Source organism: Mesorhizobium ciceri WSM4083 (genome assembly GCF_000519305.1).
Classification (GTDB): domain Bacteria; phylum Pseudomonadota; class Alphaproteobacteria; order Rhizobiales; family Rhizobiaceae; genus Mesorhizobium; species Mesorhizobium ciceri_B.
The window spans coordinates 1-57,334 of record NZ_JAFG01000010.1 but is presented as its reverse complement, the minus strand read 5'-3'; the positions used below and the strand labels follow the sequence as shown (position 1 = coordinate 57,334).

Sequence of the window (57,334 nt, the reverse complement as noted above, 5' to 3'; positions counted from 1 at the left end):
GCCGCCGCTGGAACTCTATGACCGGCCGAACAATCTTTTTGTCGCCAGCTTTATCGGCTCGCCGGCCATGAATTTGCTGAGGGGCGAGATCGCTACCGACGGCTCACCCTCATTCCGCGGCGCCGGGGGGATTTCAGTCCCGTTGGCCTCGGCGCTTTCCATCCCCAATGGCGAGCCTGTGGTGCTGGGAATAAGGCCCGAGCATTTGCGGCTGTCGGACGACCAGGGCATTCCGGTCATCGTCGCGGTGGTTGAACCAACCGGGTCCGAAGTGCAGCTCATCGGCCGCACAGCCGGCGGCGAAGAGATCGTCGCGAATTTCCGGGAACGACATTCCTTCACGCCGGGCGAAACCATCCGGCTTACGGCCGAGCCCAGCCTCATCCATCTCTTTCACGGAGAAACCGGACAGAGATTTCAAACACGTACCGATCGTTAGGACCACAAGGCAAGGACAACAAACAGGAGGAAACGAGCATGAAGTTCACCAGACGCGACGTGATCCGCACCACCGCCGGCGCGGCGGCAGGTGCCTTGGGAAGTCGGTTCATCAGCTCTCCGGCCCTTGCCCAGGACGGACTGAAATACAAACCCGAGGATGGCGCCAAGCTTAGGCTGCTGCGCTGGTCGCCCTTCGTGCAGGGCGACGAGGACCAATGGCTGGCCAACACCAAGCGCTTCACCGAGGCGACAGGTGTCGAGGTTCGCGTCGACAAGGAAAGCTGGGAGGACATTCGTCCCAAGGCGGCGGTCGCGGCAAATGTCGGGTCCGGCCCCGACCTGATGTTCGTATGGTTCGATGACCCGCATCAATATCCCGACAAGCTTCACGATGTGAGCGAACTGGGCGAGTATCTCGGCTCGAAATATGGCGGCTGGCACGAGGGACCTAAGCAATATGCGACACGCGACGGGAAGTTCGTCGGCCTGCCCCTGGCCACGATCGGCAATGCCATCGTCTATCGCGAAAGTTGGGTGAAAGAGGCCGGCTTTTCGGAGTTTCCCAAGGACACGAAAGGCTTCCTGGAACTTTGCAAGGCCTTGCAGGCGAAGGGGCATCCGGCCGGCTTCACGCATGGCCATGGCGTCGGCGACGGCAACAACTATGCTCATTGGCTGCTGTGGAGCCATGGCGGCCAGATGGTCGACGAGAGTGGCAAGGTAACGATCAACAGCCCCGAGACCCTCAAGGCGATCGAATACGCGCAGGAGCTTTACAAGACCTTCATTCCAGGCACCGAAAGCTGGCTCGACGTCAACAACAACCGCGCCTTCCTGGCCGGCGAACTGGGCGTGATCGCCAATGGAATTTCCGCCTACAACACGGCCAAGATCAACAAGGACAAAGATCCAAAGCTGGCTGAAATCGCCAAGGACATACGCACGACCAACCTGCCCATCGGTCCTGTCGGCAAATCCGTCGAATTGTTCCAGGTGACCACGGCTGTCATCTTCAATTACACGCCCTACCCCAACGCGGCCAAGGCGTATTTGCAGTTCATGTTCGAGGAACCGCAAATGAAGGACTGGATCACCTCCTCGGCCGGATATTGCTGCCAGACACTGAAGGCATTCGACAACAACCCGGTGTGGACTGCCGATCCCAACAACGCCGCTTACGCCAAGGCTTCGGCTACTCTGCGGCCCAACGGCTATGCCGGGCCGCTCGGCTATGCCTCGGCGGCAACCATGGCCGACTACGTGCTGGTCGACATGTTCGCCAAAGCGGTGACCGGCCAGGCCACGCCGCAAGAGGCAATGGAAGAGGCCGAGAAGCGGGCAAATCGCTATTATCGCGTTTGAGCCGGCTCAGCCGGGCAGCGCGGCTGCCCGGCTGGCTTCGGATTGCGTCGCGGCCGATCCGGCCTATCAATGAGACCTCAGCAGGAGCCGACCCATGGCCGTGCCGTCAACTGCTATCCAGCCGCGACCTTCGATGTTCTCCCGACTTCTGTCGCGCTGGAGCGAAAGCCGGAACGCACTTGGCTTCGGTTTCATGCTTCCGGCGGCTGCACTGCTGCTTGTCTTCCTGACTTACCCGCTGGGGCTCGGCGTCTGGCTTGGCTTCACCGACGCCCGCATCGGCCGCCCCGGCATCTTCATCGGCATCGAAAACTATGAATATCTGTGGAGCGACGCCGTCTTCTGGCTCTCCGTCTTCAACACCTTGCTCTATACGATCAGCGCTTCGATCCTGAAATTCGCGCTCGGCCTCTGGCTGGCGCTCATCCTCAACCAGAACCTTCCCTTCAAATCGTTCTTCCGCGCGATTGTCCTGCTGCCGTGGGTGGTGCCGACGGTGCTCTCGGCCATCGCCTTCTGGTGGATCTACGATTCGCAGTTCTCCATTCTGTCTTGGGCGCTTATGGAAATGGGCCTGATCGACCACCGCATCAATTTCCTTGGCGATCCGGAGAACGCACGCGCCTCGGTGATCGCTGCCAATGTCTGGCGCGGCATTCCTTTCGTGGCCATCACGCTGCTGGCCGGCCTGCAGACGATTCCCCAATCGCTTTACGAGGCCGCGACGCTCGACGGCGCCAGCCGTTGGCAATTGTTCCGCTATGTGACGCTGCCGCTGCTGACGCCGATCATCGCCATCACCATGACCTTTTCGGTCCTGTTCACCTTCACCGATTTCCAGCTGATCTATGTGCTGACTCGCGGCGGGCCGGTGAATGCCACCCATCTGATGGCGACGCTCTCGTTCCAGCGGGGCATTTCCGGCGGCCAGCTTGGCGAGGGAGCCGCGATCGCGGTGGCGATGATCCCGTTCCTGCTAGCGGCGATCCTTTTCAGCTATTTCGGCTTGCAACGTCGTAAATGGCAGCAGGGCGGTGGAGACTGACATGGCCGCGACCGAAACGAACAACCGTCCGAACACCGATGAAGGCGGCATGGGCTATCTCCAGAGCCTGCCCCGGCGCGTGGTGACCGTTTATCTGCCGCTCCTGATCTTCGTCATCGTGCTGCTGTTCCCGTTCTACTGGATGACGATCACCGCGGTGAAACCCAATCTCGAGATGACGGATTATGCCAACTTCAACCCGTTCTGGGTCGTCCATCCGACGCTCGAGCATATTCGGTATCTACTCTTCGAGACGTCCTATCCGGGTTGGCTTCTCAACACGATCATCATCTCGACCGCCTCGACTTTCCTGTCGCTGCTGGCGGCGGTGTTCGCTGCCTATGCGATCGAACGCTTGAGGTTTTCCGGGGCGCGGCAGGTCGGCTTGGCTATCTTCCTGGCCTATCTCGTACCGCCCTCGATTCTGTTCATTCCACTGTCGGTAATGGTGTTCAACCTCGGCCTTTACGATACGCCGTTCGCGCTGATCCTCACCTATCCGACGTTCCTCATTCCATTCTGCACGTGGCTCTTGATGGGCTACTTCCGCTCGATCCCTTTCGAACTGGAAGAATGCGCGCTGATCGACGGCGCGAGCCGCTGGCAAATCCTGACCAAGATAGTTCTGCCGCTGTCGGTGCCCGGCCTGATCTCCGCCGGCATCTTCGCTTTCACCCTGTCATGGAACGAATTCATCTACGCCTTGACCTTCATCCAGTCGTCCGAAAACAAGACCGTGCCGGTCGGCGTGCTTACCGAGCTCGTGCGTTCGGACGTCTATGAATGGGGAGCCCTGATGGCAGGCGCGCTGATCGGCTCCCTGCCGGTGGTGGTGCTCTATTCATTCTTTGTCGAGCACTACGTCTCCTCGATGACGGGGGCGGTCAAGGAGTGAAGCTGAGGCGGAATCCCACCCCTCGGCGCAAAGCCGGCAGCTTCGATCCGATCCCCGCACTCCGCTCCCTCTCTTTCCCGCAAGCCTGCCACAAGCTTGTTGAGGCATGGTCTGGCTAAGAAAAACCGGTAAAAGGCGGACTTTCTTGGCGATTTCTCCACCCAGCGACATCGTTATGGATGTGGCCCGAGCCGCCGACCCGGCGGATATCGAGACCGCCCGCGCCGCGCTGACGAAGCGGGCCGGCGGCGCTGCGGGCACGTTTTCACTCGACACCCCCGGTTCGCTAGATACCGCCGCTTCGGTCGATGCCGGCTCGATCCTGTCGCGCGCCACCGCCGACAAGGCCGCCGCTGCAACCGACCCGGCCCAAAAATTCAAGAAGTTCGAGGCGATGGTGCTGCAGACCTTCATCCAGAACATGCTGCCCAAGGACACCGAGGGCGTCTACGGCAAGGGCCTGGCCGGCGACATGTGGAAATCGCAGCTTGCCGAGCGGGTGGCCGACGTGATGGCCGAGCGCGGCGGCATCGGCATCGCCAAGTCGATGCTTGCCGACCACTATCTCGAAGGCAAGCGCGTGGTTCCGGTCGGTCCGGTTTCGGGCGGGCCGGAAAAGACCGAGGTCGACCAGCAAAACAGCCTGTCGACCTCGCTGGTCCACCAATTGCAGCGCAAGGCTGCGGGGTCGATGACCGGTGACGAGACGACCATAAAAACAAATATCAAGATCTAGACTGGGAAACGCCATGGCCGACTTTTCGGAATCCACCCCCAACCTGCCAGCACGCACGACCGCGTCGGAAGCGCCGATCCCGTTCGCGCGGCCCGGCAACCTCGCCGCCATCATCGGTCGCATCGAGGAAGTGGTCGAGGAAGAGACCGCCGGTATCCGCAACGCGACCAACTATGATCTCAAGGCATCGAACGCCCGCAAGAGCCGCTACCTCTATGAGTTGACCCGCGCCATGAAGGGCGGCAGCGAAGCCGAATTCCTCGAACAGCACCGCGAGGGCCTGACCCGGCTGCGCCAGAAGCTGGCGAAGAACGAAGCGGCGATCCTGGCGCATCTGAGCGCGGTCAACGAAGTCGCCAGCCTGCTGCGGCACGCCATCCAGCGCGCCGAGACGGACGGCACCTACTCCGCCGGCGAGTTCGGCTGGATCAAGGCATGATGCCGCACATAAGCGACACATCGGAGATCCTGCCAAAGCAACGGCGCCGTGCCACGTTGCCATCGCAAGGGACTGACCAGAGGAATGACAGGGCCCGATGATCAAGGTCATCGCCATCGCCGTCTGGATCTGCGCCGCAACGCTGGGCGCCGTGTTCTATTCTTTCCAGGCGGCCGGCGAGCGCGGTGTCGGCGAAACGCCGAAGCCGATGCTGGGCGGCCTCGACTACGTCAAGACCGACATCATTTCGGTGCCGCTGATCCGCGATTCTGAGATCGGCGGCTATTTCCTGACCAAGCTCGTCTACACCGTCGAACCCGAGCAGATAAAGAAACTGTCCATTCCCGCCGAAGCGCTGATCACCGACCAGGTCTATTCCTACCTCTATTCCAATCCGCAGATCGACTTCACCAACAAGGCGACGATCGATCTCGATGCCTTCCGCGCCGCGATCCGCGATACCGTCAACACGCGTGTCGGCGCGCCTTTGGTGCATGAGGTTCTGATCGACCAGGTCAATTTTCTGTCGAAGGACGAAATCCGCGACAACTGGCTGCGCCGCAAGAAAAGCGAGACGGCGAGCGAAATGACCAAGGCGTTCAAGGAACACTGAGTTGCCCGGCTCGCAGTCGCGGTATCATCGAGGCTCGCCTGCCGCTACGGCAGGAACCAACCGCCTGAATTCGCGTTGACGTAAACGTCAACCCAAAGCTATATGCGGCAGCGACCGTGATCGCGAGACCGCGGCATGGGCTTCGGCTGGATCGAAGCGCCGTTGCGAGACAGATGCAACCAGACAAGGAGAACAGCGTGAGCGTTCAGGAGATTGCCGAGAAGATCAAGTCGCGGGTGGCCAGCAGCGGGTTCGATCGTTCCGTGAAATTCGACACCGGCAGCGACGGCGTCATCGTCATCGACGGCGCAACCGTCTCGAACACCGATGCACCCACCGACTGCACCATCAAGCTCTCGCTCGACGATCTGGATTCGCTGATCGCTGGCGACCTGAACCCGACAATGGCGTTCATGACCGGCAAGATAAAGGTCGAAGGCGACATGACCGTCGCCATGGCGCTCAGCCAGCTGATCGGCTGAAGGCATCCAGCCGCCCAGGCGGCACCCACCAAGCGCAAAAACGCCGCCTTTTCGGGCGGCGTTTTTGCATGAAATGCTGCCGGCTTCGTGTCTCAGGCCGCCGATATCAATTCCTGCGCCTTCAGCTTGCGGCCGGCCGCCTTCAGCGTGCCGTGCACGCCGTCAAGCGCGCCTTCCACCAGTTCCAGCGCCAGCAGGCGGTGCCGCTCATAGGGTCCCGGCATGGCAAGTGAACCGGTCTTCTCGGCCGAGAAGCCGAAGCGCGCATAATAGGGCGCATCGCCGACCAAAAGGATAGCGTTATGGCCGAGACGCGCCGCTTCGGCGATGGCATGGCGCATCAGCGCCGAGCCGATGCCGGCATTCTTGAGCGACGGGTCGACGGCAAGCGGGCCAAGCAGCAACGCGGCCGCACCGCCCTCGCCCAAGCTGACATCCCACAGCCGCACGGTGCCGGCCACGCCGCCCGAAGCATCGCAGGCGACGAAGGCCAGCCCTTCCGAGGGCCGCCGCCCACGCCGCAGCTTCTCCGACGACTTTTTCCTGCGCTTCGGCCCCATGGCCCGATCGAGCAACGCCTCGCGCGCCGCAACATCGGCGGCGGTTTCGGCGACCATCACAAAGGCCGGTGCGTGGCCCCCAATTTCAACTGGCATTTCCATTTCAACTGACATTTCCATTTCCGTAATCCCTGGCGAGCGGAGATCTGTTCCACAGGCGAGCCCGGGTGGACGAAAGTCGCCCACCTGGGATGATCTGATCGGCTCTCTCAGCGCATTTTCAGGCGAAGTTGTGTCCGGTTCGCCGTCCGAAAATGCGCTGAGGAAACGCCGTCAGATCACGTAGGATCGGAGAGGCTCGAAGCCGTTGAAGGCGACCGCCGAGTAGGTGGTCGTGTAGGCGCCGGTGCCTTCGATCAGCACCTCGTCGCCGATGGTCAGCGACAAAGGCAGCGGATAGGGCGTCTTCTCGTACATCACGTCGGCCGAATCGCAGGTCGGGCCGGCGAGCACGCAAGGTGCCGTCTCCGTGCCGTCATGGGCGGTGACGATGGGGTAGCGGATCGCCTCGTCCATCGTCTCGGCCAGGCCGCCGAACTTGCCGATGTCGAGGAACACCCAGCGCACATTGTCGTTGGCCGCCTTCTTCGAGATCAGCACGACTTCCGACTTGATGACGCCGGCATTGCCGACCATGCCACGGCCCGGCTCGATGATGGTCTCGGGAAGCGCATTGCCGAAATGCTTGCGCAGCGCCGAGAAGATCGCCTGGCCATAGGCCTGGGCGGCCGGCACGTCACGCAGATAGCGCGTCGGGAAACCACCGCCCATATTGACCATCTTCAAGACGATGCCTTCCTCGGCGAGCGTCGCGAACACCACCTTGGCGTCGGCCAGCGCACGGTCCCAGGCGGTCAGGTCGGTCTGCTGCGAGCCGACATGGAACGACACGCCATAGGCGTCGAGGCCGAGCCCCTTGGCATGGCGCAGCACGTCGACGGCCATCGCCGGCACGCAGCCGAACTTGCGCGACAGCGGCCACTCGGCGCCCTCGCCATCGGTCAGCACGCGGCAGAACACGCGCGCGCCTGGAGCGACGCGGGCGATCTTCTCGACCTCTTCGACGCAATCGACGGCGAACAGGCGGATGCCGAGCTGGTAGGCGCGTGCGATGTCACGCTCCTTCTTGATGGTGTTGCCGAAGGAGATGCGGTCCGCCGGCGCACCGGCGTCCATCGCCATCTCGACTTCGGCAACGGAAGCAGTGTCGAAGGACGAGCCCATCGCAGCAAGCAGGCGCAGGATTTCCGGCGCCGGATTTGCTTTCACCGCATAGTAGATCTTGGAATCAGGCAGCGCCTTCTCGAAGGCGCGGAAATTGTCGCGCACGACATCGAGGTCGACGACGAGGCAGGGGCCGGACGGACGTCGGGTGGCGAGGAAGTCAAGGATGCGCTGGGTGGCCATCGGGGTCTCTCCATCAGCGCCTTTCGGCGCGCAATAAGGCTGCGGGACGCGGGCTGTCAGCCTCGCGAACTCGCGGTGGACAAAGGCGGGACGGATATCCATGGAACCAGCCGGTGGAGACCCCGGAACCATGAAGCGCCGTCTCGCGGCGGTGAACCTTGGCCTTGCCCGGCCTCGGTTCGCTTTGTCTGCCTTGGCTTGGATGGGAGACCCGTCCGCACTGCCGGCAATGAAGGTGTGCCTCTTCAGTAACCCCGGTTTTTGGACAACCGGCAGAACACCAGAAAGGCCCGCACCGTCGTTGCTTCAAGGTGTCCTCGGGCTGGCGGTTGGCCGCTAGACCGACTGGAGGGGTTAGCTCCAGTTACCTTACCGATTTCCCTCACCATTCGAGGATCGGCGGACACCCACAGGCACGTGCGACTTTGGGCAAGCGCGATATAAGGGCGAAGACTTTCACAATCAATAAAAATCGTATCGCAGGTTGTAAAATTTCTGGCGTCGAACAATGTTGCGGCAACCGTATCCGGATATCGAACGATGACAGGCACCCACGGCCCTCTCAACGCCTTTCTCGATCTTCGCCAGATGCCGGTGGCACATGCCCAGCTCGGCCCGCTGGCCGGCCTGCGGCTGGCCGTCAAGGACATCTACGACGTCGCCGGCTACCGCACCGGTTGCGGCAATTTGCAAAAATTCGCCGAAAGCCACGCCGCCTCGCGCACCGCACCCGCCGTGCAGATGATCCTCGATGCCGGCGCACGCTTCGTCGGCAAGACGCAGACCGACGAGCTCGCCTTCGCGCTGTTCGGCCAGAATGCGCATTTCTCGTTTCCGGTGAACCCGGCGGCACCCGATCGCGTCACTGGCGGCTCCTCATCGGGGTCGGCGGCGGCGGTGGCGGGCAGGCTGGCCGATATCGCCACGGGCTCCGACACCGGTGGCTCGATCCGCGCTCCGGCGAGCTTTTGCGGACTGATCGGGCTGCGCACCACGCATGGCCGCATTTCGCTCGACGGCACGATGAAGCTGGCGCCGAGCCTCGACACGTTCGGCTGGTTCGCCGACGACATCGAGACCTACGAGACCGTCGGCAAGCTGCTGCTCGGCCGCGATCCGCACCAGCACGTGTTGGACCGGCCGCTGGCGCTGGATTGGCTGGATGGATTGGTCGCCCGCCCGGCGCTGGCCGAATATGCCGGAATGAAGGGGCTGGCGGGCGCGGTCTTCGGCGCGCCGGCGACGCCGGCAATCCGCTTCTCCTCATCTCCCGATGAACTCTACTGGTGCTTTCGCCGGCTGCAGGCCAGGGAGGCCTGGGCGGTGCATGGCGAATGGATCACCAGCGGCGAGCGCGGCCTTGGCCCTGGTGTCGAGGAGCGTTTCGGCTTTGGCCGTGCCGTCGATGACAGGACAGCCCAGGCCGAGAAGGTGCGACGTCTGACCTTCCGCGGCGAACTGAGCGCCCTGCTCGGCAGGAACGGCTTCCTTGTCCTGCCGACGGTGCCTGGGCCGGCGCCTTACGTGGACAGCACGCCGGAGCAGTTCCAGGCCTATCGCGAACGGGCGCTCCAACTTCTGTGCCTGGCCGGCCTGTCCGGCTTCCCGCAAATCACCTTGCCCGTCGGCTCGGTCGCCGGCGCCCCGTTCGGCCTGTCGCTGCTTGGCCCTTCCGGCAGCGACATTGCCCTGATACGGCTCGGCCGGAAACTTCTCGACGCGGCACGAAAGGCCTGACCATGGACACACTGACGCGCATGCGGGCCTTCATCGACGTGGTCGAGGCCGAGGGCTTTTCGGCGGCGGCGCGCAAGATCGGCCGTTCCAAGGCCTTGCTGTCGAAATATGTGCGCGAGCTGGAGGACGAACTCGGCGCTTTGCTGCTCAACCGCACCACGCGCCAGTTCTCGATGACAGAGGCCGGCCACACCTATTACCGGCGCGCCTCGGAGATCGTACGCGAGGTCGACAGCCTGGCCGACGCGGTGCGTGAATCCTCCGGCGACGTGCGCGGCCGGATCAAGCTGTCGGCGCCGCGCACCTTCGCCGATGCGCCGATCGGCCAGTCGCTGATCGACTTCGCCAAGCAGCATCCCGACATCGTGCTCGACATCCAGCTCGACGACCGCTTCGTCGATCTGGTCGAGGAAGGCTTTGACCTTGCAGTGCGCATCTCGCGGCTGGAGAACTCCTCGCTGATCGCCAGGCGGCTGGCGCCGTTTTCGATAAGGCTCTGCGCCTCCCCCGAACTGATCGCCAAGCATGGCATGCCGACACGGCCGCAGGATCTCAGCCGCATGCCCTGCATCGTCGACACCAATGGCCGCGGACTGAACAACTGGCCGTTCAAGGGCGACAATGGCGATCCGGTGAGCGTTTCGGTGTCGGGTCCGGTCGAGGTCAACAGCCCGATGACGGCGAGAGCCGCGGCCGTGGCGGGGCTCGGATTTACCGTCCTGCCGGATTTCATCGCCGCGCCCGACCTCGCGAGCGGCCAGCTGGTGTCGGTGATGGGTGACCGTATCCTGTCGGGCGGCGGCATCTTCGCCGTTTACCCGCACCGTCGCTATCTGCCGGCGAAAGTCCGCGTCTTCGTCGACTTCCTGGTGCAATGGTTCAGGACGCGCGAGGCTGGCTGACCCGCGTCGATCATAAAAGCGCGCTGCGCCGCGACGCGCTTTGAGTTTTTGTCGTGTGCGTATCGTTGTCCCAAAACCGCTGCGCACTTTTGGGCGACACGCAGCAGCGGTCCCAATTTCGCCCCCTTTCTGGTAACTCTCGGCAACTCTTCCGGGGCCTATGGAATCGCGACCGAGAATGCACCTGAAACGGCACGCAATCATGCTGGCTTCGGCCTTGGCGGCTAGCTTTGCCGCCACTGGACCCGCTTACGTGCATCCGCATGTCTTCGCCGAGGCCCGCCTCGACGTGATTCTCTCCCCGGATCACCAAAGCGTGAAGGCTCTGCGTCATCTCTGGCGCTTCGACGATCTGTTTTCCTCGACCGTGATGATGGAGTTCGACAAGAACTCCGACCTGAAGCTCGACGACAAGGAGCTGAAGGAAGTCGCCGACACCGTTCATGCCTCGCTGGCCGAGTTCAATTACTTCCAGCTCGTCACCGTTGACGGCAAGGACGTGGCGATGACGCCGCCGCCGCATCTGATGGCCAATTTCGACAACGATCAGCTGATCATCCTGTTCGAGTCCGAACCGAAGGTGCCGATCAAGCTCCACGGCAAGATCGATATCGGCGTCTACGATCCGACATTCTACACGGCGATCGATTTCACCGAGGACTCCAACATCACGGTTGAAGGCCTGCCCTCGAACTGCACCAGCAAAGTGGTCCGTCCCGACCCGGACGAGGCCATCAAGGAAAACCAGAAGACCCTCACCGATGCCTTTTTCAACGATCCGACCGGCACCGATATGAGCAAGATCTTCGCCACCAAGCTCGAACTGACCTGTCAGCCAGAAGGATGAAGCCGGTGACGAAACCGTCCCTGCGTTTGGCATTCGGCCTGTTGGCCCTCACTGTCGCCATGATGCATTTCGCCGGCGCCGCTCATGCCCAGAGTTCGCTCGGCATCGGCGTCAATGACGGCATGGCGCCCACCACCGGCCCGTTCGCCCATGTCCTGATGTGGATCAATCTCCGGCAGCAGGAATTCTACCGCGCGCTGGCAACGGCGATGAAGGCGATGCGCCAGGACGGCAGCAAGATCTGGATACTCGTCGGCCTGTCCTTCGCCTATGGCATTTTCCATGCCGCCGGCCCCGGCCACGGCAAGGCGGTGATCTCGTCTTACATGGTGGCCAATGAAGTGGCGCTGCGGCGCGGCATCCTCTTGTCCTTCGTCTCGGCGCTGCTGCAGGGCCTGACCGCAGTCGCGGTGATGGGAGTCGCCTATTTCGTCCTGCGCGGCACTTCCGTCTCGATGACGGACGCAGCCTGGTTCATGGAGATCATGAGCTTTGTCTTCGTCACCCTGTTCGGCGCCTGGCTGCTGTGGCGCAAGCTCGGCCCCGCCGTCCTGCGTCTGTTCGGCAAGGGCCCGGCCTACAGCCTGTCGGCGGCTCATGCCGGCCATTCTCATGCTGGCCATTCTCATGGGGGTCATTCGCACGGCGCCCATTCCCATGCCGGCCATTCTCATGCAGCTCACAGCCATTCGGCGCATGCTCATTCGCACGCGCTACACGCGCATGACCATGTGCACGGCCCTTCGCACGATCATCACGATCATGCCGAACACGCTCATCACGACGATCACGCGGCCGGTGAAGTCTGCGACACCTGCGGCCATTCGCACGCACCCGATCCGGCGCTGCTGTCGGGCGACCGCTTCGACTGGCGCACGGCCTGGACGGCGGTGGCGGCGGTCGGCATCCGCCCCTGCTCCGGCGCGCTGATCGTGCTGAGCTTCGCCCTGCTCAACGGGCTCTGGCTCGGCGGCCTGCTGTCGGTGCTGGCGATGTCGCTGGGAACCGCGATCACCGTCTCGGCACTGGCCACACTCGCGGTCACCGCCAAGAACTGGGCAGTCTATTTCGCCGGCGACGGCCGCATGGGCAACCGCATCCACTCGATCGTCGAGATCGGCGGCGCCGCCTTCGTGTTCCTGTTCGGATTGTTGTTGCTGTCGGCGAGCCTGGCGTCGGGCGGATGATGCCCGGCCGCGAGGCTCGGAGTTTAGCCAGCGATCTTGCCGCCGAGCTCATCCTCGATATGAGCGCGGATGATCTCGTCAAAACTCTTTTCGGCGCTGAAGCCGAGCTCCCGTGACCGCTTCGCCTCGAAGCGTGTCGGCCAGCCCTTGACGATCGCCCAGATCGTGTCATCCGGAACCTCGTGGATCAGGCTTGCCACCTTCGGCCCGGCGATGCGTTCCAGCGCCTCGATCTGCTCGCCGACGGTGACGCCAACCCCAGGCATGGTCAGATTGCGGCGCGGCCCGACTGCGCTGCCGTCGATCTCTGCCGCATGGATCAGGAAATTGACCGCCGAGCGCGGGCTGGCATGCGTGTGCACGACCGAGCGCGGCACCGGCAGGATCGCCTCCTGGCCGCTCAGCGGCTCGCGGATGATGCCTGAGAAGAAGCCGGACGCCGCCTTGTTCGGCTTGCCCGGCCGCACGCAGATGGTCGGCAGCCGGATGCCGATACCGTCGAAGAAACCGCGCCTGGAATAGTCGGCCAGCAGCGCTTCGCTCATCTGCTTCTGGGTGCCGTAGGAGGTCAGCGGCGTCGGATGGAAGTCATCGGGAATGACATCCGGGAACGGCGCGCCGAACACCGCGATCGACGAGGTGAAGACGACGCGCGGCGCAAAGCCCGCCAGCCGGATGGCATCGAACAGGGCGCGCGTGCCATCGAGATTGACGCGGTAGCCGAGATCGAAATTGGCTTCCGCCTCGCCCGATACGATGCCGGCAAGATGGAACACGACGTCGGGGCGCGATGCGACCAGGCGCTCAGTGGCACCCGCTTCGGCGAGATCGCCCGTGTGCAGCGTGACGCTGACGCCATCCAGGCTCGGCGCCTGCGGCGGCACGATATCGTGTAAATCGAGCGCCATGATCTTGCGGCCGTGCAGCGTCCCGTCCTTGGCCAGCCGGGCGATGAGCTTGCGGCCGACCATACCCGCGGCGCCGGTGATCAGAATGCGCATATCGAAAATCCCTTGCCTATTTACCCTGGTTTTTGCGCTGGTTGCGGGCCCGCAGCCAGAACACCGAGAAGAACGCCAGCACGAAGACGACGCCAAAGGCGCCGGCCAGCACCGTCGAAAAGCTGCCGAGAGCCAGCATTACGGTCGGCAGATAGTAGGCGCCGATACCGAACAGAAGCATGATCCACACTGCGGCGATAAGAGCATTCCTGGTGTCGCGGTCCATCACGCCGCACCAGGGCAGCGGGTATTCATCAAGCTGGTTTTCAAGGCTTTGCAACTCCCGAGGCAGGACAATCGACGTCGATCGATCCAGTCCTAGTGATGATGGTCGTGATATGCAGCCGCTTCATGCTCGTGTCCATGGTCGTGCTCGTCGCCATCGTCGGCGCACTGACCGAATTCCGGTTCCACGGTGGCATGGCTGATGCCGTGCTCGCTGGCAAGCCGCTTCTTGACGGCACTCACCGCCTGATGCGCATCGACGCCCTCGTCGAGACAGGCATGCAGCGTCGCCATGTTGCTGGTCCCGTCGAGCGACCAGACATGCATGTGGTGCACTTCGCGCACGCCCTGGATCGTCGTCTCGATATCCCTGGCGATCAGATCTCGGTCGAGGCTTGGCGGCACGCCCTCGAGCAGCACATGGGCGGCTTCACGCATCAGCGACCACGCCGTGTACAGGATCAGCAGCGAGACCAGGACCGACAGGATCGGGTCGATCGGCGTCCAGCCGGTCGCCAGAATGACCAGCGCCGCCGCGATGGCCGCCGCCGAGCCGAGCAGGTCGCCAAGCACATGCAGGATGGCGCCGCGCATGTTCAGGCTCTCGCGGTCGCCGCCATGCAGCACGAAGAACGAGCCGATGTTCACCAGCAGGCCGAGGATCGCCACCACCAGCATCGGCCCGCCAAGCACCGGCGCCGGCGCCTGCAGGCGCCCCCAGGCCTCATAGACGATCCACAGCGCGATGACGAAGATGGCAATGCCGTTGGTATAGGCCACCAGCGTCTTGACCCGGCCGAAGCCGTAGGTGAGGCGAACGGTCGCCGGGCGGCCGGCTAGATGGAAGGCATACCATGCAAGGCCGAGCGCGATCGAATCGGCGAGCATATGGCCGGCATCGGCCAGCAGCGCCAGCGATCCGGTGAGGATGCCGCCAAACGCTTCGGCGACCATGAAGCCGCCGGTCAGGCAGGCTGCGATCAGAACGCGTTTCTTGTCGGTCGAACCATGCACATGGCCGGCCCCGTGATCATACCCAGTGTGATCGTGCCCGCTGTGATCGTGGGTATGTGCCAATGGCGAACTCCTAAGCGCCGAATTCCGCGCGACAATCCTCGATCCGTCGCTTCTGCTGGCCGTCGTCATCGAAATTGGCCGGATCGAGCCACGCCTCATAGGCACTGCGCAGCGCCGGCCACTCCTTGTCGATGATCGAATACCACGCGGTATCGCGGTTTTCACCCTTGACGATGAGATGCTGGCGGAAAATGCCTTCGAACTTGAAGCCGAACCGTTCGGCGGCTCGCTTCGATGGCTCGTTGCGGTTGTTGCACTTCCATTCGTAGCGGCGGTAGCCGAGCTCGTCGAAGATGTATTTCATGAACAGGAACTGCGCTTCGGTCGCCCCCGGCTTGCGCGAGATGAGCGGTCCCCAATAGATGTTGCCGATCTCGATGACGCCGTATGCCGGATCGATGCGCATCAGCGTCTGGCGTCCGCCGACCTTGCCGCTGGCCTTGTCGATGACCGCGAAGAACAGCGGATCTTCGCTCGCAGCCGATTTTTCCAGCCATGGCTGTAGATCGGCGCGGGTCTCCGGCACGGTGTCGAAAAGCCAGCGAAACCGCGTATCACCATCGGCGACAGCCGATGCCTCAAACAGGCCATCACCGTGCTTTTCAGCACTCAACGGCTCAAGCCGCACAGTGCGCCCGTCCAGGACTTTGCGCTCCGGACGCGGGCGTGGCTGCCAATCCGCAAGATTTTCCGACACCGAAGACTCCAATCCGTTTGACATTTGCGGTCGGACGCTCACAAAAACGCGACCCAACAGCAAGAACCACACGGACGGGAAAAATGCTCCACACGATTTCGGCCTTCGACCGCCTCGGCGAAGAAAACGCCTTTGCCGTGCTCGCGAGGGCCACAGCACTTGCCCAACAGGGCCGCGACATCGTCAATCTCGGCATCGGCCAGCCCGACTTCAAGACGCCGCAGCACATCGTCGAGGCGGCGATCAAGGCGCTGCGCGACGGCCATCACGGCTACACGCCGGCCAACGGCCTTTTGGCAACGCGCGAGGCGGTGGTGCGGCGCACGCTAACCACCACCGGCGTCGAGGTGTCGCCCGAGACAGTGATGATCCTGCCAGGCGGCAAGCCAACCATGTTCGCGGCGATCCTGATGTTCGGCGAGCCCGGCGCCGAGATCCTTTATCCCGATCCGGGCTTCCCCATCTATCGCTCGATGATCGAGTTCACAGGTGCGGCACCGATTCCCGTGCCGATGCGCGAGGAAAACGGCTTTGCCTTCTCCGCCGAGGAGACGCTGGCGCTGATCACCTCGAAGACCAGGCTGTTGATCCTCAACTCGCCGGCCAACCCGACCGGCGGCGTCACGCCCCGTGCCGAGATCGAGAAACTGGTCAAGGGGCTGGAGGCGCATCCGCACGTCGCCATCCTCTCCGACGAGATCTACGACGTCATGACCTATGATGGCGAAACGCATTGCTCGCTGCTCGGCTTTCCCGAAATCCGCGACCGGTTGATCGTGCTCAATGGCTGGTCGAAGACCTGGGCGATGACCGGATGGCGCATGGGCTGGTCGATCTGGCCGAATGGCGACAAGGGCGCCCATCTCTACGACAAGGTGCGCAAGCTGGCGGTCAATTGCTGGTCCTGCGTCAACGCGCCAAGCCAATTCGCCGGCATCGCCGCAATCGACGGCCCGCAGGACGACGTCGCCAATATGATGCGCGCCTTCGACCGCCGCCGGAAGATCGTTGTCGAGGGATTGAACGCCCTGCCCAACATTTCCTGTATCACGCCCAAGGGCGCGTTCTATGCCTTCCCCAACGTCTCGAAGACCGGCTGGAAGGCAAAGAAACTCGCCTCGGCGCTGCTCGACGAGGCCGGCGTGGCGCTGATCGGCGGTCCCGATTTCGGCATTCTCGGCGAAGGCTATATCAGGCTCTCCTACGCCAATTCCGAGGAGAACATCTTGCGCGCGCTGGACAGGATCGGAGTGTTCCTGGCGAAGTGAGCTTCAAAGCGGGCCGGTGGCCTCTTCCGGGTGGTTGCGGCTGGGTGACCATGATGGTGTCATGATCTGTCCGGACACGCACGGCCAAGGCTGGGCGGGCGTGTCGGGAACCGCTACGCTTCCTGGATCAGGGTCAAAGCAGGTGACATCAAATGTTCTACGCAATCCTTGCCTATCACGTGGAAGATGCGATCAAGGCGCTGACGCCGCAGGAAGATGCAGCACTTATGGCCGACCTGCTGAAGATCAACACCCGGCTTCATGAGGAAGGCACGCTTGGACCGTCCGCGCGTCTGGGCGCGACACAGGATGCCATCACCCTGCGCGGCCCGGGCGACGGTGTGATCATCGACGGTCCTTTCGCCGAAACCAAGGAACAGTTGCTCGGGCTCTATGTCGTCGACTGCGCCACGCGAGACGAGGCCATCGCGATCGCCCGCGACCTGCGCCGCGTCAATCCCACCGCCGTTTACGAGATCAGGCCCATTCTGCTTTTCAAACCCGGCGTGCCGCTTGCGGGGAAATAAAACCATCCGGCTGGATCCCCGCTGCTTCGCAGCGTCCCAGCATTCGCCGGCCTTTCATCGTGCCACTGGCACGATGAATTCGCTTACGCGAACCGGGCTGCTCACCCACGCCCGACAAACGGCATCTTGGTCGCCATGACAGTCATGAACAGCACGTTGGCGTCGAGCGGCAGGCTGGCCATGTGGACGACGGCGTCGGCGACGCGCTGAACGTCCATCACCGCTTCGGCTGATATCGAGCCGTTGGCCTGCGGCACGCCGACCGTCATCGGCTGTGCCATGTCGGTCAGCGCGTTGCCGATGTCGATCTGGCCGCAGGCGATGTCAAAGGGCCGGCCGTCGAGCGCCAGCGTCTTGGTCAGCCCTGATATGGCATGCTTGGTCGCCGTGTAGGGCACCGAGCCCGGGCGTGGCGCATAGGCCGACACCGAACCGTTGTTGATGATGCGTCCACCCATCGGCTTCTGCTTGCGCATGGCACCGAAGGCGGCACGCGCACACAGGAACGAACCGGTCAGGTTGACGCCGACGATATCGTTCCACACTTCGACCGGTATCTCGTCGATCGGCGTCGATTTGTAGCCCATGCCGGCATTGTTGAAGAGCAGGTCGACACGGCCGAAGGCCGCCGCCACGGTCTCGAACAGATCGTCGACCTCGCCTGCCTTGCTGATATCGCAGGCAACGGCCAAGGCCTTGGCGTCGGTGGGCCCGGCCTCAGCCACGGCTGCATCCAGCACGGATTTGCGGCGTCCGCAGAACACTGTGTTCCAGCCGGCCTTGAGCAGCGCCGTGGCAACGCTCTTGCCGATGCCCGTGCCGGCCCCGGTGACGATGGCGGTTCTTTGCTCGGTCATGGCTGTTGTCCTCCGGCAGCGCGGTGCGTGCCCGCCTGGTTTTCAGGGTTGGCGTAAGAACCAAAGGCATCGCAAATGGCGGCGCCGATGGCAAGCCGAGCACGCGAGCACGATCGCGAAAAGTCGAATTCTGCTGTCGGAAAAGGTCGTGGTCGGGCGAACAGATCGGGCCGACAAAAAGGGCGGCCATTGGCGACCGCCCCTGATCTGAACCGGGCTTGGGAGGAGGAAAAGCCGATCCGACTGGGTAGAATGATGCGCTTGCTGGGTTAACGATAGGTTAACCCAGAAAGTGCCCCCTGTGCCGTTTTGGCCTACCAGCGCGGATTGGGGGAGGTCCCGGCCTTGGCTGGCACCTTGGCCGCAGAAACTGTCGCCTCGACATGGTCGACCAGCGCGTCCGGCAGGCCGAGCCGGCCGGCGAGCAGATCGAGATAGCCACGTTCGGCGCGTGTGTCGGGATCGATGGTCAGGCGCGACGCCGTGTAGAGTTCGAGCTTCTGCGCATCGGTCTTGGCGCCGGCCACCAGCGTGTCGAGGTGGAGCGGGCTTGCCAGCTCCGCCATCAGGAACTTTTCGGCATCGGAGTCTATGCCGGCCAGGCTGAGCTTGCCGGCGATCTTCTGGCGCTCCTCATCGTCGATATGGCCATCGGCCTTCGCCGCCGAGATCATCGCCCGTATCAGGGTCAGCGTGAATTCGTCCTCGCCTTGCGGCGCCTGCGACGGGTGGAAGGCGGTGTCATTGGGCGGCGGCAGCAATTCCGGTTCGCCGGCAGCCGGCGCTTCGGCGGGTGCGTTGCCGGCCTTGTAGTTCTGGTAGGCCTTGTAGGCGAGGCCGCCGATGGCAGCCAGTCCGCCAAGCTTCACCGCGGCGCCCGTCACGTTACGACCGGCGCCAGTCCCAAGCAGCACGGCGGCCAGTGCGCCGGCGGCCAGTGGATTGTCCTTGGCCATCTGCACGGCCTGCCCCGCCTTGTCTCGGACGGTGCCGCTGGTGCCGGGGATTTGCGAGCCGAGCAGATCGTCGAGAAGCTTCTTGGGATCGAACATTCAGTGCCTCCAGGATTTGCCCGGCCGAACGGGCAGGTTTCGAACGTCGAAGACGTAGGTCCCGAAACTTGACATTGCAATGACAGGCGGCCGCTTTGCAGCAGCACGATGCCTGATCAGGAGCCGATATGCGGACCCCTGCCCCGCGCCTGCGCGAGCTCGACCTGGCGCTGGCGCTCGGCATAACGCTGGCGGTCCTCGTTCGAACGCGCATCGAAGCAATGCGGGCACGAAATACCTGCGGCGAATTTGGGCGACGTCAGCTCGCCCGGCGTCAGCGGGTGGCGGCAGGCGCGGCACAGTTCCGCTTCGCCCTCGGCGAGGCCGTGCGACACCGAAACCCGCTCGTCGAAGACGAAGCACTCGCCTTGCCAGAGGCTCTGTTCGGCCGGAACCTCTTCGAGATATTTGAGGATACCGCCCTTGAGATGAAAGACATCCTCGAAGCCGAGCGATTTGACATAGGCGGTCGCCTTTTCGCAGCGTATGCCGCCGGTGCAGAACATCGCCACCTTGCGGCCTTCGAGCTCTCCCCGGTGCGCTTCCACCCAGGCCGGGAACTCGCGAAAGCTTGCGGTGGCCGGGTCGATCGCCCCCCTGAATGTGCCGATCGACACCTCATAGGCGTTGCGCGTGTCGATGATGACAGTGCCGGGCTGCGAAATCAGCGCGTTCCAGTCGGCCGGCGCGACATAGGTGCCGGCACTTTTCGAAGGATCGATGTCATCGACACCCATGGTGACGATCTCGCGCTTCAGCCGCACCTTCATGCGGTGGAACGGCATCACCGCCGCTACGCTGTACTTGACCTCAAGGCCCGCCAGCCCTTCGATGGCTTCGAGATACAAGATCAGTTCGGCAATCGCCGTCTCGCTGCCGGCGACGGTGCCGTTGATGCCTTCATGCGCCAGCAGCAGCGTGCCCTTGATGCCGCGCCCGCAGCAGAAGGCGGCGAGCGGCGCGCGCAGTTGTTCGAAAGCGTCGAGCCGGGCAAACCGGTAGAGCGCTGCGACGCGGAAGGGTGGAAGTGATGTCATTGCCGAAGCCCCTAGACGCTCAAGCAAGCCGATTCAAGGCAAAGCAGGCATCCTGTTCGGCTGGTCACCGGCGCAAATCTGCACCATGGGCGAATTTGTACCATAGCTGAGGTCAGGGAGTCAAGAAAAAATTCCTATCCTGAAAAGCTGCCGGCACAAAAGCTGCCGAGACCGCCGAGCTGGCAGCCGCCTTTGTCAAGCCAAGCATGGCGGGCATGGGCGACGCGTGACATCGCGACACGGCCGGTTTCGTGGACAGGAAAACGGCCTTCTGCTAATCGGTTGAATTGTCCCACGCCACGGAGAGACACATGCCCAGCAAGACCGAAAAACTCCTGTCGCTCCTCAACGGCCAGCCGGTCATCCCGGTGCTGAAGATCTCTGATGTCGCTAATGCCGTGCCGCTGGCCCGCGCGCTGGCGCGCGGCGGCCTGCCGGCGATCGAGATCACGCTGAGGACCGCCGATGCGCTGGAAGCGATCCGCCGGGTCGCTGGTGAAGTCGAGGAAGCCATCGTCGGCGCCGGCACCATTCTCGATACCAGGCAGTTCGACGAGGCAGCCAGCGCAGGCTCTCGATTCATCGTCAGCCCCGGCATCACCCGCGAGCTTCTGGCGGCAGCCGCCGGCAGCGATGTTCCGCTGCTGCCCGGTGCCATCACGCCCGGCGAAATCATGGCGGCGCGGGAAGCCGGCTTGCGCTTCCTGAAATTCTTCCCGGCCGAGCAGTCGGGCGGCATCGCTTCGCTGAAGGCCTTCGCCTCGCCGCTCGCCGATGTGAAATTCTGCCCGACCGGCGGCATCTCGGCCAAGAACGCGGCCGACTATCTCAGCCTGCCCAACGTGGTCTGCGTCGGCGGCTCCTGGGTGGCGCCCGACGACCTCGTCAAGGCCGGCAAATGGGACGAGATCGAAGCCCTGGCGCGCGCGGCGAGCAAGCTGGCAAAATAAGGCTTTCTTCACCGCACGAAAAAACCCGGCCGACTTGCGTCGACCGGGTTTGCCAAATCGGCTCCGAAGCTGATCAGTTGCAGACCCGGACCTTTTCAACCACCCTGTGGTGATGCTTCCAGCTCGTGACCACCTTGGTCCGGCAGTGCTTCTTCATGTGCATATGGTCGTGGGTCTTGATGACAACGGTCTCGGCCTGCGTGGGCGCGATGGCCGCCGAAGCGGTTGCCAATGCGATGACCGATGCCAATAGGATGTTCTTCATGGATCTCCCCGGGTTTGAACGAACATCGGAGAAACCCTTGAAAAGCCGGGCAGTTCCACGATCACGGCAATGTCAGGCCGGCGTGATTGGACCAGCGGCGAGCAGTGCGGCCGCGCAACAAAAAGCCGCGCGGGTTGCCCCGCGCGGCTTTGTCGATTGATTGTCGCGTTACTTGGTCTGGAAGCGGGCGACCGACATGAACTTGACGGCGTTGCCGGTGAAGCGATTGGCATCGGCCACCTCGCTGCTCGGCTGGAAGCCGGCCGTGTAGACCTCGCTCGGCGGCGTATGCACGATGCTGTAGGCGTAGCCAGGCGCCGTCGTCGCGCTTGAAACGGCGGCGACATGCTCGCCGCTGGTCAATGCCCAGCGGGCCGCCTGCGGTGCGGCTGCCACCACCATGGCCTTGGGGCCTGGCTTCAGGTCGCGGGCGGTGGCTCTCGATTCCTTGCGGGTCGTCTTGACGCCGGCGCCGATCGCGGCCGCCGGATCGGAACCGACTGGGCGGGCAACGACGGCATCGCGCGGCGATGCGGCGTTGGTGCCCGGATCGTTGAACGCCGAACGCGGCTCGGATCCGGACAAGGAAGCAAGCTGGTAGTCGGCCGCACCGACCTGCGCATTGGCCTCGTCGAGCACGGCCTTGACGGCATCCGGCCTGGCCATCTCCGGCCGCGCCGTCGGCAGCACCGAGAACGCATCGGTCGCGGTCTTGCTTTGATCAGCCGTCTCGGCCAGCGCCATCAGCACATCCTTGCTGGGCGGCGCAGCCAGAGCGGCCGGCAGCGAATTGTCGGGACGCCATGTCGGCAACGGTATGTTGTTGACCGCGACCTGGGTCGCATCAGCCGAAGCCGTTGCATCGGCCACGCCGAAAGGAACGCTCGCCGGCGCATGCGCGGTCGCCACGGCCTGCTCGGTGGTGGCTGTCGCCTCCGCCATTGCAAAGGGAACATTCTCAGGCTGCTGTGCGCCGACATCGGCTTTCGGCCGCGGTGCGAAATCCGGCAGCGGAATGCTTCGGGCCGGCAATGCGGCGATGATCGTCTCCGGCGTATCCTCTTCAGGCTCCGGAGCCTGCTGCTCGGTCACCTGCGGAATCTCGGCGCGCCGCGCATTCTCCGGCGCCACGATGGCGATGCCCGGGAGGTTGCTGGTCTTGGCTGCCGCAGCCGGCTTCAGGTTTCTAGCCTTGGGCGCAGGGGCGGCCGAAGCGGTCTGGACATCGGCGCTGTCGTCGGCCTCGTCGTCGCCGCCGCCGAAGAAAGCCGACAGGAATCCGCCCGATTTCTTGCCGCCGCCGCCGGCGCTGGCCATCTCGATGGCCGGCGAGCCTGAACCCTTGCGCGCCTTGTAGGAGGCGAGCGCCTGCTCAAAGCCGGGCAGCGGCCTGCCGTCGCTCGGCACATGCAGCGTCTTGCCATTGGGGAACAGGCTGACCAGTTCCTGCCGGCTGATACCGGGCCAATGGCGCACATTGCCGACATCCATGTGGACGAACGGCGAACCCGATGACGGATAGTAGCCGACGCCGCCGCCCTGCATCTTGAGACCGATGTTGCGCAGCTTCTTCAGCGGCACGCCGGGAATGTAGAAATCCATCGCCTTGCCGAGCATATGCTGGCTCTTCTCGGCGACGCCCCTGCTGCGGCCGCGCAGCATCGAGTTGGTCGACGGCGAGCGATAGCCGCAGATGACCTGGATGTAGTCCGTGGCGCCAGCTTCCCGATACGCTTCCCAGACGAGATCCAGCAGGCGCGGATCCATCTTGGTCGGCTCGTTGCGACGCCAGTCGCGCAAAATGATGTTGATCTTCCTGAGACCCTCGGGAACGTAGCGGCCGTTGCGCTTGTAGACGATCTCGGCCTTCTCATGGGTGTGGAGATGATAAAGCTTCAGCGACCGTGTTTCGGCGCCGGCTCCGCTCGCAGCCGCGGCAACAAAACCAAAAGCGACAACCAACACTGCCAGCCACTTCGGCCAGACGCTCAAATGATGGTGCCGCCTGTTTGTGTGTCGTTCGATTCTGTTCAAATCAAAAGGCCTTGCAGGCTGCCGTTTGTCCCCGGATTTGTCCAAACGGATGTGGCATTAGCACACCCGAATATCGATCCTAATGGTTAATCATCGCTTATTGAAGCCGAAATGCGGTAACACCGTGGCGATATCCCGTCAAAAATTGTACACAAGGTTTCTTGGTAAACCGCTGGTTTAGATCGGATTTTCGCCTTTGCCCCGAACACGATCTGTTACCGTTAGCCTTAATGCGTGAACAGAGCTGTCCATGGGACAGCCACAATGCCACTGAAACGGCGATACAAGGCCCGTTGTGGCATGGCAAGCTGGCGTCGGCTGTGGCAAAGCCGGATTCCGAAGCTCAGCCCGGCATCGCCCTTAGGAGGCGAGCCGGTCTACACGGCCTGTCTCCGGATCGATGCCGTGTTCCTTGAGCTTGCGATAGAGCGTCGAGCGGCCGATGCCGAGCCGGCGGGCGACTTCGCTCATCTGCCCGTTGTAGTGATCGATGGCAAGCTTGATCATCTCGAGTTCGACATCGGCAAGTGCCCGCACATTGCCGCGCTCGTCGAGTGCCCGCAACGTGCCGAAGCGAGGCTGCAGCCTTGCCGGCGGATCGAACGCGATTGCTGGGCCGCCCTCGCCGGGCAAGGCTTCGTCATCGCGCTCCTGCAAAGACTGGGAGGGCGCCGGCGCATCGCCGTCCATATCCAGGTTGACGGTGCCTTCCACTTGCGCCCGTATCTGCGGGAAGTCCTCGGCGGAAAGCACATCGCCTTCGCAAAGCACCGAGGCCCGGAAGACGGCATTTTCGAGCTGCCGGATGTTTCCGGGCCAGTCATAGGCCTGCAGCACGGCGAGCGCTGCCGCCGAAATACCTTGCAGGCGACGATGCGGGTCGGCCGGCGCCACCTTCTCCATGAAATGGGTGACCAGATACGGGATGTCGTCGCGGCGGTCGCGCAGCGGCGGCACGAAGATCGGGTAGACGTTCAGCCGATAGAACAGATCCTCGCGGAACTTGCCGTCCTTGACCTGCTGCAGGAGGTTGCGGTGCGTCGCCGAAATCAGCCTGATATCGACCCTGACGGTCGAGCGTCCACCGACCGGGTCGACCTCGCCGTCCTGGACCGCGCGCAACAGCTTGACCTGCACGTCGAGCGGCAGGTCGCCGATCTCGTCGAGGAACAGTGTGCCCGAATGCGCTTCGACGAACTTGCCCGTATGCTTGTCGGTGGCGCCGGTGAACGAGCCCTTCTCATGGCCGAACAGGATCGATTCGACCAGATTGTCGGGGATAGCGCCGCAATTGACGGTGACGAAGGGTTTCGAACGGCGGTCGCCACTGCCCTGGATGGCACGCGCCACCAGTTCCTTGCCGACGCCGGACTCGCCCTCGATCAGGATCGGGATGTTGGATGCCGCCGCTTTCTGGCCAAGACGGATCACCCTGTCCATGGCCGGGCTGTGCGTGATCATGTCCTTGAAGGTCAGGAGGCCGCCGCGACGGCGCGACGTGCGCTTGACCTCGCCCTCGACGGCCTCGACCTTGAGCGCATTGCCGATCGACGCCTGCAGCCTGTCGGGAGACGCCGGCTTGACGACGAAATCGAAGGCGCCATGACGCATCGCCGAAACCACGGTCTCGATGCCGCCCTGCGCGGTCTGCACGATGGCCGGCACGTTGATGTCGCGCTCGCGCATCGCCTTCAGCACGCCGATACCGTCGAGACCGGGCATGACCAGATCGAGGATGACCACCGACACCTCGCGGGCGCCGGGTCCATCGAGGATATCGAGAGCGGCCGCGCCGCCGTCGACGACGATTGCGCTGTAGCCGAACCGCGTCACCGCCGCTTCGAGCAGCCGGCGTTGCACCGGATCGTCATCGACTATGAGTATGGAACCTGTCATGACTGATACGACTATGCCCGCCCGAGGAATCCTGCCCTGTGGACCATCTTGGCACAGGGTTCTAAATAAGGTTTCAAAAAACCAAGTGAATGAATTCCTTAGGATTTGACCGGCTTCTCGTTTCTCCTTGAACCTTGGCCACGGAAGGTGTCGGCAATGCATAAGGATTCTGGGCACATGGTTTCCGCACGGCGGCTGGCGGCGCCGGCGTCCGGTCAGGGCGCGGCCGAGCTTGGCGACCTGCCGGAATGGAACCTTGCCGACCTCTATGCCGGCATGGATGCGCCGGAGCTGAAGCGCGACATCGCCAAGGCCGCCACTGATGCGATCAGCTTCGAGAGCCGCTGGAAGGGCACGCTGGCCGCCGAGGCCGAGCGCGGCAGCGCCGGCAGGCTGGGCGAGGCGCTTGTCGCCTACGAGGCGCTGGAGGAACTGATCGGCCGCATCGTTTCCTATGCGGGACTGGTTTATGCCGGAAACACCGCTGATCCCCAGCGCGCCAAGCTCTATGGCGACGTCCAGGAGAAGATGACCGACGCCAGCGCGCACCTTCTGTTCTTCGCGCTCGAACTCAACCTGATAGACGATGCGTCGATCGAAGGCGCGCTCGCCGGCGACCCCGCCTTCGGTCACTACCGGCCATGGGTGCTCGATCTGCGCAAGGACAAGCCTTACCAGCTCGAGGACCGCGTCGAGCAGCTCTTCCACGAAAAGTCGATCACCGGGCGCGGCGCCTGGAACCGCCTGTTCGACGAGACGATGACCGACCTTCGCTTCGACATCGACGGCGAGGACCTGACGCTGGAGCCGGCGCTGAACCGCTTGCAGGATGCCGACGGCGAGGTGCGCCGCCGGGCGTCCGAGGCGCTGGCCACGACCTTCCGCAAAAATTTGCGCACCTTCACGCTGATCACCAACACGCTGGCCAAGGACAAGGAGATATCCGACCGCTGGCGCGGCTTCGAGGACATCGCCGATTCACGCCATCTCGCCAACCGCGTCGAGCGCAGCGTAGTGGACGCCCTGGCCTCCGCCGTTCGCGATGCCTATCCGCGCCTGTCGCACCGATATTACGCGATGAAGGCACGGTGGCTCGGCATGGAGGTGATGAACCACTGGGACCGCAACGCGCCATTGCCGGATACGCCCCAGGCGATCATCGGCTGGGACGAGGCCAGGAACACCGTGCTGTCCGCCTATCAGCGCTTTTCGCCTGACATGGCCGAGATCGCGCGAACCTTCTTCGACCGCAACTGGATCGACGCCCCGGTGCGGCCCGGCAAGTCGCCTGGCGCCTTCGCGCATCCGACCGTACCGTCGGCGCATCCCTATGTCCTGCTCAACTACATGGGCAAGCCGCGCGATGTGATGACGCTGGCACACGAGCTTGGCCACGGTGTGCATCAGGTGCTGGCCGGCGGCCAGGGCGCACTGATGGCCTCGACGCCGCTGACGCTGGCCGAGACGGCATCGGTCTTCGGCGAGATGCTGACCTTCCGCTCGCTGCTCGATCAGACCACCGACCGGCGCGAGCGCAAGGCCATGCTCGCCCAGAAGGTCGAGGACATGATCAACACGGTCGTACGCCAGATCGCCTTCTATGAATTCGAGCGCAAGGTGCATGCCGAACGCAAGAACGGCGAACTGACCTCCGACAGGCTCGGTCAGTTCTGGCTCGAAGTGCAGGCCGAAAGTCTGGGTCCCGCCATCAAGCTGCGCGAAGGCTACGAGGTGTTCTGGACCTACATCCCGCACTTCATCCATTCGCCCTTCTATGTCTATGCCTATGCTTTCGGTGACTGCCTGGTGAACTCGCTATACGCGGTCTACCAGAACGCCGAGCGCGGCTTTCAGGACAAGTATTTCGAAATGCTGCGCGCCGGGGGCACCAAACATCATTCCGAGCTTCTGGCCCCCTTCGGCCTCGATGCCACCGATCCCGCTTTCTGGCAGATCGGGCTTGGCGTCATCAGTGGCCTGATCGACGAGCTGGAGGCGCTCGACGCTTGAACCACGTCCCTCAGGCGTCGCTCTGACAGTTTAGCCGGAATGCATGTTGGGACAGCTCTACTATCGCCCTAAATATCTGTTCTTGAAGTACTCTCCACCGAAGTTTTCCGATAGCTTTCCACAAGCTCTATGATAGCCTTCGCTCCAAGCTCAGCCGGAGCGCATGCGGATCGGCGAGGAGAAATCTCAGCCGGCCGTGGCGCTCAGGCGAACGCGACAACGGTCGTTGGCCATGGGCAGGCAAAGCCGATCGCCGACAGCTCGAACCGAAGCCGGCTGTTCTGCTTACCGCGGAACCACCAAGAGTAGTCCTTCGCCGAAGGTCATGACCCACGGCAGACGGATCTGACTGGAGAGAGACAATGGGCACTTTTTTCTACGTGGTCCTGGCGTTCCTGATAGGCGTGTTGGTCGGCTGGTTCCTTTGGGGGCGTCTGCGCGGTGAACTCGACAGCTTGCGCGGCGACCTCGACCGTACACGCAGCGAACGCGACAGGCTGCGCACCGACAGCGACCGCCTGACCGGCGAACTCGATGCATGCGGCAAGACCCGCGCCGACCTCGAGCGCCGGCTGCGTGACGCGCCGGCCGCACCTGCCGCCGGAAGCAGCGCGGCAAAGCCGGCAAGCCAGGCGCCGGCGGCCCTGATGTCGACCCCCGCGCCGGCCAAATCCGCCGCCACAAAGCCCGCGCCGGCCAAACCGGCCGCTGCGAAAGCGGTCTCTGCCAAGCCGGTTTCTGCCAAGGTGGTCCCTGCCAAGCCGGCGGCGAAACCCGCCGCCACCAAAACCTCGGCTCCAGCCAAATCCGCAACCAGCAAACCTGCAACAGCCAAGCCTGCAGCAACAGCAAAGCCAGCATCCGGAAAGCCCGACAATCTGCGCCGGCTGATCGGCATCGGTCCGGTCAACGAGAAGCTGCTCAAGGCGCAAGGCGTCACCAGCTTCGCCCAGATCGCGTCCTGGACCGCGGCCGATATCAAACGGATCGAGGACGTCATGAATTTCGACGGCCGCATCGCGCGCGAACGCTGGATCGAGCAGGCCAAACTGCTCGCCGCCGGCAACGAGAAGGAATTCGCCAAGCAGTTTCCAACAGCCGGAACCTCCAGCAACAGCTGATCGCCAGGCGAGACCAGAAGATTGCAAGCGGCGGCGCCATATCGGCGTCGCCGTTTGCTCTTGGTTCCTGAGTTGGCCCAAAGGTCGGCTTTAAGAGGCAGCGTGCCGTTCCCTCGATTGCGCGCGGGCGGCACCCCATATAGAGCGGTTGATGCTTCATTGACCGCAGCATTCGGTGCCCATGTCCCTGCCCGCCGCAATTTTTCGCAATGACAAAAGCGCGCGCCAGCTCGTTTTCGACCGGCCGGCCGATATCATCGTGGCGCACGACGCAGAGGATTTCGAGCCGGTTCTGAAGGCAGCACAAGCCGCGCATGATGCAGGCAAATGGCTTGCCGGCTATTTCTCTTATGAGGCGGGCTACCTGCTCGAACCCAAGCTCGTTCCCCTGCTGCCGAACGGACGCCGCGCGCCGCTCGTGTGCCTTGGGGTTTTCGATGCCCCGGTCGAAGAGGCGGTGCCGCCGCGCGACACCATAGCGACCAATGGCCCGATCTTCGACGCTCGTGCGACGTGGTCACCCGAGGACTATGAAAAACGCTTCTCGCGGCTGCACCAGCACATCCGGCAAGGTGATTGCTACCAGGGCAATCTGACCTTTCCCGTGCATGCGCAATGGTCAGGCGAGCCGCTGGCCGCCTTCGATGCATTGACGGAACGTCAGCCGGTGAAATATGGCGCGCTGATCGCGCTCGGTGAACCCATCGTGCTGTCGCGCTCGCCTGAACTGTTCTTCGAGATCGACGCCGAGGGCATGATCGAGACGCATCCGATGAAGGGCACGGCGCCGCGCGGCGCCACCAAAGCCGAGGACGAACGGCAGAAGATCTTCCTGCGCAATGACGAGAAGAACCAGGCCGAAAACCGGATGATCGTCGATCTCCTTCGCAACGATATCTCGCTGATCAGCGAGGTCGGTACGCTGGACGTGCCGGCGCTGTTCCGCATCGAGACCTACCCGACCGTGCATCAGATGGTGAGCGACGTCAGGGCCAAACTGCTGCCGGGTCTCTCTATCCGCCAGATTTTCGCGGCGCTGTTTCCTTGCGGTTCGATCACCGGCGCGCCCAAGATCCGTGCCATGGAGATCCTGCGCGACCTGGAAGGCACGCCCCGCGATGCCTATTGCGGCGCCATAGGCTGGATCGCGCCCGGCGGACCGATGCGCTTTTCCGTGGCGATCCGCACCATCTCGCTCTTTTCGGGCGGCGAGGCCGTCTACAATGTCGGAGGCGGCGTCGTCTTCGATTCGACGGCGCAGGAGGAGTATCAGGAGTGTCTGCTGAAAGCGCGCTTCGCGACGGGAACACCGCCGACTTTCAGTTGATCGAGACCATGCGCTGGGAACCCGGCCCGGGCTTCCTGCGCTTCGATCGTCATCTTGCGCGCCTTTATGGCTCGGCGGCGGAGCTCGGCTTCCGCTGTGATCCAGGCACGGTCGGCGAGGCACTGAGCAGCGCGGTCAGCGGTTCGGGCGTTGCCATGCGCACGCGGCTCGCCCTGTCGCACGATGGTGAGGTGACGGCCTCGGCGCAGCCTTATGAACCGCTCGCCGCCGACAAGGTCTGGATGCTGCGGCTGGCGCGGACCAAGCTCGATTCGCACGACACGCTGCTGCGCCACAAGACCAGCCGGCGGCAGCTCTACACGCGTGCCCGCGCCGAACACCTCATCACCCAGGCCGACGAGGTGCTTATGGCCAACGAGCGCGGCGAGATCTGTGAAGGCACGATCACCAATGTCTTTGCCGATCTCGGCGACGGCGTGCTGGCCACGCCCCGGCTCGATTGCGGCCTGCTGCCTGGCGTATTGCGCGCGCAGCTTCTGGATGAAGGCCGCGCCCGCGAAGCGATCTACAGCTTGAACGATCTGAAATCCGCCAAGTCCCTGTTCGTCGGCAATTCGCTGCGCGGACTGATCCCCGCAAGACTGACCTGAAACATGACGACTGTGCCCACTCACACACCCTATGACGGCTCGTCGAAACTGTTCAGCATCGGCCTGAAGCCGCTCGACCCAGCGGATTGGATCGAGGTCGACGGCTATCTGCTGCCGTATCTCGCCGAAAAGCACCGGCTCTATGACGAAATCCCAGAGCGCGTTTTCGTCGAGGAGGACGGCACGCGCGATGCCCAGCAGGAAGTGCTCGACTTGCTTGGTGCGCATCTCCTGGAGAGGTTCCCCGAAACCCATCGGCTCGGCGGATCAGGCGTCGAGGTGGTGGGCGCGGCGAACCGACTGCCTGCTTCCCTTGCCGATGCGCCGCTGTCCAAGGCCTCACTGCTCGTCCAGGAGGATTTGATTTTGATGCGCCGTGGCGACAGCGGCTGGCGGCTGGTTGCCGGCTCGCTCTGCTTTCCCTCGTCCTGGTCGCTGCTGGAAAAATTCGGCAAGCCGCTGCAGGACATCCACGCGCCGGTGCCGGGTTTCGGCCCGGGCACGCGTCCGGCAGAACTCATCAACCGGATGTTCGATGGCCTCCAGGGGCAGGCCGTCGAGCGCTACAACTGGTCGATCCAGTCCGACAACGCGCTCTACCATCCGCTTTCCGACCTGCAGCGCATCGACCGCGCCACCAACCGGCCAACGCGCTTTCCCGATGGCGACATCGACGCCCATGCCTTCATCCGCGTCGAGCGGCAAACCCTGCGCAAACTGCCTGTTTCACGCGATATCCTGTTCACCATCCGCATCCATCTCGACCCGCTCGCCGTGCTGGCGAAGCACCCGGATCGGGCGAAGCTCGCGGCGTCTTTCGCCGCCCAACTCGAGGCGCTCGACCTCGCCCAGCTCGACTACAAGGGCCTGACCGCAGACCGCGATCGGCTAGTCGACCGGCTCGGGGCGCTGGCGCTGTCCTAAATCGTGGCTAGGCCCAGCAGCAGGATCGCGGACATCGCGCTAAAGACGGTGACGTTGACATCCCACCGCCAACCCGCCGGTCCGAACGGCGGTCGGAATGGCAGGTAGCCGTTCTCGTCGTAGAGCACGCCGCCATAGATTGGTCGTGAAAGCATGGCCACGAAGAACGCTCCATACATGGCGACGCCCAATCCCCCGGCGAGATAGAGCCGCTCGGCTTGGAGTGGCCCTCCAATCCAGATAAGCCCCAGCGCAATCAGCGCGACTCCGGTGTAGCTCAGCACCTGCCAAACGACGTGAAACCGGGCGTGCGGAGTCCACAGCGGATTGGTGGCGTGGGTGGCGTTGAGGTCGGCTTTGATCGTCACCACACCGTAGCCTACGGTCGCGACGCTCAGCAGAATTCGGGCAAGCAGATGACTGTCGTAAGCGAGTTCCATCGCACTTTCCTCCTTCACTAGGGAAATCGATGACGGCAATTCAGCAGATCGTAATCCGAAGTACTTCAACTAGGAAACAGCAGTATGCCGGTCGATGCCGCACTTTGCCGGACCGCGACGCGGGAGCGTCACGCAGGCGAAACGGCTTGAATGGCGCCTTGGGCACAGAAGAGCTGCCCGTCGGCCAGCCGCGCATAATTGTGGACGATCCCGTTCTCATGATCCTGCAGCTGCACGATGAAGTTGCCGCTCTGCTCCGTCCAGCTCATGAGCACGAGGTTCGGGCGTACGCTGGTCAAGTCGATCTTGACCACCTCGTCAATTTTGGTGGCTCCGATCGACGCCTGCACATGTAATTCCTCCGGCGAGAAAAACGTCAGCCGGGGTATGAACGGGCCGAAAACGCAGTCGAAAGTCTTACCGATAAGCGAGGCGGGAAAAACATTGGTTTCTGCCATAACACCCTCCCTGGGCGTGGCCGTTGGGACCAAGCCATTTGACGATCTTCGATGTTTCAGTCGCGAAAATGCCAGATACGCCTTACTTGGAGCGCTCCAAGTGATACGATCCGCCCTTTCCAGTTTCGAGTCAACAAAATTCTTGGAGCGCTCCAAAAAATGGTCTAACTGAAGGGAAATGGGTGAATCGCAATGCCAACGCTAGCCGACGTGGGCAAGGCTGCCGGTGTCTCCCGGGGCACTGTTTCCAACGTCTTCAACCGGCCGGAACTGGTCAGGCCTGAGTTGCGCCAACGTGTCGAAGCGGCCGCGCGAGCGCTCGGTTTTGGCGGCCCCGATCCAAAGGGACGATTGCTGCGGGATGGCAAGTTCAATGCCATCGGGTTCATGCCACCTGGCGCCTACGCTATCGCCGAGGTGATGAGAAGTCCCTATGGCCGCGAGCTGGTGCTGGGCGTTTCGCTCGCCTGCGACGAGGCCGGAACGACGCTCAGCCTTGTAAACGGCACCGATAATACCCGCTTCGCCAGCATCCGCGAGGCCCTCGTTGACGGCTTCATCCTTGGTCACAGCGGGGACATCGGTCTCATAACATCGGCACAACGGCGGCGCCTGCCCTTCGTCATTCTCGAAAGCGACGCAGGTCCCGACATCAATTCGATAAAGATCGACGGCAGGAGGGGCGCGGTCGCTGCCGTCCGGCATCTGACTGGGCTGGGACACCGACATTTTGCCATCCTGTCCATACGGAGAACTCCAGGCCCTCCGATCGTGCACATGCCCGGACAGGCAAAGCGCCCGCTTCTAGCCGGCTTCTCACTCGATGACGAAAGGCTTGACGGTTTCAAACAGGGCTTGGCGGAGGCGAACTTGTCGATCGACGATGTCCCGATTATCGAGACGACGCCCGGCGATCCATCTGCTGGAGCGATTGTGTTCGACAATGTGCCTGAAGCGACCGCGATCTTGACCATGTCGGATTGGCAGGCGATCACAATACTCGACGAGGCGGTTTGTCGCGGCATAGAGGTGCCGGGCCACGTGTCGGTCATTGGCTTCGATGGCACTGCTGAATCCGCGCGCACCACACCTCCGCTGACGACTGTCGCGCAAGACGTGATCGGAAAAGGCAGGCTCGCCGCCCGCATGGTTCTTGACAACCAACCGCCCCGCCAACTCGTTCTGCCCGTGGAGTTGGTCGTTCGGGCGTCCACAGCTGCGCCGAGGGCAAAAATCCGTTGAACGGACGGGGCGCGTCGCTTGCGCTTGGCGAATGAGCTAGCTTCGGTTCGGATAGAGCCACTCATCCACGGTTTTAGCCTTAACCACGTAGCCAACGCAGCCAGCCGCTGGTTGGCGCTTTTCGCTGGTTTGTGACAATGATCTGTGATGTAGCGCATGGCCGCCGGGCAAAAATGCCCGGTTTTGCGCATGTTTTCCCAGTTTCCTGGGTTTTGAAGGAGTGTCCGATAAAATGGCGAATGAAAACTGGCCCGTTTACGGTGAGATCAGCGGCCCTGTCGTGATGATCGGCTTCGGCTCGATCGGCCGGGGAACGCTGCCGCTGATCGAACGCCATTTCAAGTTCGACAAGTCGCGCATGGCGGTCATCGACCCGCGCGACACCGACCGCAAACTGCTCGACGAGCGCGGCATCGCCTTCGTCCAGGAAGCTGTGACCGAGAAGAACTACAAGAAGCTCTTGACCCCGCTTCTGACCAATGGCGGCGGCCAGGGCTTTTGCATCAACCTGTCGGTCGATACCGGCTCGGTGGACCTGATGCGGCTCTGCCGCAAGCTCGGCGTGCTCTACATCGACACCGTCGTTGAGCCATGGCTCGGCTTCTATTTCGACGCCAAGGCCGATAACGCCAGCCGCACCAATTACGCGCTGCGCGAGTCGCTGCTCAAGGAAAAGCACGACAAGCCCGGCGGCGCCACCGCGGTCTCCACCTGCGGCGCCAATCCAGGCATGGTCTCGTGGTTCGTCAAGCAGGCGTTGGTCAATCTCGCCACCGATCTTGGCCTGGAGTTCTCGGAGCCCGCGCAGGACGACCGCGAGGGCTGGGCCAAGCTGATGAAGAAGGCCGGCGTCAAGGGCATCCACATCGCCGAACGCGACACCCAGCGCACCAAGAAGCCGAAGCCGATGAATGTGTTCTGGAACACTTGGTCGGTCGAAGGCTTCATCTCCGAGGGCCTGCAGCCCGCGGAACTTGGCTGGGGCACACACGAGACATGGATGCCGAAGAACGCCAAGAAGCACAAGCACGGCTCGAAGGCCGCCATCTATCTGGAGCAGCCGGGCGCCAACACGCGCGTGCGCTCGTGGTGCCCGACGCCCGGCGCGCAATACGGCCTGCTGGTGACGCATAATGAGGCGATCTCGATCGCCGATTTCTTCACCGTGCGTTCGAAGAAGGGCAAGGTGCATTACCGCCCGACCTGCCACTATGCCTACCACCCCTGCAACGACGCGATGCTGTCGCTCGACGAGATGTTCGGCGCCGCCGGCAAACCTCAGCCGGTGCATCATGTGCTCGACGAGAACGAGTTGATCGACGGGGTCGACGAACTCGGCGTGCTGCTCTACGGCCACGACAAGAATGCCTACTGGTACGGCTCGCAGCTGTCGCTCGCCGAGGCGCGCAAGCTGGCGCCCTACCAGAACGCCACCGGCATGCAGGTCACCTCGGCGGTGCTCTCGGGCATGGTCTGGGCGCTGGAGAACCCCGAGGCCGGCATCGTCGAAGCCGACGAGATGGACTACAGGCGGTGCCTGGAAGTGCAGTCCCAGTATCTCGGACCGGTCAAGGGCTACTACACCGACTGGACGCCGCTCGATAACCGCCCCGGCCTGTTCCCGGAAGACCTCGACCGGAACGACCCGTGGCAGTTCCGCAACATCCTTGTGCGATAGCAGCACCGCCTACCTGCCTCACCGCCTTGCAATCGCCCGGAAATCGGGCGATTGAAGGGATGCGGACTGAGGAGAGGATTTTCACATGAACAACATTGCGCGCAAAGTTCTTTCGATGAGCGTAGCGGCGGCAGCCTTGGCCGGGCTTGCTGCTTGTGCGACCAGCGGTCCCGATGAGCCGCCGATGGCGGCGGCGCCGAAAGGCGTCGAGGGCTCCTGGATCGACGCCAAGGGCACCGGCCTGTCGACCTTCGCCGGCGGTACCTTCACGACGGTCGCCACCGACACCGGCCAGAAGCTTGCCGACGGCAGCTACACGATGACCGGCGCCACATCGGTGCAGATCAACGGCACCTCGCTGATCCGCCAGACCGCGGTCAGCTTCAACTGCCTGATGGTATCGACAAGCCAGCTCAACTGCACCAGTTCCAGCGGTCAGAATTTCGTGCTGACAAGGCGCGTCTGAACCCACGACCCATTCGTTTTCCAAGGACGGCGGCCGGTTGGCCGCCGTCCTTTTTAGTGCCGGCAAAGGGTCCCGGATTCCGCTTGCGTCATCGGGAACGCGATGGGAACATGGCCAAAGCGCCGGCTGTAATGTTCCAGTCAAACAAGAGCGCTAACGACCTCTGACCAGCTTTCCGGGAGACGAAGATGAAGAAGCTTGCCGCCATTGCAGCCCTGTCAGCCTCAGCCCTCGGCCTGTCGGTCGGCGCGTCCTTTGCCGACTACACGCTGAACATCCTGCATATCAACGACTGGCACAGCCGCATCGAAGGCAACAACAAATATGAATCGACCTGCTCGGCGGACGAGGAAACCAAGGGCGAGTGCATCGGCGGCGCGGGCCGGCTGATCACCGCGATCGCCCAGGAACGCAAGAAGCTGGAAGGCCAGAACGTGCTGCTGCTCAGCGCCGGCGACAATTTCCAGGGCTCGCTGTTCTACACGACCTATAAGGGCAAGGTCGAAGGCGAATTCCTCAACGACATGAAGTTCGATGCCATGGCGCTCGGCAACCATGAATTCGACGATGGCGAGGCGGCCCTGGCGCCGTTCCTCGACATGATCAAGTTCCCGGTGCTCGGCGCCAATGTGAAGGCCAACGCGCAATCCAAGCTCGGCGACCGAGTCAAGCCATCTGTTGTCGTCGAGGTCGGCGGCCAGAAGATCGGCATCATCGGCGCGATCACCAACGACACGCCGGACCTCGCTTCCCCCGGACCCAACGTCGCAATAGAGGATGACGTCAAGTCGATCACCGCCGAAGTCGAGAAGCTCAAGGGCGAAGGCGTCAACAAGATCATCGCCGTGACCCATATCGGCTACAGGCGCGAGCGCGACGTCATTGCCAAGATCCCGGGCATCGATGTCGTCGTCGGCGGCCACAGCCATTCGCTGCTGTCGAACACCGACCCCAAGGCGGAAGGCCCCTATCCGACGATGGTCGACAACCCGGACGGCTACAAGGTGCCGGTGGTGCAGGCGGCGTCCTACTCGAAATATCTCGGCGAGTTCAAGGTGGTGTTCGACGACAATGGCGTCGTCAAATCGGCCAGCGGCGACCCGATCTATCTCGACAAGTCGATCACCCCCGACCCGGCCGTGCTCGCCCGCATCAAGGAGCTTGGGGCGCCGATCGAGGCGTTGAAGAACAAGGAAGTGGCGGAAACCACCGACGTCATCGACGGCAGTCGCGAGAGCTGCCGCACCCGCGAATGCGCGATGGGCAATCTCGTCTCCGACGCCATCCTCGACCGCGTCAAGGGACAGGGCGTCGAGATCGTCATCTCCAATGGCGGCGGCCTGCGCGCCTCGATCGACAAGGGCACCGTCACCATGGGCGAGGTGCTGACCGTGCTGCCGTTCCAGAACACGCTGGCGACGTTCCAGATTTCGGGCAAGGATCTGGTGGCCGGCCTCGAGGGCGGCCTCAGCCAGGTCGAGGACGGCGCCGGGCGCTTCCCGCAGGTCGCCGGCCTGAAATATTCCTTCGACAAATCCGTCGCGCCCAATGCCGGCCGCGTCAAATCGGTGGAGGTCATGGAGGGCGGCGCCTGGACGCCGATCAAGCCGGACAAGGACTATCTGGTCGCCACCAACAACTATGTCCGCCAGGGCGGCGACGGCTACAAGGTCTTCGCCGACAAGGCCAAGAATGCCTACGATTACGGCCCCGGCCTCGAACAGGTGGTTGCCGACTATCTCGGCGCCCACCGGCCCTACACGCCGAAGCTCGACGGCCGCATCACCGAAATAGCCGCGACCGTCGCCGCGGCGCCTGCGGCCCCGGCTGCTGAGCCGGCAAAGCCAGCCGAAGCAGCGCCGGCCACGCCGGCGCCTGCACCGGCTGAAGCCGCCAAGCCTGCCGATGCGGCACCGGCAATGCCCGAATTGCCGGCCAACTCGGGCGACATCGCCAACACGCCCCCGGCCATATCGACGGAAGGAGCGCCACCCCCGCCGGCGCCACCGGCAGAGGCGACAAAACCGGCTGAAGCAGCCCCCGCCCCAGCGGCACCGGCTCCCGCCGCCGAGCCGGCAAAGCCTGCTGAGGCCGCGCCGACCGAGGCCAGCCATGTCATCGTTGCCGGCGACACTTATTGGGACCTGGCAAAGAAAGCTTATGGCGACGCGACGAAGTGGAAACTGATCTATGAGGCCAACAAGGCTCAAAGGCCCCACCAGCTCAAGCTCGGCACCACGCTGACTATTCCGGCGAAGTAAGGCCGCTTCACGTTTTCAAGAAGGACACCCGTCCGAAAACCGGACGGGTGTCCTGTTTTCGAGCTAAGGTGCGGCCAGACGCTGCATTGAATGCGCGCGCAAGATGGTTAGGTTCGCGTCTCCCGGAGAACCCTTATGACGCTTTCCACCCCTGCCGAACCCAAGGCCGCAAAGGCGCTCGGCCCGTTGCCCGCTGGGCATCCGCCGGTCAAGGCGGGCAAGATCGGCGTCATGCTGGTCAATCTCGGCACGCCCGATGGCACCGATTTCAAGCCGATGTGGCGGTATCTGCGTGAATTTCTGTCCGATCCACGCGTCATCGAGCTCAACCGGGCGATCTGGTATCCGATCCTCTATGGCCTTGTGCTCACCACGCGGCCCAAGAAGTCGGGCGCCAACTACGCACGGATCTGGAACCGGGAAAAGAACGAGTCGCCGCTGCGCACCTATACCCGCGCCCAGGCCGAAAAGCTGGCCGAAGCGCTGAGCGACCTGCCTGATGTCGTCGTCGACTGGGCGATGCGCTATGGCAACCCTTCAACCGCCAGCATTGCCCAGCGTCTGGTCGACCAGGGTTGCGATCGCATCCTTACCTTCCCGCTCTATCCGCAATATTCGGCGACGACCACGGCAACCGCCAACGACCAACTGTTTCGCGCGCTGATGAAAATGCGCCGCGCACCGGCCGTCCGCAGCGTGCCGCCCTACTATGACGAACCGGTCTACATCGAAGCGCTGGCGCGCTCGATCGAACGGCATCTGGCGACGCTGGACTTCGAACCGGAGGTGGTCATCACCTCCTATCACGGCATTCCAAAACCGTATTTCGAGAAGGGCGATCCCTACCATTGCCACTGCCAGAAGACGACGCGGCTGTTGCGTGAACGGCTTGGCTGGCATGACAAGAAACTGATCATCACCTTCCAGTCGCGCTTCGGCGCGCAGGAATGGCTGCAGCCCTACACCGACAAGACGGTGGAGAAACTCGCGCAGGACGGCGTCAAGTCGATCGCCATCGTCAATCCCGGCTTTTCCGTCGACTGCATCGAGACGCTGGACGAGATCGGCCGCGAGGCGGCCGAAACCTTCCATCATGCCGGCGGCAAGAATTTCGCCCATATCCCTTGCCTCAACGACAGCACTGAGGGCATGGCGGTGATCGAGGCGATGGTGCGGCGCGAACTGTCCGGCTGGGTCTAGAGCAATTCCAGGAAAAGTGTGAAACGGTTTTCCCGGGAAAAGTGCGTAGCACTTTCCCTAGGGATTGCTTCAAACAAGAGGCAGAGCGGCTCGCCGCTTCCGTGAAGCGGTGAGCCGCTCTGAACCGGAACAACGCCCGCTCCGGAGCGTTAAGGCGCGCCCTCCGGAGAATTCGATGCCCCGCAAACTCGACCTCAGAACTGGCAGGCCCGTCTGGTCCGCCTATCGGGCGCCCGCGGTGCCGACGGACAGCCTGACCCGGGACGTCAAGACCGACGTGCTGGTCGTCGGCATGGGCATCAGCGGCGCCATGATGGCCGAGGCGCTGACGGCCGATGGCCATCGGGTGATCTGCATCGACCGGCGCGGCCCACTGAAGGGCTCGACGGCCGCGACCACCGCACTGGTGGCATTCGAAATAGATCAGCCTCTCTCCACGCTCTCGAAGATGGTCGGCAGAGCCTCGGCGCAGCAGGCCTGGCGGCGCTCGCGGCTCGCCGTTTCCAATCTCGCCGGACGCATCGCCGAACTCGGCATCAATTGTGGCCTGAGCCGGACGCCGTCGCTCTATCTGGCCGGCACGATGCTTGGTCCGTCGGAACTGCGCGACGAGGCCGAGGCGCGTCGGCTAGCCGGCATCGCCGCGACCTATCTCACGCCGGCGCCGCTGGCGGAGACATTCGACATCGACCGCGAAGGCGCCATTCTCAGCCATGGCAACATCGCGCTCGACCCGCGCAAGCTGACGGCCGGGCTGCTGCTGAAATCCCTGGAGCGCAAGGCACGCTTCTACGCCCCCGTCGAAGCGACAGTGATCGAGGACAGCGCCGAAGCTGTTGTCGTCGCGACCAGGGATGGCCCGACCATAACCGCACGACATGTTGTTCTGGCCACCGGCTACGAACTGGTCGACATCGTGCCGGCGACGGCCCACCGGATCATCTCGACATGGGCGATCGCGACACGCCCGCAATCGCGAAAGATCTGGCCACACGCTGCATTCATCTGGGAGGCGTCGGACCCCTACCTCTATGCCAGGGCGACCGTCGACGGCCGGGTCGTCTGCGGCGGCGAGGACGAGGATTTTGTCGACGAAGCGCGGCGCGACGATCTGATCGCCGACAAGAGCACACGCATCGCCGAGAAGCTCGCCCTGATATTTCCGCATCTCGACACCAGGCCTGAATTTGCCTGGACCGGTTCTTTCGGCACCACGACCACCGGCCTGCCCTATATCGGCGCCATTCCCCGCCACCCTCGCATCCATGCGGTGATGGGCTATGGCGGCAACGGCATCACCTTCTCGCAGATCGCTTCCGAGATTATCCCGGCTTCGATCAACGGGCTGGATGACACGGATGCAAGGCTGTTTGCCTTCAACCGCTGAGTGCAAACCTATAAACAATCCATCATCACCTGATTGTAACGCATCTGAAACACACTTAAGTCTTTGGTGAAGTCGGCTGCGCGAGAATGGCTTGAGCGGCCTTCGTCTGAGGGAGAGCCAAATGAATTTCAGTGGTTTCGATATTGCGGTTGGTGCACTTGCCCTTCTGGTATTGGTGCTGCTGATCAAAGGCATCAGGACAATCCCGCAAGGTTACAACTATACGGTGGAGCGCTTTGGCCGTTACACCAAGACACTGAGCCCGGGGCTCAATTTCATTTACCCGTTCATCGACCGCATCGGCGCCAAGATGAACATGATGGAGCAGGTGCTCGACGTTCCGAGCCAGGAAATCATCACCCGCGACAACGCCATTGTCGGTGTCGACGGCATCGCCTTTTTCCAGATCCTCAACGCGGCGCAGGCCGCCTACCAGGTTTCCGGCCTGCAGAACGCCATCCTCAATCTGACGATGACCAACATCCGTACCGTCATGGGCTCGATGGACCTCGACGAACTCCTGTCGAACCGCGACGCCATCAACGAGCGCCTGCTGCGCGTCGTCGATGAAGCAGCCCATCCATGGGGCATCAAGATCACCCGCGTCGAAATCAAGGACATCAACCCGCCGGCCAACCTTATCGAATCGATGGGCCGGCAGATGACCGCGGAACGCAACAAGCGCGCCCAGATCCTTGCCGCCGAAGGTCTCAAGCAGTCGCAGATCCTCGAGGCCGAAGGCCGCAAGGAAGCCGCCTTCCGCGATGCCGAGGCGCGCGAGCGCTCGGCCGAGGCGGAAGCCCGCGCCACCCAGGTGGTGTCGGAAGCGATCTCCAAAGGCGATGTGCAGGCGCTGAACTACTTCGTGGCGCTGAAATACACTGAAGCGCTTGGCAGGATCGGCACGGCGACCAACAGCAAGATCGTGCTGATGCCCTTCGAGGCGTCGTCGCTGATCGGCTCGCTCGGCGGCATCGGCGAGATCGCCAAGGAAGTCTTCCGCAGCGAAGGCACGACCGGCTCGCAGAGGCAGACCGCGCGCCCGCCGGTCGTTCGCCCAACCGACAACTGAGGTCGAAACCAATGATCGACCGCATCGTTTCCGAACTCGGCCCGTGGAACTGGATGGTTCTCGGTTTCGTCCTGCTGGTGATGGAAATCATCGCGCCGGGTATCTTCATGCTGTGGATCGGCATCGCCGCGCTGATCATCGGCGCTGTGTCGCTGCTGATCTGGGACGCCGGCTTCTGGACCTGGCAGGTCCAGGTCCTCGCCTTCCTGGCGCTGTCGCTGGTCTCGGCCTATGTCGGCAAGAAGCTGGTCGGCAGCCGCAACGACCCGACCGACCAGCCGCTGCTCAACCGGCGCGGCGCGCAAATGGTCGGCAGGATGGCGACACTTGCCGAACCGATCCGCGACGGGCGCGGCCGCATCAAGCTCGGCGACACGCTGTGGCGTGTCTCCGGCCCTGATCTGCCGGCCGGCACGCAAGTGCGCGTGACGGGTGCAGCCGATACGGATCTGGAACTGACAGTCGAGGCGGTCTGAACGTTCAGGCGGCGCCGATGCGCAGCAGGTCGTGCAGGTGGATGAGGCCGACTGGTTTCCGGCCCTCCACCACCATCAGGCTGGTGATGGCCGAATTGTTGATCGTCTGCAGCGCCGTTGCCACCAGCGTGTCCGGCGTCGCGGTCTTCGGGCCCTTTGTCATCACCTGATCCACCGTCATCGCCAGCAGATTGCTGCCGATGTGACGGCGGATGTCACCATCGGTGATGATGCCGACCAGCGCCCCGTCGGCGTCGGTGATCGCGACGCAGCCAAATCCCTTGCGCGACAGTTCCAGGATCGCGTCCTGCATGCCGGTGCCCGCAACCACCAGCGGCAGCCTGTCGCCGACATGCATGATCTCGCGGATCTGCGTCAGATTTGCGCCGAGCTGGCCGCCCGGGTGAAAGGTGCGGAAATGGTCCGGCGTGAAACCGCGTGCTTCGAGCAGCGCGATCGCCAGCGCATCGCCCATCACCAGTTGCAGCAGCGTCGATGTCGTTGGCGCCAGGCCGTGCGGGCAGGCCTCCGGCGTGCGGGGCAGCAGCAGCACAACGTCGGCGGCCCGCGCAAGCGCCGATGTCTCTCCGGCGGTGATGGCGATCAACGGAATGGAAAAGCGCCTGGAATAGGCGACGATGCCCATCAGTTCCTTGCTTTCGCCCGACCACGACATGGCGATGATGGCGTCGTCCCTGGCGATCATGCCGAGATCGCCGTGATTGGCTTCGGCGGGATGGACAAAGAAAGCCGGCGTGCCGGTCGAGGCCAGCGTCGCCGCGATCTTCGAACCGATATGGCCGCTTTTGCCGACACCGGTGACGATGAGCCGGCCTTCAATCCCCGAGATCATCTCGACAGCCTGGGCGAAAGGCCCGGCCAGCCCATTCTCCAAGGCCTCGGCAAGGGCTGCAACCCCAGCCTGTTCGGTTGCCACCGTCCTCAGCGCCGAAGCGATCGAGGCTTGCCTGTCCGAAGGCTTCTTATCCAGGGATCCCGCATGCATGGCTGATGCGATTAGCGCTTTGCCGGCGCGCTGTCCAACGGAAATGGCCCCATGCATGTCGCCCGAACGTGTGCGGTGGTTTCAGACGACGGCAGGCGCGAAAACAAAAAGCTTAGAGCACGCGGCATGAATCCCTTTGGAAATCAGCGCTTCAGGCGGCTGACGGACCGCCGCCTCAACCCTCCGTTAACCATCCCCATTTACGGTTCGGTAAGTATGGCGCGCGTGCGCCGCGCAAGCAGTGGTGGCGATGTCCGGGGTCCAGCCAGAAAATTCGACAGGACGTGGGGGCAAGGCGGTCTGCGCCTTGCTGCTGGCGACCAGCATGTTTGCCCTGCTGCGCCCAACGGCGCTGCAGGCACAGGAAACGGAACTGCGCGGCGAGGTTTCGGAATCGGCGATCCTGTCCGACCAGCAGCGCAAGGCGAGACAGCTGGCCCTGGCAGCGCAGGGTCAACAGCCGGCCAACGCCGCACAGGACAATGCGCCGGCCCGCACCTATCTGCCGGCCAGCGCCGGTGCCGTGCCTGACGACGCCGACACTGGCGACGCCACCGCGACCGGCAGCCTCTTCGACCCGCCGGCAGCCACTGACGACACGTCCGCCGACACTGCGGCGCCGCCCAAGCCTCGCCGCCGCTCGTCGAGCGCCAGGCAGAATGCGGCTGACCAGGCCAAGGGCAAGGCTGCCGACAAGTCGAAGAAGAAGAAGAAATCGACGGCCGACACCTCCGACATCACCGCTTCCACGACCGCCTCCCGGACCGCCTCCACGACGGACGCCACCGATGGTGCGGACACCGATGAGGACACGGCCAACCGCCGCGCTCTCACCATCGACAGCGCCGACAGGCAGAAGCTCGACCCAGGCGCGGAGCGCACGGACGCCATCGAAGGCCAGAAGAAAAAGCTGGAGGATGATCCGTTTGCCGCCACCGGCGTCAAATGGGGCTCCTTCGTGATCCGGCCGACGATCGAACAGGGCCTGACCGCAACCTCGAACGGCGATTCGAGCAGTGCCGGCACGTCGGCGCTGCTGTCCGAGACGGCGCTGCGCTTTTCCGCCGCCTCCGACTGGCGCGAGAACTCAGCCACGATCGACGGCTATGGCCTGTTTCGCGAGACCGTCTCGGGGTACCCGGTTCACGACGAGCAAGGGCGCATCGAAGGCCAGCTCAATGTCGACCTCGACAATGAGTTGCGCGCCATCGCCAAGCTCGGCTACGAGGCCGTGCCGGAATCGGCATCATCGCCGGACGCCATCGCGGGCGTCAGCAAGCAGCCGCTGCGGCAGACCATCGATGGCAGCCTCGCCGTCGAAAAGCATCTCGGCAAGATGCAGTACACGTTGACCGGCGCGGTCTCGCACGACTTCTACGGCGACGCCAAGCTCTCGGACGGCACCTCGCTGTCGCAGAAGGATCAGGACTCCACGCTCTACACCGCGACGTTGCGCACCGGCTACGAGATCTCCCCTGCCCTGACCCCCTTCACCGAAATCGAGGTCGGCCGCCGGACCTATGATCAACGCATCGACAATGAAGGCTTCGAGCGCTCGTCGACGCGGCTCGGCGCCCGCGCCGGCCTTGCACTCGACATGGGTGAAAAGCTGTCGGGCGAATTCTCGGCCGGCTGGCTCAGGGAAGCGATCGACGACAAGAACCTTGATGCGATCTCGGGTGCCACCGTCAACGCCGACCTCAAATGGTCACCCGAGCGCGGCACAACGATCGGCCTGACCGGGCGGACTACGGTCGAGCCCACGACCACATCGGGCGAGAGCGGCGACATCCTCTATTCCGGTCGCCTGACAGGCGAACGCCAGATTCGCGCCAACCTCACTGCCAACGCGGCTCTGGGCCTCGACTGGCGTGATTACATCGGCATCGACGGCCATGACAGGGTGTTGAGCGCCGAGGCCGGACTGACCTGGTGGCTGAACCGCTACGCCGGCCTCACCACAAGGGTGAGGACCGAGAAGCTGACCAGCAATCTGCCGGGCCGCGACTACACCGCCAACAGCATCTTCCTCGGCGTGAAGGTGCAGCGCTGAGGGCTTGCGTGCCAAACGTGCGTTGAGATCCGACCGGCCCTTCCGCGGACCGGCTGAACATCGACATCGACTTAAGATGCGGCGCCGCGGCGCTCGGATGGCTTCATCTCATCGAGAAGCGTGCGGATCACACCGGCCATGTTCTCGTTCATGTCGCTGCGCCACAGCGCGAAGGCGACATTGGCCTCGACAAAACCTTCCGGCGATCCGCAGTCGAACGTGCGGCCCTGATAGTTGTAGCCATAGAAAGGTTGCTGCTTTTCCAGCTTCAGCATGGCGTCGGTAAGCTGGATCTCGTTGCCGGCACCCTTTTCCTGGCCTTCGAGAATCTTGAAGATCTCCGGCTGCAGGATGTAGCGGCCGTTGATGTAGAGATTGGACGGCGCGGTGCCGGTCTTCGGCTTTTCCACCATCTCGGTGATGCGGAAACCGTGATGCGTGTCCTCGCCGCGGCCGACGATGCCGTATTTGTGGGCGTCGGCGGGATCGCATTCCTGCACGGCGATGATGTTGTTGCCGGTCTCCTCGTAGAGCTCGACCATTGCCTTCATGCAGCTCTTCTCTGACTGCATGATCATGTCGGGCAGCAAAAGCGCGAAGGGCTCGTCGCCGACGAGCTCGCGGGCGCACCAGACGGCGTGGCCAAGTCCCATCGGCACCTGCTGGCGTGTGAAACTGGTCTGCCCCGGCGCCGGCTGCAGCCGTTGCAGCCGGGCGAGCTGGTCGTCCTTGCCGCGCTGGGCCAGCGTGTCATAGAGTTCGAACTGGATGTCGAAATGATCCTCGATGACGGCCTTGTTGCGACCGGTGACGAAGATGAAATGCTCGATGCCGGCCTCGCGCGCCTCATCCACCACATACTGGATGACCGGCCGGTCGACGACGGTCAGCATTTCCTTGGGGACAGCCTTGGTGGCCGGGAGAAACCGTGTGCCGAGACCGGCGACCGGGAAGACTGCCTTGCGAACTCTCTTCATGCTTTCAATTATCCGTTTGATGGCCAGCTCCGCAATCCCCGTTTCAAGACATTTTCACGCCGGAATTTGGGACTACTGGGCAACTGAGGGGAACGTCCACCGGTAAAGCTTCGAAGCGTCTTTTCGTTCCCGGTGGCGCCTATGGTAAACTAATTCCTAACCTGGTTCGGCGATGAATGGTCTTTCCTGAGACAGAGAAGGAGGAAAAGATGTCCGTTCGCAATGCCGCAAAAATTTTTACCAGCGTCATGGCGGCAGCCAGCCTATCGCTCGCTCTGCTGATGCCTGGCCCCGCTTTCGCCGATGCCGGTTTCCGGCAGTGGGTCGCCGGCTTCCGCGCCACAGCCGTGCAGAGCGGCGTTTCCGGCGCCCTCTACGACCAGGCCTTCAGGAACATCAGGGATATCGATCCGGTGGTGCTGGAAAAGGCGCGTACGCAGCCTGAATTCACGGCCCCTGCCTGGGATTATTTCGACAACCGCGTCCATGACCAGTCGGTCGCCGTCGGCCAGCAGATGGCCAGGAAATGGAAGCCGTGGCTGGACCGCATAGAGGCCAGGTTCGGTGTCAACCGCTACATCCTGCTGGCCATCTGGTCGATGGAATCGAACTATGGCGAGATCCTCAAGCGCGACGACGTCATGCGCAATGTGGTGCGCTCGCTGGCGACCTTGGCCTATGCCGATCCGAAGCGGGCGAAATTCGCGCGCACCCAGCTGATCGCCGCGCTGAAGATCCTGCAGACCGGCGATATCGACGAAAGCCATCTGAGCGGATCGTGGGCCGGCGCCATGGGCCACACCCAGTTCATCCCGACCAGCTATCTCCACTATGCCGTCGACATGGACGGCAACGGCAAGCGCGACATCTGGAATTCGATCCCCGATGCGCTGGCGACATCAGCCAATTTGTTGAAGAAGAATGGCTGGCAGGCTGGCAAGACCTGGGGCTATGAGGTGGCCTTGCCGGCCGGCAAACTTCCCGGCGGTTCCAAGACACTGTCGCAATGGCAGGCGCTCGGCGTCGTCAGGGCCAACGGCAAGCCGTTCAAGAACGGCTCCGACAAGGCGACGCTGAAGGTGCCGGACGGCCGCAGCGGGCCGGCCTTTCTGATGATCAAGAATTTCACGGTCATCAAAGCTTACAACAATGCCGACAAATATGCGCTTGCCGTCGGCCTTCTTGCCGACGAAATCGCCGGCTCCAGCGGTCTTGTGCAGGACTGGAAGCGGCCTTTCACCAAGCTCACTTTCGAGGAAAGGCAGGAGCTGCAGCAGCGGCTTTCCCAACATGGCCTTTATGAAGGCAAGTTCGACGGCAAGATTGGCGACGGCTCGAAATCAGCCATCTTGGCCTTCCAGGCGAAGGCCGGCTTGACCCAGGACGGTTACCCGAGCATGGAAGTGCTGAAGTGGCTCCGGCAGAAATAGAGCCGCCTGCGCTGCCGCGCGGCCTTTCGGTCGCGCAAAGGACGCTGTAGCAATCTGGTTGGCACGGCATTTGCCGAGAAATCGATGCGGTTTTTCGGCAGGACCGCGCCAAGGGATGGAGGAAACGATTGGCTTCGGCTGCGCGCATCGCAGGGCTTGTCCGTCGCATGCCGGTGCTCATTCTGGCCGTGATCGTGCTCGCGGTCGGCGTGGCTGGCGCCTTTCACGCGCCCGCCTTGGCGCAGGAGCAGCAAAACCGCGGCTGGTCGTTGCGCGACCTTCTGTTTCCGCGCCGCAGCGAGCGCATCGAGCCGCCGCAGGACATCCAGAAGGCAAGGCCCAGGCCCAAGGCGAAAAAACCCCGCGCCCCGCGCCCGCCCGCGGAACCGGAAATCCCGGTGGTCGACAAGGCACCGGACGCCCGCACCGTCCTGGTGGTCGGCGACTTCATGGCGGCCGGCCTCGCCGAAGGCCTCGACACCGCCTTTGCCGAGAATACCGGCGTCAGGATCGTCGTTCGCAGCAATGGCTCGTCCGGCTTCGTACGCGATGATTTCTACAACTGGCCCGAACAGATCAAATCGCTGATCGAGACCGAAAAACCTGCCGCCGTGATCGTCATGCTGGGTTCCAACGACCGCCAGCAGATGAAGGTGGGTGACGTGCGCGAGCAGCCCCGCTCTGAAACCTGGACCAAGGAATATGAGCGCCGGACCGAGGCGTTCGGCAAAGCTATCGCGGAGGCAAAGGTACCCTTCCTATGGGTCGGCATGCCGGCGTTCCGGGTGCCGAAGATGACCTCCGACATGCTGGCCTTCAACGACATCTATCATCAGGCGGCTGAAAGCCATGGCGGTGAATTCGTCGACGTCTGGGACGGCTTCGTCGATGAGAACGGTGCTTTCGTCACCAGCGGCCCCGACATCAACGGCCAGCCGGTGCGGCTGCGCGCCGATGACGGCATCAACGTCTCGAGGGCGGGCAAGCGCAAGCTCGCCTTCTATACCGAAAAACCGTTGCTGAAGATCCTCGGCCTGACCGCGCCTGGAAGCGTGGTCACACCGTCCGCTCCGGCGGGCGCCCCTGTCGAGGCGCCGGCGCCGGCCGCGGCACCCATCGTCATCGACCGCACCGCGCCGATGCTGCTCAGCGATCCGGCACTCGACGGCGGCTCCGAGCTGCTTGGCGCGGCCCCGCCGGCGAAGGCAAATCCGGACCTGCCCGGTGAAAAGCTTGTGGTCGAGGGCAAGGCATCCGTGGCCTCGCCGGGCCGCGCCGACGATTTCTCCTGGCCGCCGAAGGCCGCGGCCGCGACCGACGCAACGACCGCAATCAATCGTTAGTATCCCAGCGCGGTCTCTGAGGCCGTTTCGAAACTCGCTCCTCGGAAGCGCAGAAAACGCCGTCAGATGGCCGCAGGAGTAGAGTTTCCAAACGGGCTCAGCGAGGTAGGACGCTCGACCCCATCAGTGCCTCGTCGATCGAGCGTGCCGCCTGGCGGCCCTCACGGATCGCCCAGACGACCAGCGACTGGCCACGACGCACGTCGCCGGCCGCATAGAGCCTGTCGACGCTGGTCCTGTAGTCGCGGTCATTGGCCTCGACATTCCTGGAGCGGCGGCTGTCGGTGGCGATCTTCATCTCACCCTCTAGCTCCTTCGCCACTCCGGCCGCGGCCGGCCCGGCAAAGCCGATGGCGATGAAAGCGAGATCGGCGCGGATGACGAATTCGCTGCCGGCGATCGGCTTGCGCTTGTCGTCGACCTCGCAGCACTTGACGCCGGTCAGCTGGCCTTCCTCGCCGATGAATTCGAGCGTCGCCACCTGGAATTCGCGCTCCGCCCCTTCGGCCTGCGAAGACGAGGTGCGCATCTTGGTCGCCCAGTAGGGCCAGACCGAAAGCTTGTCTTCCTTCTCCGGCGGCTGCGGGCGGATGTCGAGCTGGGTGACACGCACGGCGCCCTGGCGGAAGGCCGTGCCGACACAGTCGGACGCTGTATCGCCGCCGCCGACGACGACGACATGCTGACCGCCGGCGATGATCGGATGCGACGGCCACGCCACTGACTGGATCGGTTCGCCGCCGACCCGCCTGTTCTGCTGCACCAGATAGGGCATCGCGTCATGCACGCCGCCGAGATCGTCGCCGGGAATGCCGGCTGCGCGCGGCGTTTCCGAGCCGCCGCAATAGAGCACCGCATCATGTTCGGCGAGCAGCTCGGCAACCGGCTTGTCGACGCCGACATTGACGCCGCAATGGAAGGTCACGCCCTCACCCTGCATCTGCTCGATGCGCCGGTCGATGTAGTGCTTCTCGATCTTGAAGTCGGGAATGCCGTAGCGCATCAGCCCGCCGGGCCGGCTTTCGCGCTCGTATACATGAACATCGTGGCCGGCGCGGCCAAGCTGCTGGGCAGCCGCCATGCCGGCGGGACCGGAACCGATGACGGCGACGCGCTTGCCGGTCTTCTTTTCCGGCGGATAGGGCCTGATATGGCCGGTTTCATAGGCCTTGTCGGCGATCGCCTGCTCGACCGTCTTGATGGCGACGGGAATGTCCTCGAGGTTCAGCGTGCAGGCTTCCTCGCAGGGTGCGGGGCAGATGCGGCCGGTGAACTCCGGGAAATTGTTGGTCGAATGCAGGTTGCGGATCGCATTGTCCCAGTCGCCATTGTAGACGAGGTCGTTCCAGTCCGGAATCTGGTTGTGGATCGGGCAGCCGGTCGGCCCGTGGCAGAACGGAATGCCGCAATCCATGCAGCGCGCGGCCTGTTTCTCGACCTCCTTGTCCGACATCGGCAGCGTGAATTCGCGGAAATGCCGGATGCGGTCGGAGGCCGGCTGGTACTTGTGCACCTGCCGGTCGATTTCGAGAAAGCCTGTTACCTTGCCCATAGTCCAGTTCCTGCTGTCCAGATGGTGCGGTTTTCGCCGCACCCGTTAACCCCTTGAGGCAGCCATGGCAACCTTGCGCCGGAGGTCAAACTGTCGATGAAGATGGGCCGGGAAGCCTGGGCTCCCCGGCAATTGCAAAGCCTATTCCGCCGCGACGCCCATGCGCATGCGTTCCATCTCGATCAGGGCGCGGCGGTATTCGACCGGCATGATCTTGCGGAACTTCGGCCGGAAAATCGTCCAGTCGTCGAGAATCTCGCGGCCACGTACCGACCCGGTGTAGTGCACATGGTTGGAAATCAGCTGGTAGAGCCGCTCCTCGTCATGGCTGGTCATGTCGCCGGAGACGTCGACGCGACCCTTGTGATCGAGGTCGCCGCCATGGTGCAGCAGCCTTTCCATCAGATCGTCTTCTTCGGGAACCGGCTCCAGCTCGACCATCGCCATGTTGCAGCGCTCGGCGAAATCACCCGCTTCGTCGAGCACATAGGCGACGCCGCCCGACATGCCGGCGGCGAAGTTGCGGCCGGTCTTGCCGATGACGACGACGATGCCGCCCGTCATGTACTCGCAGCCATGATCGCCGACGCCTTCGACGACGGCCGCTACGCCCGAATTGCGCACGGCGAAACGCTCGCCGGCGACGCCGGCGAAATAGGCCTCGCCCTCGGTTGCGCCATAGAGCACCGTGTTGCCGACGATGATGGACTCAGCCGCGACGATCTTGGCCTCTTCCGGCGGCCGGATGACGATGCGCCCGCCCGACAGGCCCTTGCCGACATAGTCGTTGCCGGCGCCGACAAGCTCGAACGAGATGCCGCGCGCCAGGAAGGCGCCGAAGGACTGGCCGGCAGTGCCGGTCAGCTTCACCTGGATCGTGTCCTCGCGCAGGCCCTTGTGCTTGAAGCGCTTGGCCACTTCACCCGACAGCATGGCACCCGTCGAGCGGTCGACATTGCGGATATCGACCTCGATCTTGACCGGCAGCTTGCTCTCGAGCGCCGGCTTGGCCAGCTCGATCAGCTTGCGGTCGAGCACGTCGTCGATCGGGTGCTTCTGACGCTCGGTCCAGTGCACCGCTTCATGCGGCGCATCCGGCTTGAAGAACATCTTCGAGAAATCGAGCCCGCGCGCCTTCCAGTGCACGATCAGGTCGCGCTTCTCCAAAAGATCGGTGTCGCCGATGATCTGGTCGATATGGGTGTAACCCATCTCGGCGAGCAGCTCCCTCACCTCTTCCGCCACGTAGAAGAAGAAGTTGATGACATGCTCGGGCGTGCCTTTGAAGCGCTTGCGCAGCACCGGATCCTGCGTCGCGACGCCGACCGGGCAGGTGTTGAGATGGCACTTCCGCATCATGATGCAGCCGGCCGCGATCAGCGGTGCCGTCGAGAAGCCGAACTCGTCGGCGCCGAGCAGCGCGCCGATGATCACGTCGCGCCCGGTGCGCAAGCCCCCGTCGACCTGCAGCGCAACGCGCGACCGCAAGCCGTTCAGCACCAGCGTCTGGTGCGTCTCGGCAAGGCCCATTTCCCACGGGCTGCCGGCATGCTTGAGCGAGGTCAGCGGCGAGGCGCCGGTGCCGCCATCATAGCCCGAAATGGTGATGTGGTCGGCGCGTGCCTTGGCGACACCCGCCGCAACCGTGCCGACACCGACCTCCGACACCAGCTTGACCGACACGTCGGCCGCCGGATTGACGTTCTTCAGGTCGTAGATCAGCTGTGCCAGATCCTCGATCGAATAGATGTCGTGATGCGGCGGCGGCGAGATCAGGCCGACGCCCGGCGTCGAATGCCGGACCTTGGCGATGGTCGCGTCGACCTTGTGGCCGGGCAGCTGGCCGCCCTCGCCGGGCTTGGCACCCTGCGCCACCTTGATCTGCATCATGTCGGAATTGACGAGATATTCGGCAGTCACGCCGAAACGACCCGAAGCGATCTGCTTGATCGCCGAGCGTTCCGGGTTCTTGCCGCCGCCGGGCAGCGGCAGATAGCGGTCGGCCTCTTCGCCGCCCTCGCCGGTGTTCGACTTGCCGCCGATCTGGTTCATCGCGCGTGCCAGCGTGGTATGCGCTTCGCGCGAGATCGATCCGAATGACATCGCTCCGGTCGAGAACCGCTTGACGATGTCGGCCGCCGACATGACGTCGTCGAGCGCCACCTTCGTGCGGCCGGTTTCCCCGGCCAGCTTGAGCTTGAACAGGCCGCGAATGGTCTGGGCGCGGGCCGTCTCGCTGTCGATCTGGGCGGAATAGTCCTTGAACGTTTCCCACGATCCCTGGCGCACGGCGTGCTGCAAGGTGGCGACCGCGTCGGGCGACCAGATATGCGCCTCGCCGCGCATGCGGTACATGTATTCGCCGCCGACCTCGAGGCTGTTGCGCAGCACGGGGTCGTTGCCGAAACCATCATTGTGGCGGCTGAGCGTCTCGGTCGCGATCTCGTCCAGGCCGACGCCTTCGATCAGCGTCGCGGTGCCGGTGAAATATTGCTGCACGAAATCGGTCTTCAGGCCGATGGCATCGAAAATCTGCGCGCCGCAATAGGACTGGTAGGTCGAGATGCCCATCTTGGACATCACCTTGAGGATGCCCTTGCCGATCGACTTGATGTAGCGCGAAACGACTTCGTAGGCGTCCACTTCCTTCGGCAGTTCGCCGCGCTTGTGCATGTCGAGCAGCGTATCGAAGGCGAGGTACGGGTTGATCGCCTCGGCGCCATAGCCGGCAAGGCAGCAGAAATGATGCACTTCACGCGGCTCGCCGGATTCGACGACGAGGCCGACCGAGGTCCGCAGCCCCTTGCGGATCAGGTGATGATGGACCGCGGCCGTAGCCAGCAGCGCCGGAATGGCGATGCGGTCCGGCCCGACCTGGCGGTCGGACAGGATGATGATGTTGTAACCGCCGGCAACCGCCGCCTCGGCCCGCTCGCACAGGCGGTCGATGGCGCCCTGCATGCCCGCGGCCCCTTCGGCGGAGCCATAGGTGATGTCGATCGTCTTGGTGTCGAAGCGGTCCTCGGTGTGGCCGATGGAACGGATCTTTTCGAGATCGCCATTGGTCAGGATCGGCTGGCGCACCTCGAGCCGCTTGCGGCGCGAATTGCCGACGAGGTCGAAGATGTTCGGCCGCGGCCCGATGAAGGACACCAGGCTCATCACCAGCTCCTCGCGGATCGGATCGATCGGCGGATTGGTGACTTGGGCGAAGTTCTGCTTGAAATAGGTGTAGAGCAGCTTCGACTTGTCCGACATCGCCGAGATCGGCGTGTCGGTGCCCATCGAGCCCACCGCCTCCTGGCCAGTCGTGGCCATCGGCGACATCAACAGCTTGGTGTCTTCCTGGCTGTAGCCGAACGCCTGCTGGCGATCGAGCAGGCTGACATCCTTGCGCAGCGCGCGCGGCTCGACCGGCTTCAAATCTTCGAGGATGAGCTGCGTGTTGGCGAGCCAGGTCTTGTAGGGATGCTTGGTCGCGATCTCCGACTTGAGCTCCTCGTCGGAGACGATACGCCCCTTCTCCAGATCGATCAGAAGCATACGGCCGGGCTGCAGCCGCCACTTCTTGACGATCTTCTCCTCGGGCACGGGCAGCACGCCGGCTTCCGAGGCCATGATGACGCGATCATCGTCGGTGACGATGTAGCGTGCCGGGCGCAGTCCGTTGCGGTCGAGCGTGGCGCCGATCTGGCGGCCATCGGTGAAGACCACCGCCGCCGGCCCATCCCACGGCTCCATCAGTGCCGCATGGTATTCGTAGAAGGCCTTGCGATCGGCATCCATGAGCTTGTTGCCGGCCCAGGCTTCCGGGATCAGCATCATCATGGCATGGCTGAGCCTGTACCCGCCCTGGAACAGGAACTCGAGCGCATTGTCGAAGCAGGCGGTGTCGGACTGGCCGTCATAGGAAATCGGCCACAGCTTCGAGATGTTGTTGCCGAACAGTTCGGAATCGACCGACGCCTGACGCGCAGCCATCCAGTTGTTGTTGCCGCGCACGGTGTTGATCTCGCCATTGTGGGCGACCATGCGGTAGGGATGCGCCAGCTTCCATGACGGGAACGTGTTGGTCGAGAAGCGCTGGTGGACGAGGATCAGCGCCGTCTCGAAGCGCGGATCCTTGAGGTCCTTGTAGTAGGCCCCGACCTGATAAGCCAGGAACATGCCCTTGTAGACGATGGTGCGCGCCGACAGCGACACGCAATAGGCGCCGATGTCCATGTTGTCGTTCTCGGCATAGATGCGGCCCGATATGACCTTGCGCAGCAGATAGAGCCTGGCCTCGTATTCCTCGTCATCGGTAATGTCTGGCGTGCGGCCGATGAATATCTGCCGATGGAACGGCTCGGATGCCACGATGTCAGGCGCCTTCGAAAGCGACGAATTGTCGACGGGCACGTCACGGAAACCGATGAGCGGAAGCCCCTCGGATTGCGCCGATTCGGCAATGATGTCCTCGATATGGGCGCGAAGGGCCGTGTCCTGAGGCATGAACCAGTGTCCGACGCCGTATTGGCCCGCCGGCGGCAGGTCGATGCCCTGGGCTGCCATCTCCTCACGGAAGAACTGGTCGGGAAGCTGCACCAGCACGCCGGCGCCATCGCCGACCAGCGGATCGGCGCCGACGGCGCCGCGATGCGTCAGGTTTTCGAGCACAGCCAGCCCGTCCTCGACGATCTGATGCGACTTCACACCCTTCATATTGACGATGAAGCCGACGCCGCAGGCGTCATGCTCGTTGCGCGGATCGTAGAGGCCTTGGGCGGAAAAGCCGTTGGCGGTTCGGCCAATATTGGATCGCAAGGTGGTTTTGACGGTTGCCGCTTTCGTCTGCGCGGCCTGGCCGTTCGTCGCAGAGTGCGTCATGTCCGTCATCTCCTGTCCTCCATTCCCAGCCATTCAGGCGCTGGTTTGCCTCGGCAAGCGCTTGGCTCACCCTGATCCTTGTGGCACGTCTTGCGAAATCCTTGTCGAACCAGGCGGCTTTCCGCATGGATCGCATCTGGTAATCGTACAGGCCAGAGTCTGGCTGTCCACCTGTCGCTCGCGGCAACAGCCGGAGAGGCCCAAATGATACGCCAATCCAGCTCGTTTTGTGCGACAAAATAAGACAGCACTACTGTCCTAAATTTTTATGGCAGAAATCCCAGGCGCGCACAAGACCGATTCACAAAAAACTTGGGCTTTTCGCGACAGAAAATGTCGTCAAGTCCGGGAAAAACGTAAGCTTCAGTCGTCGGCCTGGGCTTTGCCGGTGGCTGGCTTTACTGTTTTTCCGGCGCCTGGCCTCTTGCGGTCCGCTCGCGAAACCGGTCAACTTCAGGCTGATTTCCCCAAAACCCCGATCCCCCAACCCCCCGACCTCCCAAGACATAGGCAGATGCATGTTCTTCGCTTCCGACAATTGGGCAGGCGCCCATCCCAACATTGCCGCCGGCCTGTCGGCGAACGCCGGCGGCTTCTCCACCGCCTATGGCGACGGTGCGCTCGACCGGGCAGTCTACCAGCGCTTCAGCGAGATTTTCGAACGCGAGGTCGCGGTTTTCTTTGTCGCCACCGGCACGGCCGCCAACTCGCTGGCGCTGACCGCTTACAACAAGCCGGGCGGCATTTCCTTTGCTCACCGCGAATCGCATGTCATCGAGGACGAATGCGGCGCGCCGGTGTATTTCTCCGGCGGCTCCCGCTTGCATGAGATCGATGGCGCGCTGGGCAAGATCGATCCGCACAATCTGGAAAGGACCATCGGCCGTTTCGCACCGGAAATCGTCCATTGGGGACGGCCGATGGCCGTTTCGATCACCCAGTCGACCGAGGTCGGCACCATCTACGGTCTGGATGAGATCGAGACGATCTCGGCGATCGCCAAACGATATTCGGTGCCCCTGCACATGGATGGCGCCCGCTTTGCCAATGCGCTGGTCGCGCTCGACACGACACCGGCCGAAATGACCTGGAAACGCGGCGTCGACATCCTGTCCTTCGGCGGCACCAAGAACGGCTGCTGGTGCGCCGAAGCGATCGTGCTGTTCGATCTCGATCGTGCCAGGGAATTGGCGTTCCTGCGCAAGCGCGCCGCCCAGCTGTTTTCGAAATCGCGCTTCGTCGCAGCGCAGTTCGAAGCCTATTTCAAGGACGGATTGTGGCTGGACACCGCCCGCCACGCCAACGCCATGGCCGCACGCCTTGCCGCCGCGATCGAGGATTCGGCAACGGCCAAGCTGGCATGGCTGCCGCAGGCGAACGAGGTTTTCGCGGTGATCAAGAAGACCGAGGCCGAGAGGCTGCAGGCCGCGGGTGCCGCCTTCTACGACTGGCACAAGCCGCATGGCTTTGACGGCCACATCGGCGAGGACGAATTGCTCTACCGCTTCGTCACCAGCTTCGCGACGACGGCCGAAGAAGTCGACCGCTTTGGCCTGCTGATCGCCTGATAACGGATATCCCCGACAACAAAAAAGCGGCGCCTTTCGGCGCCGCTCAGACTGCTGACAAACCCCGTCGATTTTCGGCGGGGTTTTTTGTTATGTGATTGAAGTGTCTTGGACTGTTTGTGTCAGGGGATTTTGACAGGAGGCGTTGGGCCTCATGTGCGGGCCGACTTGGGCTTCGGGCACAGGCAAAGGGCGATCTTCTTGATGTTTTGTGCGGCGGCGGCGAGCAGGCACTGGCAGGCGACCTTGGTGAGACTTCGGAACCGCGCATAGCGGTGACCATGCAGTTGCTTGGCGTCGGCGAAGGAGCGCTCGACGGTCTCC

General features: G+C 63.2%; 51 protein-coding genes (1 of these 51 cut by a window edge). 32 read left to right on the top strand and 19 right to left on the bottom strand.

Going from position 1 to position 57,334, the window contains the following annotated elements:
* The 8 genes from MESCI2_RS0120620 to MESCI2_RS0120585 form a co-directional block, all read left to right on the top strand.
* Positions 1-439: the final stretch of an ABC transporter ATP-binding protein gene (locus MESCI2_RS0120620; protein ID WP_027038231.1), read on the top strand. It extends 647 nt beyond the left edge of the window; the window shows 439 of its 1,086 coding nt (coding positions 648-1,086); the start codon falls outside the window, past its left edge; its stop codon occupies positions 437-439.
* A gap of 38 nt (positions 440-477) precedes the next feature.
* Positions 478-1,803 carry an ABC transporter substrate-binding protein gene (locus tag MESCI2_RS0120615; RefSeq protein WP_027038230.1) on the top strand — a complete coding sequence of 442 codons (1,326 nt, stop codon included), beginning with the start codon at positions 478-480 and terminating at the stop codon, positions 1,801-1,803.
* Between the two features lie 133 nt (positions 1,804-1,936).
* Positions 1,937-2,848: a carbohydrate ABC transporter permease gene (locus MESCI2_RS0120610; protein WP_430981675.1), complete on the top strand. Its 912-nt coding sequence runs from the start codon at positions 1,937-1,939 to the stop codon at positions 2,846-2,848.
* 1 nt (position 2,849) lies between these two features.
* Positions 2,850-3,743, top strand: coding sequence for a carbohydrate ABC transporter permease (locus MESCI2_RS0120605; RefSeq protein ID WP_027038228.1), 894 nt, complete (start codon positions 2,850-2,852; stop codon positions 3,741-3,743).
* A gap of 106 nt (positions 3,744-3,849) precedes the next feature.
* Positions 3,850-4,479, top strand: coding sequence for a rod-binding protein (locus tag MESCI2_RS01000000134950; RefSeq protein WP_032901084.1), 630 nt, complete (start codon positions 3,850-3,852; stop codon positions 4,477-4,479).
* A 13-nt stretch (positions 4,480-4,492) separates the two neighbouring features.
* On the top strand, positions 4,493-4,918 hold the full coding sequence (locus MESCI2_RS0120595) for a hypothetical protein (RefSeq protein WP_027038227.1): 426 nt from the start codon (positions 4,493-4,495) through the stop codon (positions 4,916-4,918).
* A 97-nt stretch (positions 4,919-5,015) separates the two neighbouring features.
* The gene (locus MESCI2_RS0120590; protein WP_013529757.1) at positions 5,016-5,531 is read left to right on the top strand and encodes a hypothetical protein; all 516 of its coding nucleotides are present in this window, start codon (positions 5,016-5,018) and stop codon (positions 5,529-5,531) included.
* Between the two features lie 197 nt (positions 5,532-5,728).
* A complete protein-coding gene (locus tag MESCI2_RS0120585; RefSeq protein WP_013529756.1) occupies positions 5,729-6,013 on the top strand; it encodes an SCP2 sterol-binding domain-containing protein in 285 nt (94 codons plus the stop codon).
* 92 nt (positions 6,014-6,105) lie between these two features.
* On the opposite strand, the gene MESCI2_RS0120580 is transcribed toward MESCI2_RS0120585, so the two are convergent.
* Positions 6,106-6,675: a GNAT family N-acetyltransferase gene (locus tag MESCI2_RS0120580; protein WP_027038226.1), complete on the bottom strand. Its 570-nt coding sequence runs from the start codon at positions 6,673-6,675 to the stop codon at positions 6,106-6,108.
* 171 nt (positions 6,676-6,846) lie between these two features.
* A complete protein-coding gene (gene odc2, locus MESCI2_RS0120575) occupies positions 6,847-7,980 on the bottom strand; it encodes an ornithine/lysine decarboxylase (protein WP_027038225.1) in 1,134 nt (377 codons plus the stop codon).
* Between the two features lie 540 nt (positions 7,981-8,520).
* Here odc2 and MESCI2_RS0120570 point away from each other — a divergent pair.
* The 4 genes from MESCI2_RS0120570 to MESCI2_RS0120555 all read left to right on the top strand — a co-directional run bounded on the left by MESCI2_RS0120570 (position 8,521) and on the right by MESCI2_RS0120555 (position 12,653).
* The gene (locus tag MESCI2_RS0120570) at positions 8,521-9,717 is read left to right on the top strand and encodes an amidase (protein ID WP_027038224.1); all 1,197 of its coding nucleotides are present in this window, start codon (positions 8,521-8,523) and stop codon (positions 9,715-9,717) included.
* Between the two features lie 2 nt (positions 9,718-9,719).
* Positions 9,720-10,619: a LysR family transcriptional regulator gene (locus tag MESCI2_RS0120565; protein WP_027038223.1), complete on the top strand. Its 900-nt coding sequence runs from the start codon at positions 9,720-9,722 to the stop codon at positions 10,617-10,619.
* A gap of 178 nt (positions 10,620-10,797) precedes the next feature.
* Positions 10,798-11,466 (top strand): DUF1007 family protein, encoded by a 669-nt coding sequence (locus MESCI2_RS0120560; RefSeq protein ID WP_027038222.1) that lies wholly within the window; start codon positions 10,798-10,800, stop codon positions 11,464-11,466.
* On the top strand, positions 11,463-12,653 hold the full coding sequence (locus tag MESCI2_RS0120555; RefSeq protein WP_027038221.1) for a nickel/cobalt transporter: 1,191 nt from the start codon (positions 11,463-11,465) through the stop codon (positions 12,651-12,653). The genes MESCI2_RS0120560 and MESCI2_RS0120555 overlap by 4 nt, the downstream gene beginning before the upstream one ends.
* A 23-nt stretch (positions 12,654-12,676) precedes the next feature.
* Here MESCI2_RS0120555 and denD read toward each other — a convergent pair whose 3' ends face one another.
* From denD to MESCI2_RS0120535, 4 genes are all read right to left on the bottom strand, one after another.
* The gene (gene denD, locus MESCI2_RS0120550) at positions 12,677-13,654 is read right to left on the bottom strand and encodes a D-erythronate dehydrogenase (protein WP_027038220.1); all 978 of its coding nucleotides are present in this window, start codon (positions 13,652-13,654) and stop codon (positions 12,677-12,679) included.
* Positions 13,655-13,670: 16 nt separating this feature from the next.
* A complete protein-coding gene (locus MESCI2_RS0120545) occupies positions 13,671-13,883 on the bottom strand; it encodes a hypothetical protein (RefSeq protein WP_027038219.1) in 213 nt (70 codons plus the stop codon).
* 89 nt (positions 13,884-13,972) lie between these two features.
* Positions 13,973-14,956, bottom strand: coding sequence for a cation diffusion facilitator family transporter (locus MESCI2_RS0120540; RefSeq protein ID WP_027038218.1), 984 nt, complete (start codon positions 14,954-14,956; stop codon positions 13,973-13,975).
* Between the two features lie 10 nt (positions 14,957-14,966).
* Positions 14,967-15,653 carry a GNAT family N-acetyltransferase gene (locus MESCI2_RS0120535; RefSeq protein WP_027038217.1) on the bottom strand — a complete coding sequence of 229 codons (687 nt, stop codon included), beginning with the start codon at positions 15,651-15,653 and terminating at the stop codon, positions 14,967-14,969.
* Between the two features lie 83 nt (positions 15,654-15,736).
* On the opposite strand from MESCI2_RS0120535, the gene MESCI2_RS0120530 reads away from it, so the two are divergent.
* Positions 15,737-16,921 (top strand): pyridoxal phosphate-dependent aminotransferase, encoded by a 1,185-nt coding sequence (locus MESCI2_RS0120530; protein WP_027038216.1) that lies wholly within the window; start codon positions 15,737-15,739, stop codon positions 16,919-16,921.
* A 152-nt stretch (positions 16,922-17,073) separates the two neighbouring features.
* Complete coding sequence (locus tag MESCI2_RS0120525; protein ID WP_013529744.1) at positions 17,074-17,448, top strand: YciI family protein; 375 nt, start codon at positions 17,074-17,076, stop codon at positions 17,446-17,448.
* Between the two features lie 101 nt (positions 17,449-17,549).
* On the opposite strand, the gene MESCI2_RS0120520 is transcribed toward MESCI2_RS0120525, so the two are convergent.
* The 3 genes from MESCI2_RS0120520 to MESCI2_RS0120510 form a co-directional block, all read right to left on the bottom strand.
* The gene (locus MESCI2_RS0120520; RefSeq protein ID WP_027038215.1) at positions 17,550-18,305 is read right to left on the bottom strand and encodes an SDR family oxidoreductase; all 756 of its coding nucleotides are present in this window, start codon (positions 18,303-18,305) and stop codon (positions 17,550-17,552) included.
* 314 nt (positions 18,306-18,619) lie between these two features.
* A complete protein-coding gene (locus tag MESCI2_RS0120515; protein ID WP_027038214.1) occupies positions 18,620-19,357 on the bottom strand; it encodes a tellurite resistance TerB family protein in 738 nt (245 codons plus the stop codon).
* 116 nt (positions 19,358-19,473) lie between these two features.
* Positions 19,474-20,394: a rhodanese-related sulfurtransferase gene (locus MESCI2_RS0120510; RefSeq protein ID WP_027038213.1), complete on the bottom strand. Its 921-nt coding sequence runs from the start codon at positions 20,392-20,394 to the stop codon at positions 19,474-19,476.
* A gap of 311 nt (positions 20,395-20,705) precedes the next feature.
* Here MESCI2_RS0120510 and MESCI2_RS0120505 point away from each other — a divergent pair, with 311 nt between their 5' ends.
* Complete coding sequence (locus MESCI2_RS0120505; protein ID WP_027038212.1) at positions 20,706-21,344, top strand: 2-dehydro-3-deoxy-phosphogluconate aldolase; 639 nt, start codon at positions 20,706-20,708, stop codon at positions 21,342-21,344.
* 73 nt (positions 21,345-21,417) lie between these two features.
* On the opposite strand, the gene MESCI2_RS0120500 is transcribed toward MESCI2_RS0120505, so the two are convergent.
* The 3 genes from MESCI2_RS0120500 to MESCI2_RS0120490 form a co-directional block, all read right to left on the bottom strand.
* The gene (locus tag MESCI2_RS0120500; RefSeq protein ID WP_027038211.1) at positions 21,418-21,609 is read right to left on the bottom strand and encodes a hypothetical protein; all 192 of its coding nucleotides are present in this window, start codon (positions 21,607-21,609) and stop codon (positions 21,418-21,420) included.
* Between the two features lie 168 nt (positions 21,610-21,777).
* Positions 21,778-23,601, bottom strand: coding sequence for a DUF882 domain-containing protein (locus MESCI2_RS0120495; protein ID WP_027038210.1), 1,824 nt, complete (start codon positions 23,599-23,601; stop codon positions 21,778-21,780).
* A 402-nt stretch (positions 23,602-24,003) separates the two neighbouring features.
* The gene (locus MESCI2_RS0120490) at positions 24,004-25,539 is read right to left on the bottom strand and encodes a sigma-54-dependent transcriptional regulator (RefSeq protein WP_027038209.1); all 1,536 of its coding nucleotides are present in this window, start codon (positions 25,537-25,539) and stop codon (positions 24,004-24,006) included.
* Between the two features lie 177 nt (positions 25,540-25,716).
* Here MESCI2_RS0120490 and MESCI2_RS0120485 point away from each other — a divergent pair, with 177 nt between their 5' ends.
* The 5 genes from MESCI2_RS0120485 to MESCI2_RS0120465 all read left to right on the top strand — a co-directional run bounded on the left by MESCI2_RS0120485 (position 25,717) and on the right by MESCI2_RS0120465 (position 31,532).
* On the top strand, positions 25,717-27,549 hold the full coding sequence (locus MESCI2_RS0120485; RefSeq protein ID WP_027038208.1) for a M3 family oligoendopeptidase: 1,833 nt from the start codon (positions 25,717-25,719) through the stop codon (positions 27,547-27,549).
* A 362-nt stretch (positions 27,550-27,911) separates the two neighbouring features.
* The gene (locus tag MESCI2_RS0120480) at positions 27,912-28,670 is read left to right on the top strand and encodes an NADH dehydrogenase (protein ID WP_027038207.1); all 759 of its coding nucleotides are present in this window, start codon (positions 27,912-27,914) and stop codon (positions 28,668-28,670) included.
* Positions 28,671-28,851: 181 nt separating this feature from the next.
* Positions 28,852-29,997, top strand: coding sequence for an aminodeoxychorismate synthase component I (locus tag MESCI2_RS0120475; protein ID WP_027038206.1), 1,146 nt, complete (start codon positions 28,852-28,854; stop codon positions 29,995-29,997).
* Complete coding sequence (locus MESCI2_RS0120470) at positions 29,946-30,608, top strand: aminotransferase class IV family protein (protein ID WP_027038205.1); 663 nt, start codon at positions 29,946-29,948, stop codon at positions 30,606-30,608. The genes MESCI2_RS0120475 and MESCI2_RS0120470 overlap by 52 nt, the downstream gene beginning before the upstream one ends.
* Positions 30,609-30,611: 3 nt before the next feature.
* Entirely contained in the window at positions 30,612-31,532 is a 921-nt protein-coding gene (locus MESCI2_RS0120465; RefSeq protein ID WP_027038204.1) for a heme-dependent oxidative N-demethylase family protein, read from the top strand.
* Here the strand turns inward: MESCI2_RS0120465 and MESCI2_RS0120460 are convergent.
* Both MESCI2_RS0120460 and MESCI2_RS0120455 read right to left on the bottom strand, forming a co-directional pair.
* Positions 31,529-31,972 (bottom strand): hypothetical protein, encoded by a 444-nt coding sequence (locus MESCI2_RS0120460; RefSeq protein WP_032901081.1) that lies wholly within the window; start codon positions 31,970-31,972, stop codon positions 31,529-31,531. The genes MESCI2_RS0120465 and MESCI2_RS0120460 overlap by 4 nt on opposite strands.
* Positions 31,973-32,100: 128 nt before the next feature.
* Entirely contained in the window at positions 32,101-32,430 is a 330-nt protein-coding gene (locus tag MESCI2_RS0120455; protein WP_027038202.1) for a MoaF-related domain-containing protein, read from the bottom strand.
* Positions 32,431-32,640: 210 nt separating this feature from the next.
* Here MESCI2_RS0120455 and MESCI2_RS0120450 point away from each other — a divergent pair, with 210 nt between their 5' ends.
* The 8 genes from MESCI2_RS0120450 (at position 32,641) to MESCI2_RS0120415 (ending at position 42,212) form a co-directional block, all read left to right on the top strand.
* Complete coding sequence (locus MESCI2_RS0120450) at positions 32,641-33,672, top strand: LacI family DNA-binding transcriptional regulator (protein ID WP_197031574.1); 1,032 nt, start codon at positions 32,641-32,643, stop codon at positions 33,670-33,672.
* A 232-nt stretch (positions 33,673-33,904) separates the two neighbouring features.
* Complete coding sequence (locus tag MESCI2_RS0120445; RefSeq protein ID WP_027038200.1) at positions 33,905-35,350, top strand: homospermidine synthase; 1,446 nt, start codon at positions 33,905-33,907, stop codon at positions 35,348-35,350.
* 85 nt (positions 35,351-35,435) lie between these two features.
* Positions 35,436-35,816 carry a hypothetical protein gene (locus MESCI2_RS0120440; protein ID WP_032901077.1) on the top strand — a complete coding sequence of 127 codons (381 nt, stop codon included), beginning with the start codon at positions 35,436-35,438 and terminating at the stop codon, positions 35,814-35,816.
* Between the two features lie 188 nt (positions 35,817-36,004).
* The gene (locus MESCI2_RS0120435) at positions 36,005-38,077 is read left to right on the top strand and encodes a bifunctional metallophosphatase/5'-nucleotidase (RefSeq protein ID WP_027038198.1); all 2,073 of its coding nucleotides are present in this window, start codon (positions 36,005-36,007) and stop codon (positions 38,075-38,077) included.
* 135 nt (positions 38,078-38,212) lie between these two features.
* The gene (gene hemH / locus MESCI2_RS0120430; RefSeq protein ID WP_027038197.1) at positions 38,213-39,277 is read left to right on the top strand and encodes a ferrochelatase; all 1,065 of its coding nucleotides are present in this window, start codon (positions 38,213-38,215) and stop codon (positions 39,275-39,277) included.
* A gap of 175 nt (positions 39,278-39,452) precedes the next feature.
* Positions 39,453-40,664 carry an NAD(P)/FAD-dependent oxidoreductase gene (locus MESCI2_RS0120425; protein WP_027038196.1) on the top strand — a complete coding sequence of 404 codons (1,212 nt, stop codon included), beginning with the start codon at positions 39,453-39,455 and terminating at the stop codon, positions 40,662-40,664.
* Between the two features lie 121 nt (positions 40,665-40,785).
* The gene (locus MESCI2_RS0120420; protein WP_027038195.1) at positions 40,786-41,736 is read left to right on the top strand and encodes an SPFH domain-containing protein; all 951 of its coding nucleotides are present in this window, start codon (positions 40,786-40,788) and stop codon (positions 41,734-41,736) included.
* An 11-nt stretch (positions 41,737-41,747) separates the two neighbouring features.
* On the top strand, positions 41,748-42,212 hold the full coding sequence (locus MESCI2_RS0120415) for an NfeD family protein (RefSeq protein ID WP_023810067.1): 465 nt from the start codon (positions 41,748-41,750) through the stop codon (positions 42,210-42,212).
* A 4-nt stretch (positions 42,213-42,216) separates the two neighbouring features.
* Here MESCI2_RS0120415 and MESCI2_RS0120410 read toward each other — a convergent pair whose 3' ends face one another.
* Positions 42,217-43,218, bottom strand: coding sequence for a KpsF/GutQ family sugar-phosphate isomerase (locus MESCI2_RS0120410; protein ID WP_027038194.1), 1,002 nt, complete (start codon positions 43,216-43,218; stop codon positions 42,217-42,219).
* A gap of 250 nt (positions 43,219-43,468) precedes the next feature.
* On the opposite strand from MESCI2_RS0120410, the gene MESCI2_RS0120405 reads away from it, so the two are divergent.
* A complete protein-coding gene (locus MESCI2_RS0120405) occupies positions 43,469-45,271 on the top strand; it encodes an outer membrane beta-barrel protein (protein ID WP_027038193.1) in 1,803 nt (600 codons plus the stop codon).
* Positions 45,272-45,342: 71 nt separating this feature from the next.
* Here the strand turns inward: MESCI2_RS0120405 and galU are convergent, their stop codons facing one another.
* Positions 45,343-46,248, bottom strand: coding sequence for a UTP--glucose-1-phosphate uridylyltransferase GalU (gene galU, locus MESCI2_RS0120400; RefSeq protein WP_027038192.1), 906 nt, complete (start codon positions 46,246-46,248; stop codon positions 45,343-45,345).
* Between the two features lie 209 nt (positions 46,249-46,457).
* Here galU and MESCI2_RS0120395 point away from each other — a divergent pair, with 209 nt between their 5' ends.
* Positions 46,458-47,678 (top strand): lytic murein transglycosylase, encoded by a 1,221-nt coding sequence (locus tag MESCI2_RS0120395; protein WP_027038191.1) that lies wholly within the window; start codon positions 46,458-46,460, stop codon positions 47,676-47,678.
* A gap of 128 nt (positions 47,679-47,806) precedes the next feature.
* Entirely contained in the window at positions 47,807-49,021 is a 1,215-nt protein-coding gene (locus MESCI2_RS0120390) for an SGNH/GDSL hydrolase family protein (protein WP_027038190.1), read from the top strand.
* Positions 49,022-49,118: 97 nt separating this feature from the next.
* On the opposite strand, the gene MESCI2_RS0120385 is transcribed toward MESCI2_RS0120390, so the two are convergent.
* Together MESCI2_RS0120385 and gltB are read right to left on the bottom strand one after the other, a co-directional pair.
* Positions 49,119-50,573, bottom strand: a complete 1,455-nt coding sequence (locus tag MESCI2_RS0120385; RefSeq protein WP_027038189.1) for a glutamate synthase subunit beta — start codon at positions 50,571-50,573, stop codon at positions 49,119-49,121.
* A gap of 141 nt (positions 50,574-50,714) precedes the next feature.
* Positions 50,715-55,451, bottom strand: a complete 4,737-nt coding sequence (gene gltB, locus MESCI2_RS0120380) for a glutamate synthase large subunit (RefSeq protein ID WP_027038188.1) — start codon at positions 55,449-55,451, stop codon at positions 50,715-50,717.
* Positions 55,452-55,960: 509 nt separating this feature from the next.
* Here gltB and MESCI2_RS0120375 point away from each other — a divergent pair.
* Positions 55,961-57,010 carry a threonine aldolase family protein gene (locus MESCI2_RS0120375; protein WP_027038187.1) on the top strand — a complete coding sequence of 350 codons (1,050 nt, stop codon included), beginning with the start codon at positions 55,961-55,963 and terminating at the stop codon, positions 57,008-57,010.
* A gap of 152 nt (positions 57,011-57,162) precedes the next feature.
* On the opposite strand, the gene MESCI2_RS0120370 is transcribed toward MESCI2_RS0120375, so the two are convergent.
* Positions 57,163-57,334 (bottom strand): transposase (locus tag MESCI2_RS0120370; protein WP_197031573.1); only part of this gene is annotated, 172 nt, incomplete at its 5' end.

Excerpts from the sequence above, each read along its gene's own strand:
- MESCI2_RS0120480 (WP_027038207.1), top strand. The coding sequence starts at position 27,912 with ATGGGCACTTTTTTCTACGTGGTCCTGGCGTTCCTGATAGGCGTGTTG.
- MESCI2_RS0120580 (WP_027038226.1), bottom strand. The coding sequence starts at position 6,675 with ATGGAAATGCCAGTTGAAATTGGGGGCCACGCACCGGCCTTTGTGATG.
- MESCI2_RS0120530 (WP_027038216.1), top strand. The coding sequence starts at position 15,737 with ATGCTCCACACGATTTCGGCCTTCGACCGCCTCGGCGAAGAAAACGCC.
- MESCI2_RS0120595 (WP_027038227.1), top strand. The coding sequence starts at position 4,493 with ATGGCCGACTTTTCGGAATCCACCCCCAACCTGCCAGCACGCACGACC.
- MESCI2_RS0120610 (WP_430981675.1), top strand. The coding sequence starts at position 1,937 with ATGTTCTCCCGACTTCTGTCGCGCTGGAGCGAAAGCCGGAACGCACTT.
- MESCI2_RS0120500 (WP_027038211.1), bottom strand. The coding sequence starts at position 21,609 with ATGAAGAACATCCTATTGGCATCGGTCATCGCATTGGCAACCGCTTCG.
- MESCI2_RS0120415 (WP_023810067.1), top strand. The coding sequence starts at position 41,748 with ATGATCGACCGCATCGTTTCCGAACTCGGCCCGTGGAACTGGATGGTT.
- MESCI2_RS0120375 (WP_027038187.1), top strand. The coding sequence starts at position 55,961 with ATGTTCTTCGCTTCCGACAATTGGGCAGGCGCCCATCCCAACATTGCC.
- MESCI2_RS0120405 (WP_027038193.1), top strand. The coding sequence starts at position 43,469 with ATGTCCGGGGTCCAGCCAGAAAATTCGACAGGACGTGGGGGCAAGGCG.
- MESCI2_RS0120420 (WP_027038195.1), top strand. The coding sequence starts at position 40,786 with ATGAATTTCAGTGGTTTCGATATTGCGGTTGGTGCACTTGCCCTTCTG.
- MESCI2_RS01000000134950 (WP_032901084.1), top strand. The coding sequence starts at position 3,850 with ATGGTCTGGCTAAGAAAAACCGGTAAAAGGCGGACTTTCTTGGCGATT.
- MESCI2_RS0120525 (WP_013529744.1), top strand. The coding sequence starts at position 17,074 with ATGTTCTACGCAATCCTTGCCTATCACGTGGAAGATGCGATCAAGGCG.
- denD (WP_027038220.1), bottom strand. The coding sequence starts at position 13,654 with ATGCGCATTCTGATCACCGGCGCCGCGGGTATGGTCGGCCGCAAGCTC.
- MESCI2_RS0120425 (WP_027038196.1), top strand. The coding sequence starts at position 39,453 with ATGCCCCGCAAACTCGACCTCAGAACTGGCAGGCCCGTCTGGTCCGCC.
- MESCI2_RS0120520 (WP_027038215.1), bottom strand. The coding sequence starts at position 18,305 with ATGACCGAGCAAAGAACCGCCATCGTCACCGGGGCCGGCACGGGCATC.
- MESCI2_RS0120485 (WP_027038208.1), top strand. The coding sequence starts at position 25,717 with ATGGTTTCCGCACGGCGGCTGGCGGCGCCGGCGTCCGGTCAGGGCGCG.
- MESCI2_RS0120615 (WP_027038230.1), top strand. The coding sequence starts at position 478 with ATGAAGTTCACCAGACGCGACGTGATCCGCACCACCGCCGGCGCGGCG.
- galU (WP_027038192.1), bottom strand. The coding sequence starts at position 46,248 with ATGAAGAGAGTTCGCAAGGCAGTCTTCCCGGTCGCCGGTCTCGGCACA.
- MESCI2_RS0120515 (WP_027038214.1), bottom strand. The coding sequence starts at position 19,357 with ATGTTCGATCCCAAGAAGCTTCTCGACGATCTGCTCGGCTCGCAAATC.
- hemH (WP_027038197.1), top strand. The coding sequence starts at position 38,213 with ATGACGCTTTCCACCCCTGCCGAACCCAAGGCCGCAAAGGCGCTCGGC.
- MESCI2_RS0120490 (WP_027038209.1), bottom strand. The coding sequence starts at position 25,539 with ATGACAGGTTCCATACTCATAGTCGATGACGATCCGGTGCAACGCCGG.
- MESCI2_RS0120555 (WP_027038221.1), top strand. The coding sequence starts at position 11,463 with ATGAAGCCGGTGACGAAACCGTCCCTGCGTTTGGCATTCGGCCTGTTG.
- odc2 (WP_027038225.1), bottom strand. The coding sequence starts at position 7,980 with ATGGCCACCCAGCGCATCCTTGACTTCCTCGCCACCCGACGTCCGTCC.
- MESCI2_RS0120395 (WP_027038191.1), top strand. The coding sequence starts at position 46,458 with ATGTCCGTTCGCAATGCCGCAAAAATTTTTACCAGCGTCATGGCGGCA.
- MESCI2_RS0120410 (WP_027038194.1), bottom strand. The coding sequence starts at position 43,218 with ATGCATGCGGGATCCCTGGATAAGAAGCCTTCGGACAGGCAAGCCTCG.
- MESCI2_RS0120570 (WP_027038224.1), top strand. The coding sequence starts at position 8,521 with ATGACAGGCACCCACGGCCCTCTCAACGCCTTTCTCGATCTTCGCCAG.
- MESCI2_RS0120510 (WP_027038213.1), bottom strand. The coding sequence starts at position 20,394 with ATGACATCACTTCCACCCTTCCGCGTCGCAGCGCTCTACCGGTTTGCC.
- MESCI2_RS0120590 (WP_013529757.1), top strand. The coding sequence starts at position 5,016 with ATGATCAAGGTCATCGCCATCGCCGTCTGGATCTGCGCCGCAACGCTG.
- MESCI2_RS0120505 (WP_027038212.1), top strand. The coding sequence starts at position 20,706 with ATGCCCAGCAAGACCGAAAAACTCCTGTCGCTCCTCAACGGCCAGCCG.
- MESCI2_RS0120560 (WP_027038222.1), top strand. The coding sequence starts at position 10,798 with ATGCACCTGAAACGGCACGCAATCATGCTGGCTTCGGCCTTGGCGGCT.
- MESCI2_RS0120385 (WP_027038189.1), bottom strand. The coding sequence starts at position 50,573 with ATGGGCAAGGTAACAGGCTTTCTCGAAATCGACCGGCAGGTGCACAAG.
- MESCI2_RS0120565 (WP_027038223.1), top strand. The coding sequence starts at position 9,720 with ATGGACACACTGACGCGCATGCGGGCCTTCATCGACGTGGTCGAGGCC.
- MESCI2_RS0120445 (WP_027038200.1), top strand. The coding sequence starts at position 33,905 with ATGGCGAATGAAAACTGGCCCGTTTACGGTGAGATCAGCGGCCCTGTC.
- gltB (WP_027038188.1), bottom strand. The coding sequence starts at position 55,451 with ATGACGGACATGACGCACTCTGCGACGAACGGCCAGGCCGCGCAGACG.
- MESCI2_RS0120460 (WP_032901081.1), bottom strand. The coding sequence starts at position 31,972 with ATGGAACTCGCTTACGACAGTCATCTGCTTGCCCGAATTCTGCTGAGC.
- MESCI2_RS0120475 (WP_027038206.1), top strand. The coding sequence starts at position 28,852 with ATGTCCCTGCCCGCCGCAATTTTTCGCAATGACAAAAGCGCGCGCCAG.
- MESCI2_RS0120605 (WP_027038228.1), top strand. The coding sequence starts at position 2,850 with ATGGCCGCGACCGAAACGAACAACCGTCCGAACACCGATGAAGGCGGC.
- MESCI2_RS0120455 (WP_027038202.1), bottom strand. The coding sequence starts at position 32,430 with ATGGCAGAAACCAATGTTTTTCCCGCCTCGCTTATCGGTAAGACTTTC.
- MESCI2_RS0120440 (WP_032901077.1), top strand. The coding sequence starts at position 35,436 with ATGAACAACATTGCGCGCAAAGTTCTTTCGATGAGCGTAGCGGCGGCA.
- MESCI2_RS0120465 (WP_027038204.1), top strand. The coding sequence starts at position 30,612 with ATGACGACTGTGCCCACTCACACACCCTATGACGGCTCGTCGAAACTG.
- MESCI2_RS0120435 (WP_027038198.1), top strand. The coding sequence starts at position 36,005 with ATGAAGAAGCTTGCCGCCATTGCAGCCCTGTCAGCCTCAGCCCTCGGC.